The following is a 54,530-nucleotide window of genomic DNA, read 5'->3' as shown; positions in this document are numbered from 1 at the left end:
CCTTCTATCCCGGCGCGCTGCAGGCGGTCGAGGCGCTGAAGGCCGCCGGATACGGTGTCGGCATCTGTACCAACAAGCCCGAGGCGCTGGCCGAGCTGCTGATGACGCGGCTGGGCGCGCGGGCGCTGTTCGGCTCGCTGGTGGGGGCGGATACGCTGCCGGTGCGCAAGCCCGACCCCGCGCCGCTGCGCGAAGCGGCGCGCCGGGCCGGGGGGCATCCCGACCACTGCATTCTGGTGGGCGACTCGGACACCGACAGGAACACGGCCCGTGCCGCAGGGGTGCCTTCGATCCTTGTGACCTTTGGCCCATCCGGCGATGACATGGCCGCGCTGCAGCCCGAGGCGCTGCTGCACCATTTCGACGATCTGCCCGCAATCGTCGCCGAGCTTGTGAGCGCGGCGGTCTGATCCCTTGACCCGCGCTGCGACTGGCCCCACAAACGACGCCATGACCGAGCGATTTTCTGGCAGTTTCACCCAGCAGGAGCCGATCCCCGACGAGGCGATCGAGGCTGCGCTGGCCGTTCTGCGTCACGGGCGGTTGCACCGCTACAACGTGGCCCCCGGAGAGTTGAGCGAAACCGCCCTGTTGGAACAGGAATTTGCCGCGCAGATGGGCGCGAAATACTGTCTGGCCGTGTCCTCGGGCGGCTATGCGCTGGCCACGGCCCTGCGTGCCGTGGGGGTCCAGCCGGGGGATGCGGTTCTGACCAACGCTTTCACGCTGGCCCCGGTGCCGGGGGCGATCGCCTCTGTCAATGCGCGCCCGGTTTTCGTGGGCGTGACCGAGGGGCTGACCATCGATCTGGACGATCTGGAAGCCAAGCTGGACCGCGCCAAGGTTCTGATGCTCAGCCACATGCGCGGGCATCTGTGTGACATGGACCGGTTGATGCAGATGTGCGACGCCGCCGGAGTGACGGTGATCGAGGACTGCGCCCACACGATGGGCGCCGCCTGGCGCGGGCAACTGTCCGGCCGTCAGGGGGCGATCGGCTGCTATTCCTGCCAGACCTACAAACATGTGAACTCGGGCGAGGGTGGTCTGCTGGTTACAGATGACGAGATGCAGGCGGCCAAGGCCACAATGCTTTCGGGCTCGTACATGCTGTATGAACGCCACCTTGCGGCGCCGGGTCCCGAGGTGTTCGAGCGGATCAAGTACACCACGCCGAACGTGTCGGGGCGGATGGACAATCTGCGCGCGGCGATCCTGCGGCCCCAATTGCGCGATCTGGATCGGCAGGTGCGGCGCTGGAACGAACGTTATGCCGAGATCGAGTCGGGCCTGCGCGGCACGCCCGGCCTGACCATCGTCGAGCGGCCCGCCGAGGAGAGCTATGTCGGCTCGTCGATCCAGTTCCTGCTGCTGGAGTGGACGCCTGAGCAAATCGCCGAGGTTTTGCGGCGCTGCGCAGATCGCGGGGTCGAGCTGAAATGGTTCGGCGGGGCCGAGCCAACCGGGTTCACCTCGCGCTATGACAGCTGGCGCTATGCCGAGTCGGAGCGGATGCCCGAGACCGACCGGATTCTGCGCGGGATCATCGACATGCGCGTTCCGCTGACCTTCTCGCTGGACGATTGCGGCCTGATTGCCGGCATCATCCGCGCCGAGGTCGGCGCCGTTTTCCAACAGTAATTCAATCGAGTGCGCCATGCGGCGCACGCTCGAACCCTGCAAAAGCCGCCCAAGGGGCGGCTTTTTCAAATGGGTCACGCGATGATTGACCGCGCGGAGAAAGGTCTGTATCAGTTTATTGAACAGCTGTTCATTAACGCGAAAGAGGAGAGCGCGGATGTTCACGGCGACAATGCAATTCGATCTGGGTGAAGATGTGAACGCGCTGCGCGAGATGGTGCACCGCTGGGCGCAGGAGCGGGTCAAGCCGATGGCGGCCGAGATCGACAAGACGAACGCGTTTCCTAACGAGCTGTGGAAGGAAATGGGTGAACTCGGTCTGCTGGGCGTAACCGTTCCCGAACAGTATGGAGGCGCCGAAATGACCTATCTGGCGCATACGATAGCGGTTGAAGAAATCGCACGCGCCTCGGCATCGGTGGCGCTGTCCTACGGGGCGCATTCCAACCTCTGCGTCAACCAGATCAAGCTGAACGGCACTGAAGAGCAGAAGCAGAAATACCTGCCGCGCCTGATTTCGGGCGAACACGTAGGTGCCCTGGCAATGTCGGAACCCGGCGCGGGGTCGGATGTTGTGTCAATGAAGCTGCGGGCGGAAAAGCGCAACGACCATTACCGCCTGAACGGCAACAAATACTGGATCACCAACGGTCCGGATGCCGATACGCTGGTTGTCTATGCCAAGACCGACCCGGAGGCTGGCTCCAAGGGCATCACCGCCTTCCTGATCGAGAAGGACATGAAGGGATTCTCGACCTCGCCCCATTTCGACAAGCTGGGCATGCGCGGTTCGAACACGGCCGAACTGGTCTTTGAAGATGTCGAGGTGCCGTTCGAGAACGTGCTGGGCGAAGAAGGCAAGGGCGTTGCGGTGCTGATGTCGGGCCTCGACTATGAGCGTGTGGTGCTGGCCGGGATCGGCACCGGGATCATGGCGGCCTGCCTGGACGAGATTATGCCCTATCTGGCCGAGCGCAAGCAGTTCGGCAAGCCGATCGGAACCTTCCAGCTGATGCAGGGCAAGATCGCCGACATGTACACGGCGATGAATTCGGCTCGGGCCTATGTCTACGAGGTCGCCAAGGCCTGTGATCGGGGCGATGTAACCCGGCAGGATGCGGCGGCGTGCTGCCTTTACGCCTCCGAGCAGGCGATGGTGCAGGCGCATCAGGCCGTTCAGGCCATGGGCGGGGCCGGGTTCCTGGCGGATGCGCCGGTCAGCCGGATCTTCCGCGACGCCAAGCTGATGGAGATCGGAGCGGGCACCAGCGAGATCCGCCGGATGCTGATCGGCCGCGAATTGATGAACAAAATGCTTTGAAGAAAAACGCCTCGCCGACGAGGTCACGGCGAGGCGTTTCCGATCAAGGGATCAGAAGCGATGGACGTAGGACACGCCAACCAGCCACGGATCGATCTCGGCCTTGCCGATGTCTGCTCCGTTGAGGGTGACGTCCGAGTCGATGTCGAACCAGCGGACGTTCAGGCGAACCGCGCCCTTGTCCGTGACCATGTAGTCCAGACCGGCCTGCAGCGACACGCCGAACGAGTCGTCGACCTTCAGATCGCCCAGCGGCGATTCCTCGTCAAAGAACACGGTGTAGTTCAAACCGGCGCCGACATAGGGTTTCCAAGCGCTGTTGGTTGCAAAGTGGTAGTTCAGCGACAGTGTGGGCGGCAGGTGCTTGACGCTGCCCGCGTCGACGCTTCCGCCCAACGTGATGTCATGGCTGAACGGCGTTGCGGCCAAAAGTTCGATGCCCAGATTATCGCGGATGAAATACTCGGCGGTGAAGATCGGGCGGGTGTCCGAGTCGACGTCGGCGCTGAAGCCGGCGAGGGACCCGTTGTCGGATTTCGGGTCGAGGTAGCCGATACCGACACCAACGGTCCAGTCCCCCTGAGACTGGGCGAATGCGGGGGCCGAAACAGCGGCCAACGCGGTGGAAAGGGTGAGGATGGCGAGTTTGCTGGTCATGTTCTTGCCTTCGGTTTTGTGTGCAAGCCGACCATGCCCGCAGGACGGGGCGCCCACTCTGATCTGCATCAAGTTTCGACGATGTTCGATATTCAACTTGGCGCAGCAACCTGTATAAATATAAGGGAAAAACGCCATGTGTCCCGCTGAGCTCATACCGGGTTTGCGGTCTGGTGGCAGCTGGAACATACCGCCCAGGCTGAACATGGCGCACCAGTGTCTCTCGCGGCCCGCTGAGCAGGTGGCGATACTCGATCTGTCTTCCGCGGCTACGACCGAGATCACTTATGGTGAACTTGAACTAATGACCGACCGGCTGGCGCGCGGGTTGCTGGGCCGCGTGCAACCCGGCGACCGGGTCGGCGTGCTGCTCAGCCAGTCGCCGTGGTGCGCGGCGGCGCATCTGGCCATCTGGAAGATCGGGGCAATCTCGGTGCCGTTGTTCAAGCTGTTCAAGCGCGATGCCCTGGCCTCGCGCATCGGTGATGCGGGGGCCGGGTATGTGCTGACCGACGGCGAGGGCGCCGATATGTTGGGCGATTTGGCGCAGCCGCTGATCGTGTCCGAGCTGGGGGCGGACGGGCCCGCCGTGGATTTTGCTGACACCGGCCCCGAGGATCCGGCGGTGCTGATCTATACCTCGGGCACGACGGGCAAACCCAAAGGCGCGCTGCATGGGCACCGGGTGCTGACCGGGCATCTGCCGGGCGTTTCGATCAGCCACAACCATCTGCGCGCGGGCGACTGCCTGTGGACGCCGGCCGACTGGGCCTGGATCGGCGGGTTGTTCGACGTGCTGATGCCTGGGCTGGCGCTGGGCATCCCGGTCGTCGCCGCGCGGCTCGACAAGTTCACTCCCGAGGCCTGCGCGGATTTGATCGCTCGCGGCGGCGTGCGCAACGTGTTCTTTCCCCCCACGGCGCTGCGGATGCTGAAGGCCTCGGACATGACGATCCCCGGTCTGCGGTCCGTGGCCTCGGGCGGCGAGCCGCTGGGCGCGGAAATGCTGGCGTGGGGAGAGCGGGCCTTTGGCCTGACGATCAACGAATTCTACGGCCAGACCGAATGCAATATGGTCGTCTCGTCCTGTGCCGAGGATTTCGCCGCGCGCCCCGGCTGTATCGGCAAGCCGGTTCCGGGGCACGAGGTCGCGGTGATCGACGCCAAAGGCAACCCGACCGACGCCGAGGGTGACGTGGCCATCCGGCGCGGCTCGGCCTCGATGCTGCTGGAATACTGGAACAACCCGCAGGCCACGGTCGAGAAGTTTCGTGGCGATTGGCTGATCACCGGTGACCGCGGTATGTGGGAGGGCGACTATCTGCGCTTTGTCGGCCGCGAGGATGACGTGATCACCTCGGCCGGGTACCGCATCGGCCCCGCCGAGATCGAGGATTGCCTGCTGACCCATCCGGCGGTGGCCACCGTGGGCGTGGTCGGCAAACCCGACCCGCTGCGGACCGAGATCGTGAAGGCCTACGTGGTGCTGAAACCGGGGTCTGAGACTTCGGAACAAGAGCTGCAGGATTGGGTCAAGGACCGTCTGGCGCATTATTCCTACCCGCGTGAGGTGGCTTTTGTGCAAGACTTGCCTTTGACCGTGACGGGAAAAGTCATTCGCAAGGAATTGAAACGTCGCGCGTCCGAGGAGATATGCCATGGCAGATAAATCCAGCGTCCGGACCGGAATCGAGTTCAGCGCGACCGTCATCGCGGTCATCGGGGCTGTGTGGGCCGGAAAGACCTATTTCGAAACGTGGATGCACGACACGATCGACAAGGCTGTCGAAGAAAAGATCGCCGTCATCGAAAAACTGCAATTGGCCGACCTTCTGGTTTTATACGGCTACCCGGATGAGGCCATCTCGGAATTGCGCAAGATCGCCGATCGGGTCGCGAGGCTGGACGCTGAAGACAAACGCAGGATCGCGTTCTACGACAACTATCTGGATGCGGTGGCCGATTCCGACGGCACCCTGAAATTCGAACCGGAAATCCGGATGCTGCACAGCGTCTTCAGCAACGAGATGCAGACCGACGGCTGGCACGACGAGAAGCTGGCCTATGTCGCAATGTTCCTGCCCGAGGCACAGGCGGATGACGGGTATTTCGACCGTCAGGTCGTGGAGCGGCTCAAGCTTGCGGTCAGCCAATACGAGGCAGATGACGACTATGAGAGCCTCGGGAGCGCCTATCGTAACCTGTCGCTGGCCTATCTGTGCCGGGGTGAACAGGACCAGGCCGTCGAGGCGATGGAAATGGCGGCCGAGATGCAGCCGTTCGAATACTATTTCATGGTTCCGATGTGGGACCTTGAGGATTTCCTCGAAGAGCCGGAAATCAAGAAGCTGGACACCGTCTGTTCCAGCAACGTGTCGCAGGGCTATGCGCGCATCATGCAGAGCTTTGGCGTCAGCGAAAACCCCGTTCGCGAATTTCTGAGAGAGTATACCAGATGAAGCTGCGATCTTCCGCTTTGCCCTCGTCCGATGGCTTCAAGCAAAACCGTGCCGCGCACCTTGAGGCGCTGGCGCAGATCTCTGAGGCCGCCGAGGCCGCGCGCATGGGCGGGGGTGAGAAATCTCGCGAACGCCATGTGTCTCGGGGCAAGATGCTGCCTCGGCGGCGGGTGGCGAACCTGTTGGACCCGGGGTCTCCGTTCCTCGAAATCGGCGCGACGGCGGCGCATGGGATGTATGAGGCCGCGGCCCCTTGTGCCGGCGTGATCGCGGGGATTGGCCGCGTTCAGGGGCAAGAGGTCATGGTGGTCTGCAACGACGCCACCGTGAAGGGCGGCACCTATTATCCGATGACTGTCAAGAAACACCTCCGCGCGCAGGAGATCGCCGAGGAAAACCATCTGCCCTGCATCTATCTGGTCGACAGCGGCGGCGCGAACCTGCCCAACCAGGACGAGGTCTTTCCCGACCGCGACCATTTCGGCCGCATCTTCTACAACCAAGCCCGGATGAGCGCCAAGGGCATTCCGCAGATCGCTGTGGTGATGGGCTCGTGCACCGCTGGCGGCGCATATGTGCCGGCGATGTCCGACGTGACCATCATCGTCAAGGAACAGGGCACGATCTTTCTGGCCGGCCCGCCGCTGGTCAAGGCGGCGACGGGCGAGGTCGTCAGCGCCGAAGATTTGGGCGGCGGCGACGTGCACACCCGCCTGTCCGGCGTGGCTGATTATCTGGCCGAGGACGACGCCCACGCGCTGGCGCTGGCCCGCCGGGCGGTGGGATCGCTCAATCGCCGCAAGCCGCAGACGGTGGATTGGGCCAGCCCCGAAGACCCGGCCTATGACCCCGAGGAAATCCTGGGCGTTGTCCCGGCCGATCTGCGTACCCCTTATGACATCCGCGAGGTGATCGCGCGTCTGGTCGATGGCTCGCGCTTTGACGAGTTCAAGCCTCGGTTCGGTGAGACGCTGGTGACCGGCTTTGCTCATGTCAAAGGCTGCCCCGTCGGCATCATCGCCAACAATGGCGTGCTGTTTTCCGAGGCCGCGCAGAAGGGCGCGCATTTCGTCGAACTGTGCAGCCAGCGCAAGATCCCCTTGGTCTTCCTGCAGAACATCACCGGCTTCATGGTCGGCCGCAAGTACGAGAACGAAGGCATCGCGCGCCATGGCGCCAAGATGGTGACCGCCGTGGCCACCACAAGCGTGCCCAAGATCACCATGCTGGTGGGCGGCTCGTTCGGGGCCGGGAACTATGGCATGGCCGGGCGCGCCTATCAGCCCCGCTTCCTGTGGACGTGGCCAAACAGCCGTATCTCGGTCATGGGCGGCGAGCAGGCCGCCGGTGTTCTGGCGACAGTCAAACGCGACGGGATCGAACGGCAGGGTGGCACATGGTCGGCCGAAGAAGAGGTCGAATTCAAACGCCCGACGCTCGAGATGTTCGAGGAACAGTCGCACCCGCTCTATGCCTCTGCCCGGCTGTGGGATGACGGCATCATCGACCCGCGCAAAAGCCGCGACGTGCTGGCTCTGTCGCTGAGCGCCGCACTGAACGCACCCATCGAGGACACGCGCTTTGGCGTGTTCCGGATGTAGAAGGGGCGGTTCGATGCTGGAGAGCTTGAAAGAAAGATATCCTGGGGCCGAGACCTTTCAGTTTGGCGACAACCGCGCATTGTGCGACGAGTTGCTGGCTCTGGTCCGCTCGGGGCGCAAGACAGCGACATGTGGCGCGTTGCGTGACTTTACGGCGGGTGGCGAGGCAATGCCGCAGGCAGGCCGCCGCGACATCGCTTTGGACTGGGACGGGCAGCCCGCGCTGGTCATCGAAACGGTCGATGTGACGGTCCGGCGCTATTGCGATGTGGACGAGGCATTTGCCTTGGCCGAGGGCGAAAACGACAGCCTGGAAGGCTGGCGCGAGGATCATCGCAGATATTTCGAACGAAACGGCGGCTTCGACCCAAAGATGGAGTTGGTCTGCGAACGGTTTCGCCTTGTGGAAGATCTGGCAGGGAAAGGGTAACGGCCATGTTTGACAAGATCCTGATCGCCAACCGGGGCGAGATTGCCTGCCGGGTCATCGAAACCGCGCACAAGATGGGCGTGGCCTGCGTTGCCGTGTACTCGGATGCGGACGCGTCCGCCAAACATGTGCAGATGGCGGATGAGGCCGTACATATTGGCGGGGCGGCTCCGGCCGACAGCTATCTGAAAGGCGACGTGATCATTCAGGCCGCGCTGGATACCGACGCGCAGGCGATCCACCCCGGCTATGGGTTTCTGTCCGAGAACCCCGATTTCGTCGATGCGGTTCAGGCCGCGGGCCTGACCTTCATCGGCCCCTCGGCGGAGGCGATCCGCAAGATGGGCCTGAAGGATGCCGCCAAGGCGCTGATGGAGCAGGCTGGCGTCCCGGTCGTGCCCGGCTATCACGGCGACAACCAGGACCCTGAGCATCTGGCCGGTGCGGCCGACACGATCGGCTATCCGGTTCTGATCAAGGCGGTGGCCGGCGGTGGTGGCAAGGGGATGCGGCTGGTCGAGAGGCCGGCGGATTTCGCCGCTGCTCTGGACAGCGCCCGGGGCGAGGCCAAGACTGCTTTTGGCAATGATGCCGTTCTGGTCGAGAAATTCGTGGCCAAGCCTCGTCATATCGAGGTTCAGGTTTTTGGTGACGGCACCCATGCCGTGCATCTGTTCGAACGCGACTGCTCGCTGCAGCGCCGCCACCAGAAGGTGATCGAGGAAGCACCGGCCCCCGGCATGACGCCCGAGATGCGCGAAGCGATGGGCCAGGCGGGCGTGCGCGCGGCCGAGGCCATCGGCTACAAGGGCGCAGGCACCGTGGAGTTCATCGTCGATGCCTCGGACGGTCTGCGCCCCGACCGGTTCTGGTTCATGGAGATGAACACCCGCCTGCAGGTCGAACACCCGGTGACCGAGGCCATAACCGGCATCGACCTGGTCGAATGGCAGTTGCGGGTTGCGGCGGGGGAAAGCCTGCCCAAGCGGCAGAGCGAGCTGTCGATCAACGGCCATGCCTTCGAGGCCCGGCTCTATGCCGAGGACGTACCCAAAGGGTTCCTGCCCGCGACGGGCACCCTGACCCATCTGGAGTTTCCGCACGGCTGCCGCGCCGACAGCGGCGTGCGGGCGTGCGACACGATCAGCCCGTGGTATGACCCGATGATCGCCAAGGTGATTGTGCACGGCCCGACTCGCGCGGTGGCGCTGGAACAACTGCACCGCGCGCTGCGCCGGACGCAGGTGGCGGGAACCGTCACCAACCTGTCTTTCCTGGGCGCACTGACCCGGCACGCCGGGTTTGCGGCGGGCGATGTCGATACCGGGCTGATCGGCCGCGATCTGGACGATCTGGTGCGCGAACCCGCCGTCACTCCGGCAATGACCGTTGCGGCGGCGATGGCCGCGACCGGATTGGACAAGCCCACCGAGGACACCGGGTTTACCCTCTGGGCCCCGCTGCACCGGGCGCTTCAGCTGAAGCGCGACGGCGAGGTTCTGGATCTGGACGTCCAGGTCGCAGGGCCGGACCGGCAGGACTGGCAGGTCGGCGGGACCAGCGTGAACGCCGAACGGGTCAACGGCCGCTGGATCATCGACGGCCAGCCGATGCCTCCGGTTGCGATTGCGGGCCACGATGTCACCGTGTTCGACGCCTATGGCGTGAGCTTCGAGATGCTGGACCCGCTGGACCGCGATGTCAGCGCCGCCGGTGACACCAACGTGGTCGAAGCGCCGATGCCCGGGCTGGTCAAGGCGGTGTTCGCCGCGCCAGGTCAGGCGGTGAAGGAAGGCGACCGGCTGGCCATCCTCGAGGCCATGAAGATGGAGCATTCGCTGCTGGCCGCCCGCGACGGTGTCGTGGCCGAGGTTCTGGCCGAGGCCGGATCGCAGGTCGAGGCCGGTGCGGCGCTGGTCCGGCTGGAAAACGATTGAAACCCTGAACGCCCGCCCTGAACGGGGCGGGCCGAGACTGAACAGGAGGGCACCGCGATGGCGGAACGTGTCGAGATTTTCGAAGTGGGGCCACGCGACGGGCTGCAGAACGAAAAGCGCGAAATCCCGGTTTCCGAGAAGATCGCGCTGGTCGACTGCCTCAGCCGGGCGGGGTTCAGCCGGATCGAGGTGGCCAGTTTCGTATCGCCCAAATGGGTGCCGCAAATGGCCGGCAGCGCCGAGGTGCTGGCCGGGATCACCCGCGCCCCCGGCGTGCGCTACGCCGCGCTGACCCCGAACATGCGTGGCTATGAGGACGCGCTGGCCGCCGGGGCGGATGAGATCGCGGTGTTTGCCTCGGCGTCGGAGGGGTTTTCCAAGGCCAACATCAACGCGACCATCGCCGAATCCATCGAGCGGTTCGTCCCGATCCTTGAGGCGGCGCGCCATATCGACCTGCCGGTGCGGGGATACGTCTCTTGCGTGACCGACTGCCCCTATGACGGGCCGATGCCACCCGCTAAGGTGGCCGAGGTGGCCGACCTGCTGTTCTCGCACGGCTGTTACGAGATCTCGCTGGGCGACACGATCGGGCAGGGGACACCCGACAGCATCGCACGAATGCTGCTGGCGGTGCGTGAATACGTGCCCGCGACCCGTCTGGCCGGGCATTTCCACGACACCAACGGGCGGGCGATCGACAATATCGACGCGTCTCTTGCGCTGGGCGTCCGGGTGTTCGACGCCGCCGTGGGCGGATTGGGCGGCTGCCCCTACGCGCCGGGCGCGGCCGGGAATGTGGCCACCGAAGCCGTTGCCGCGCATCTCGAACGGCTGGGCTATGACACCGGACTGGACGCCGCCGTGCTGAACCAAGCGGCGGAAAAGGCCCGCGCGATGCGGGCGGGATAAGAGGCTGATATGTTTGAGACCATCTCGATCTCCACCGACCTGCGCGGGGTTGCCACGCTGACGCTGAACCGGCCGGAAAAACACAACGCGATGTCGGCGCAGATGATCGCCGAACTGACCCGGGCCGCCGCGCAACTGGGGGAAACCAACGACGTGCGTGTCGTAGTTCTGACCGGCGCGGGCAAGAGCTTCTGCGCCGGGGGTGACCTGGGCTGGATGCAGGCTCAAATGGCCGCCGATCCCGAGACCCGCTTTGTCGAGGCACGCAAGCTGGCCGAGATGCTGAACGCCCTAAACACCCTGCCCAAACCTTTGATCGGGGCGCTGCAGGGCAACGCCTTTGGCGGCGGTGTGGGCATGGCCTCGGTCTGCGACGTGGCCGTCGGCGTGGACAGCCTGAAGATGGGGCTGACCGAAACCCGGCTAGGGCTGATCCCGGCCACCATCGGCCCCTATGTCATCGCCCGCATGGGCGAGGCCCGCGCGCGGCGCGTGTTCATGTCGGCCCGTCTGTTCGACGCGGCCGAGGCGGTGGATCTTGGCCTGTTGGCGCGGGCCGTTCCGGCGGATGAGTTGGATGCCGCGATAGAAGCCGAAGTGCAGCCCTATCTGTCCTGTGCGCCGGGCGCCGTGGCCTCGGCCAAGGCGTTGGTTCGGGACCTCGGGCCGCGCATCGACGACGCGGTGATCGACCACACGATCCGGGCGCTGGTCGACCGATGGGAAACGGACGAGGCGAATGAGGGAATCAGCGCTTTCTTCGACAAGCGAAAACCTTCATGGAATAGTAAGGTTTGACCGCCCGCGACCATTTGAAGCCAAGGGCTTGCGCCTAGTGCAGCGCTGGGCGTTGGCAAGCCGAATATTCGGTGCCATGCGCGCTTCTGCTCGGTTGACCCTCTGACCCCGCGCGGATAGAGAATGTCCAGTCAACACGCCAATTGACGGCGCGTCTCGTTCGGGATGCGCAGGAAAGGAGCCACTCGTGGAAGAGCTGTTGCGGGAGTATCTCCCGATCCTGGTGTTTCTGGCCGTCGCCGTGGGCCTTGGAATCGTCCTGATTCTGGCCGCCGTCGTTCTGGCAGTCCGCAATCCCGACCCCGAAAAGGTCAGCGCCTATGAATGCGGGTTCAACGCGTTCGACGATGCGCGGATGAAGTTCGATGTCCGATTCTATCTGGTGTCGATCCTGTTCATCATCTTCGACCTCGAGATTGCGTTCCTGTTTCCCTGGGCCGTGGGCTTCAAGGACATCAGCGATGTCGGCTTCTGGTCGATGATGGTGTTCCTCGGCGTTCTGACCATCGGCTTTGCCTATGAATGGAAGAAGGGGGCCTTGGAATGGGAGTGATGACGGGTGCAAACACCGCTGGCGTCGACAAGGAAGTCGCCACCCAGGCCCTGAACGCCGAGTTGCAGGACAAAGGGTTCCTGCTGACTTCGTCCGAGGACATCATCAACTGGGCGCGCACCGGCTCGCTGCACTGGATGACCTTTGGTCTGGCCTGCTGTGCGGTCGAGATGATGCACACCTCGATGCCGCGTTACGACGCCGAACGCTTCGGCATCGCGCCGCGCGCATCCCCGCGCCAGTCGGACGTGATGATCGTGGCCGGTACGCTGACCAACAAGATGGCCCCGGCGCTACGCAAGGTCTATGACCAGATGCCCGAGCCGCGCTATGTGATTTCGATGGGGTCCTGCGCCAATGGCGGTGGCTACTACCACTATTCCTATTCCGTCGTGCGTGGTTGCGACCGCATCGTTCCGGTGGACATCTATGTGCCCGGCTGCCCGCCGACGGCCGAGGCTCTGCTGTACGGTCTGCTGCAACTGCAGCGCAAGATCCGCCGCACCGGCACCATCGTCCGCTGAGGAGGGACCGAGATGAGCGAAGCACTCAAGGAACTCGGCACGCATATCGAGCTCAAGCGCACGGACTGTGTTCTGTCATGGAGCGTGGCCCATGACGAGCTGACGGTTGATGTTGCGCCCTCGAGCCTGGTGGAATTTGTCGAGTTTCTGAAAACGGATCAGAACTGCAAGTTTTCTACCTTGGTCGACATTACCGGAGTTGACTACCCCGAACGCGCCAAACGGTTCGACGTGGTTTACCACTTTCTTTCGATGTACCAGAACCAGCGCATCCGGATCCGGATCTCGGTGCGCGAGGAAGACATGGTTCCGTCGATCGTCGATGTGCACCCCTCGGCCAACTGGTTCGAGCGTGAAGTGTTCGACATGTTCGGCATCCTGTTCTCGGGCCACCCGGACCTGCGTCGCATTCTGACCGACTATGGCTTTCGCGGCTATCCGTTGCGCAAGGATTTTCCGACCACCGGGTATATCGAAGTCCGCTATGACGAAGCGCAGAAACGGGTCGTGTACGAACCGGTCTCGCTGGTTCAGGAATATCGCCAGTTCGATTTCATGAGCCCGTGGGAAGGTGCGAACTATGTTCTGCCGGGGGATGAAAAACAGGAGACCTGACAATGGGTGGCATCTGGTGGCTGATCCTTTCTGCACTGACCATCATTCCGATGGTGAAGATCTTGCCGTTTTTCGGGATCAACAAATACTGGTGCCTTCTCTGCCTAGTCCCATTCGGCACGATCGCGTTGCTGTGGTGGGTCGGGTTGAAACTGCAGGAACTGGAGCGCCGCTGAGATGGTCATGCTGCTGGGGGAACTTATTGCGTTGGGTGCGCTGGGGGTCCTGCTGGCGGGGGCCGCAGCCAAAGCGCTTGAGGCGGAAAAGGTCCGGGTTCGGGCCGAAGCGAAAAAGAAACGAGGGCGTTGATGGACGGCTCAAGATACGATGACGGCAGCACGGACGCGCTGAGCGGAGAACAGAAGATCCGCAACTTCAACATCAACTTCGGCCCGCAGCACCCTGCGGCGCACGGAGTTTTGCGTCTTGTGCTTGAGCTGGACGGCGAGATCGTCGAGCGTTGCGACCCGCATATCGGCCTGCTGCACCGTGGTACCGAAAAGCTGATGGAAAGCCGGACCTATCTGCAGAACCTGCCGTATTTCGACCGATTGGACTATGTGGCGCCGATGAACCAGGAACATGCCTGGTGCTTGGCCATCGAAAAGCTGACCGGCGTCGAAGTTCCACGCAGGGCCTCGTTGATCCGGGTCCTGTATTCCGAGATTGGGCGCGTTTTGAACCATCTGCTCAACGTGACCACGCAGGCGATGGACGTGGGCGCGCTGACCCCGCCGCTGTGGGGCTTTGAAGAGCGTGAAAAGCTGATGGTGTTTTACGAGCGTGCCTGCGGTGCGCGCCTGCACGCGGCTTATTTCCGCCCCGGCGGTGTGCATCAGGACCTGCCGCCCGAGTTGCTGGACGACATCGAGACCTGGAGCCACGAGTTCCCCGCCGTTCTGGACGACATTGACGGACTGCTGACCGAGAACCGGATCTTCAAACAGCGCAACTGCGACATCGGCGTGGTGACCGAGGAGGATATCCAGCAATACGGCTTCTCGGGCGTGATGGTGCGCGGATCGGGCCTGGCCTGGGACCTGCGTCGCGCGCAACCCTATGAATGCTACGACGAGTTTGAGTTCCAAATCCCCGTCGGCAAGAACGGGGACTGCTATGACCGCTACCTGGTGCGGATGGAAGAGATGCGCCAGTCGGTGTCGATCATCCGTCAGGCCATCGCCAAGCTGCGCGACTGCCCGGGCGACATTCTGGCCCGCGGCAAGATCACGCCGCCGAAACGCTCGGACATGAAGACCTCGATGGAGAGCCTGATCCATCACTTCAAACTGTACACCGAAGGGTTCCACGTTCCGGCGGGCGAAGTCTATGCCGCCGTCGAAGCGCCCAAGGGCGAGTTCGGCGTCTATCTCGTCGCCGACGGCACCAACAAGCCGTACCGCGCCAAGCTGCGTGCGCCCGGTTTCCTGCACCTGCAAGCCATGGACCACGTCGCCAAGGGCCACCAACTGGCCGACGTCGCTGCCATCATTGGCACCATGGACGTCGTATTTGGAGAGATTGACCGCTAATGCTCCGCCGCCTGCACCCTGAACAACCCGAAAGCTTTGCCTTCACACCCGCCAATCTGGACTGGACCAAGGCGCAGATCACCAAGTACCCCGAGGGCCGTCAGGCCAGCGCGGTCATCCCGCTGCTGTGGCGCGCACAAGAGCAGGAGGGTTGGCTGAGCCGTCCAGCGATTGAAACCGTCGCTGACATGCTGGGCATGTCGTACATCCGGGTGCTCGAAGTTGCGTCCTTCTACTTCATGTTCCAGCTGCAACCGGTTGGGTCCGTTGCGCATATTCAGGTCTGTGGCACCACGTCCTGCATGATCTGCGGGGCCGAAGACCTGATCGCGGTCTGCCGCGAAAAGATCGCGCCCAAGCCGCACCAGCTGTCGGCGGACGGCAAGCTGAGCTGGGAAGAGGTCGAGTGCCTGGGCTCCTGCACCAACGCCCCGATGGCACAGATCGGTAAAGACTATTACGAGGACCTGACCGCCGAGAGTTTTGGTCGGATCATTGATGAACTGGCCGCTGGCAAGGTTCCGGTGCCGGGTCCCCAGAATGGGCGCTATGCGGCCGAGCCTCTGGGCGGGGTGACCAACCTGAAGGACTACGAGGGTGGCAAGGCAAAGCACAATGCCAGTGTGCAACTGGCCACGGAACTGGGCGATACCGTCAAGCGCATCGACGGAACCGAGGTTCCGATGCTGACGCCTTGGTTGGGCAAGGATGGCAAGGCCGCCGGCGCGAAAGCCGCGCCCAAGCCGCCGAAGGTGCCAGAGCAGGGCAAACCAGCCGCCCGCCAGGCCGCACCCAAGAAATCCGCCAAGGCCGAGCCATCTTCGCCCGAGGGCGCCGCGGCCAAGCCGGAAACGGCTGAGGCTCAGCCCGAAACGCTGAGCGGCGCGCGCGAGGGCAAGCCCGACGACCTCAAGCTGCTGAAAGGTGTAGGGCCGAAGCTCGAGCAGACGCTGAACGAGCTCGGGTTCTACCACTTCGATCAGATCGCGGCCTGGACGCCGGAACATGTGGCGTGGGTTGATTCCCGGCTGAAGTTCAAGGGCCGGATCGAACGCGATGGCTGGATCGAGCAGGCGGCCAAGCTGGCTGCTGGTGAGGAAACCGAATTTGCCAAACGTGCCAAGCAAGTCGGCACCTACGAAGACTGAGAGACGGTGCCCGATACGGGCATCGGAGTGTGATGGACAAGGACAAGGAACAGGCAATCGCCCGCAAGGGCCGACATATCGGCGTGGTCATCGCGGTGACCATGCTGTTGTGGCTTGCCATGACCCTGTTCATCGGCCCGGCCCTGGAGCTGCCGGGACGCTTTGCGCTGCTGTTCGATTTCGCCGCGATCGCGGCGTTCATCTATGCGGGCGTCAACATATTTCAACTCTGGCGCATGCGTCAGGACAGCTGAAGGTAACACGCGATGCTGAAGGATCAGGACCGGATCTTTACCAACATCTACGGGATGCACGAGCGCACCTTGAAGGGCGCCCAGGCCCGGGGGCATTGGGACGGCACTGCTGGCCTGATGGAAAAGGGTCGCGACTGGATCATCCAGACGATGAAAGACTCAGGCCTGCGCGGGCGTGGCGGTGCGGGCTTCCCGACCGGCCTGAAATGGTCGTTTATGCCGAAGGAAAGCGATGGCCGCCCGTCCTATCTGGTGGTCAACGCCGACGAATCCGAACCGGGCACCTGCAAGGACCGCGAGATCATGCGCCACGATCCGCACACGCTGATCGAAGGCTGCCTGATTGCGTCTTTCGCGATGAATGCGCACACCTGCTACATCTACCTGCGCGGCGAGTACATTCGTGAGCGCGAGGCACTGCAGGCTGCAATCGACGAGGCCTATGATGCGGGCCTGCTGGGCAAGAACGCCGCCGGATCGGGATGGGATTTCGACCTGTTCCTGCACCACGGGGCAGGCGCCTATATCTGTGGCGAGGAAACCGCGCTGATCGAAAGCCTGGAAGGCAAGAAGGGCATGCCGCGCATGAAGCCGCCTTTCCCGGCGGGGGCGGGTCTGTATGGCTGCCCGACCACGGTGAACAACGTGGAATCCATCGCGGTTGTCCCCACGATCCTGCGGCGTGGCGCCGACTGGTTCGCCGGTTTCGGCCGCCAGAACAACGCGGGCACCAAGCTTTTTGCCGTCTCGGGTCACGTCAATACCCCCTGTGTGGTCGAAGAGGCGATGTCGATCAGCTTTGAAGAATTGATCGAGACCCATTGCGGTGGCATCCGCGGCGGGTGGGACAACCTGTTGGCCGTGATCCCCGGTGGCTCGTCCGTGCCTTGCGTGCGCGGCGAGAACATGCGCGACGCGATCATGGATTTCGACTATCTGCGCAACGATTTGGGCTCGGGGCTTGGCACGGCGGCGGTGATCGTAATGGACAAGTCCACCGACATCATCAAGGCCATCTGGCGCCTGTCGAAATTCTACAAGCACGAAAGCTGCGGCCAGTGTACGCCCTGCCGCGAGGGTACGGGCTGGATGATGCGCGTGATGGATCGCCTTGTGCGCGGCGAGGCCGAACTGGAAGAGATCGACATGCTGTTCGAGGTGACCAAGCAGGTCGAAGGCCATACGATCTGTGCGCTGGGTGACGCGGCCGCATGGCCGATCCAAGGCCTTATCCGCAATTTCCGCGAAGAAATCGAAGACCGCATCAAGGCTCAGAAATCGGGCCGTATGGGTGCGATGGCGGCGGAGTGACAACGATGGAAGCCTATGCAGAGTATTCCCACGCGATTGCGTCTTTGGTGATTTTCACACTGGTCGTCTTGTTCCTATCGCCGTTTTCGGCACTGGCGAAACAGGGCAAAGGGCTGGCTCCCGGCGCGACCCCCGACCAGGACTATGCCAACAAGGCCTATCGCCTGAACCGTGCCTACCTGAACGGCACCGAGACTTTGCCCGCGTTTCTGACCGTTACTGTGGCAGCCATTCTGTTGGGCGCCAGCCCGGTCTGGGTGAACTGGCTGGCCGCGATTGCCTTGGTCGCGCGGCTGGTGATGCTTGTCGTACACATTCAGGGCGTTGGCAAACCGCATAGCGGTATTCGTTCAGTCCTGTATGTGGTGGCCTGGGCCTGCATGTTTGTGCTTGGGATACTTGCATTGGTGGCTGCGTTCTGATGGCCGTCACACTAGTTGATATCACCGCGAACCTGCGTCGCCCGGCTGTCGGCGTGCTTGTTCTGCTGATGTTGCTCTCGGCCTGCGGGACGGCGCCAACAAGCGACCGGATCCTGTTTGACGGCAAGTCGTTTCGGGCCAAGGCAAAGCCGGTCGACAAGAAACGGTCGCCTGCGGATTTCACCGTGACGATCAAGGGCGTGTCGGCTTCGCTGGATGGCGCGCGCGAGGCTGGTCGGTACGAGGGCACCCGGTTCTGCATTCAGAATTTCGGTTCCTCCCGCATTGCGTGGAAGGTTGGTCCTGACACCGAACCGCAGAACCTGCGCATCGAGAACGACAGCCTGACATTTGCCGGAGCCTGTCAACGACCATGAGCTGCGCTATTGCATATCCTGCGCTGATCGGGCGGCCGTTATTGCATAACAGCCGTGCCGCGGGACGTCTTGGGCAACCCAAGATGAAAGGATATGTCATGAAATTTGTGAAACTTGCCGCATTTGCCTGTGCGACGGCGTTGCCCGTCTTGGCGGACGCCAAGCCGCCCTTGCGCGAAGTCAAGGAAATCGACAACGAGCTCTACTACATCGCCATCGCAAATGAGATCTCGGAATACTGCCCGTCGATCAGTGGGCGGCGAATGAAGGCAATCGGTGTGATGTGGAGCCTACGGTCCAAGGCCAATAGCCTGGGTTATTCGGACGGTGAGATCCGGGCCTACGTCGAGTCGAATTCCGAAAAGGCGCGGATGCGGGCCAAGGGCGAGAAGTACCTCGCGCAGAACGGCGTGAGCTACGGAAAAGCTGAAACATTCTGTGCCCTGGGGCGCAAGGAAATCGAACGAAACAGCGCCATTGGCGTGTATTTGAGGGCGAACTAGACCATGTCTGACCTCCGCAAGATCGTAATCGACGACAAAGAAATCGAAGTCGATGGCGCGATGACCCTGATCCAGGCCTGCGAGCAGGCCGGGGTCGAGGTGCCGCGGTTCTGCTATCATGAACGCCTGTCGATTGCCGGCAACTGCCGCATGTGCCTGGTCGAGGTCGTGGGCGGGCCGCCGAAGCCGGCCGCTTCGTGCGCGATGCAGGTGCGCGATCTGCGCCCTGGACCGGAAGGCCAGCCGCCGGTGGTCAAGACCAACTCGCCCATGGTCAAGAAGGCCCGGGAAGGGGTCATGGAGTTTCTGCTGATCAACCACCCCTTGGATTGCCCGATCTGCGACCAGGGCGGTGAATGCGATCTGCAGGACCAGGCAATGGCCTACGGTATGTCGGCCAGCCGGTTCAAAGAAGCCAAGCGGGCCGTGGATGATCTGAATCTGGGTCCGCTGGTTGGTACGGCCATGACCCGCTGCATCAGCTGCACCCGCTGTGTGCGTTTCACGACCGAGATCGCGGGTATCGACCAGATGGGCCAGACGGGCCGGGGCGAGGATGCGGAAATTACCTCCTACCTGAACCAGACGCTGGATTCGAACTTGCAGGGCAACATCATTGACCTGTGCCCGGTGGGGGCGCTGACTTCCAAGCCGTATGCCTTTACCGCACGCCCGTGGGAACTGACCAAGACCGAAACCATCGACGTGATGGACGCCTTGGGATCGAACATTCGTGTCGATACCAAGGGCCGCGAAGTGATGCGCATTCTGCCGCGCAACCATGATGGCGTGAACGAAGAGTGGATCTCGGACAAGACGCGTTTCGTCTGGGATGGTCTGCGCCGTCAACGTCTGGACACGCCTTATATTCGCGAAAACGGTCGCCTGCGCGCCGCCAGCTGGCCCGAGGCTTTGGCCACCGCCGCAGCGGCGATGAAGGGCAAGAAGGTTGCAGGCCTGATCGGCGATCTGGTTCCTGTCGAAGCCGCCTTTGCGTTGAAGCAGATGATTGAGGGGTTGGGTGGCACGGTCGAATGCCGAACCGACAATGCCCGCCTGCCTATCGGTAACCGTTCGGGCTATGTCGGCAATGTGACGATCGAGGAGATCGACACGGCGAAAGAGATCATTCTGATCGGCACCAACCCGCGCGACGAGGCTCCAGTGCTGAACGCGCGCATCCGCAAGGCATGGCTGGCCGGCGCCGATGTTAAATTGATCGGCCCGGCCGTTGATCTGACTTATGATTACGAGCATCTTGGCACCGACCGCGATGCGCTGGCCAAGGCCAAGGCAAGCAACGAAGCCGTTGTGGTCGTCGGACAGGGCGCCGTGACCGAGGCAGACGGTCTGGCCGTTTTGGCCGCCGCGCGCGCGCTGTCGGGTCGGCTGCTTGTTCTGCACACTGCGGCGGCCCGCGTCGGTGCGATGGATGTGGATGCAGTGACGGAGGGTGGCCTTGAGGCTGCAATCGACGGCGCCGAGGTGATCTTCAATCTGGGCGCGGACGAAGTCGATATCGATGCGGGGCCGTTCGTCATCTATCAGGGCAGCCACGGTGACCGCGGTGCACATCGCGCCGACGTCATCCTGCCAAGTGCGGCCTATACCGAGGAAAACGGACTCTTCGTCAACACTGAGGGTCGCCCTCAATTGGCGATGCGGGCCGGATTTGCGCCGGGTGAAGCCAAGGAAAACTGGGCGATCCTGCGGGCGCTTTCGGCGGAGTTGGGCGAGAAACTTCCTTATGACACGTTGGCCCAGCTGCGGCAAAAGCTGATCGAAGCAGTGCCGCATCTGGCCGAGATCGACCAAGTGCCCGAGAACGAAGATCAGGCAATCGAGGCCGGACCTTTGGGGCAGGCCGATTTCCGGACCGTGATCAAGGATTTCTATCTGACCAACCCGATCGCACGTGCCTCGCAGTTGATGGCCGAGCTTTCGGCGCTGGCCAAGGCGCGCGGTGACCAAAAGATTGCTGCGGAATGAGGCTTGCGACGACCATAAACAGCACAGAGGGCGGAAGCCCGAGCTCGTTTTTCCGAGAGGAGATACGAGGGGCGTGGTCGTGTGTTTTGCCGAATGAAATGAAGGAAAAAGGTGGCGTGCAGGCAGCGGATGCTGTTTACACCAACTCGCCAAACCAATCGCAGGCGACGCGAGTCTCCGACCGGCCGGTCGGGCCTCGCGATGGCAGCGGAAAACGGAATACCCACGGTGTGAGGACCAATGGCTGAATTCTTTGACACCCCAGGCGGAATAGCCCTGATCATATTGGCGCAGGTGCTGGCCGTCGTGGCCTTCGTGATGATCTCGCTGCTGTTTCTGGTCTATGGCGACCGCAAGATCTGGGCCGCGGTCCAGATGCGTCGCGGCCCCAACGTGGTTGGCGTTTATGGCCTACTGCAATCGGTGGCGGACGCGCTGAAATACGTCGTCAAAGAGGTGGTGATCCCTGCCGGCGCCGACCGGACTGTGTTCATCCTCGCGCCGCTGACGTCGTTCGTACTGGCCATGATCGCCTGGGCGGTCATTCCGTTCAATGACGGCTGGGTCCTGTCCGACATCAACGTGGCCATCCTTTACGTGTTCGCAGTGTCCTCGCTCGAGGTTTACGGCGTTATCATGGGCGGATGGGCGTCAAACTCGAAATACCCGTTCCTGGGTTCGCTGCGCTCGGCCGCGCAGATGATTTCTTATGAGGTTTCGATCGGCCTGATCATCATCGGGGTGATCATTTCGACGGGCTCGATGAATTTTGGCGACATCGTGCGGGCGCAGGATGGCTCGTTCGGGTTCTTCAGCTGGTACTGGCTGCCGCATTTCCCAATGGTCTTCCTGTTCTTCATCTCGGCTTTGGCTGAAACCAACCGCCCGCCATTCGACCTGCCCGAAGCGGAATCGGAACTGGTCGCAGGCTATCAGGTCGAATACTCGGCAACGCCCTTCCTGCTGTTCATGGCGGGCGAATACATCGCCATCTTCCTGATGTGCGCCCTGACCACGCTGCTGTTCTTCGGCGGCTGGCTGTCGCCGATCCCCGGCCTGCCTGATGGTGTGCTGTGGATGGTCGCCAAGATGGCGTTCTTCTTCTTCCTGTTCGCGATGGTCAAGGCAATCACGCCCCGCTACCGCTACGACCAACTGATGCGGCTGGGCTGGAAAGTGTTCCTGCCGTTCAGCCTGGTGTGGGTGGTATTCGTGGCCTTTGCGGCGAAATTCGACTGGTTCTGGGGTGCATTCGCCCGCTGGAGCGTAGGAGGCTGACAATGGCAAATATCGATTATACCCGCGCGGCCAAATACTTCCTTCTGCAGGATTTCTGGGTCGGCATGAAGCTAGGGCTGAAGTACTTCTTCGCGCCCAAGGCCACCGTGAACTACCCGCACGAAAAGGGTCCGCTGTCGCCCCGGTTCCGCGGTGAACACGCCCTGCGCCGTTATCCCAACGGCGAGGAGCGCTGCATCGCCTGCAAACTGTGCGAAGCTGTGTGTCCCGCACAGGCCATCACAATCGATGCTGAGCCGCGCGAAGACGGCAGCCGCCGTACCACGCGCTATGACATTGACATGACCAAGTGCATCTACTGCGGCTTCTGCCAAGAGGCCTGCCCGGTCGATGCCATCGTCGAAGGGCCGAATTTCGAATTCGCCACCGAAACCCGCGAAGAGCTGTTCTATGACAAGCAGAAGCTGCTGGACAACGGTGAACGCTGGGAAGCCGAGATCGCCCGCAACCTAGAACTGGACGCGCCCTACCGATGAGCGATCCGGCAAAAAACCCATTCGAGCAGATGCTCAGACAGGCACATGACATGGCCAAGGCGTTCAATCCGGCGCTGGAGAGCTATTCGCCCGTCGACGCGATGCGCGGCTTCGAGGCGCTGTGGCCGACCATGCCCAAAGAGGTCATGGAAATGATGTTCGGCAACACCGTCAATCCGGGCGGACTGGATGCCAAGACCCGCCTGTTGCTGACGCTGGCCGGGCTGACCTGTCAGGGCGCACAGGCCGATACGGCCATTCGCCAGACGGTGCGCCACGCCATCGAGGCAGGGGCCAAGAAACAAGAGATCGTGGAAACGATCGGTCAGATGTCGGTCTTTGCCGGCATTCCGGCCATGACCCGGGCGCTGGAATTGGCGCAGGAGGCCATGGGCGAAAACGAGGAAGATGACCAATGAGCGTATTTGCCTTTTACCTCTTTGCCATCAGCGCCATCACCGGCGGGCTGTTCACCGTGATCAGCCGGCAGCCGGTGCATTCGGTGCTGTGGCTGATCCTGGCCTTCCTGTCGTCGGCGGGGCTGTTCGTGTTGCTGGGGGCGGAATTCGTCGCCATGCTGCTGATCATCGTCTATGTCGGCGCGGTGGCGGTGCTGTTCCTGTTCGTGGTGATGATGCTGGACGTGGACTTTGCCGAGCTCAAGGCCGAGATGGCGCGCTACATGCCTTTGGCCCTGCTGATCGGGCTGGTCATCCTTATGCAGTTCGTCATGGCCTTTGGCGCCTGGGAAAGCGCACAAGGCGCGGCCGCCAATCTGGCCCAGCCGATCCCGGCCGACCGCCACAACACGGAGGCACTGGGTGTCATCCTTTACGATCAATACTTCCTTCTGTTCCAACTGGCGGGCCTGATCCTGCTTGTGGCCATGATCGGCGCCATCGTGCTGACACTGCGCCACCGCAAGGACATCAAGCGTCAGGACATCGTCGGTCAGATGATGCGTGACCCGGCCAAGGCGATGGAGTTGAAGGACGTGAAACCGGGGCAGGGACTTTGAGACGATGATCGGACTTGAACACTATCTTACCGTCGCGGCGACGCTGTTCGTCATCGGCATCTTCGGTCTCTTCCTGAACCGCAAGAACGTCATCATCCTGCTAATGAGCATCGAACTGATGCTGTTGGCGGTGAACATCAACCTCGTGGCGTTTTCCAGCTTTCTCGGCGATCTGGTCGGGCAGGTTTTCACGCTGTTCGTGCTGACTGTGGCCGCGGCCGAGGCTGCGATCGGGCTGGCCATTCTGGTCTGCTTCTTCCGCAACCGCGGTACCATCGCGGTTGAAGACGTCAACATGATGAAGGGGTAAGGGATCATGGAAACCACAATCCTCTTTGCCCCGCTCGTGGGCGCGCTGATCTGCGGCTTTGGCTGGAAGTTCATCGGCGAAAAGGCTGCGCTGTGGACGGCAACGGGCCTGTTGTTCCTGGCCTGTCTGCTGTCGTGGATCGTCTTCTTCAGCTTTGACGGGCAGACCCAGCAGATCGAGATCATGCGCTGGATCGAAAGCGGCTCGCTCTCGACCTCGTGGGCCGTTCGTCTGGACCGGCTGACCGCCATCATGTTGATCGTCGTCACCACGGTTTCGGCGCTCGTGCACCTTTATTCGTTCGGCTACATGGATCACGACCCGCAGTGGCGCGAGGGCGAAAGCTACAAGCCGCGCTTCTTTGCCTATCTGTCCTTCTTCACCTTCGCCATGCTGATGCTGGTGACGGCCGACAACCTCGTACAGATGTTCTTCGGTTGGGAAGGCGTGGGCGTCGCGTCGTACCTGCTGATCGGTTTCTACTATCGCAAACCTTCGGCCAATGCGGCGGCGATGAAAGCGTTCATCGTGAACCGTGTGGGCGACTTCGGCTTTGCGCTTGGGATATTTGCGCTGTTCTTCCTGACCGACAGCATCAACTTCTCGGATATCTTTGCCGCTGCACCTCAGCTGGCGGAAACGCAACTGACCTTCCTGTGGGGCGAATGGACCGCGATCGAGGTCATCTGCGTACTGCTGTTCATCGGTGCGATGGGCAAATCGGCGCAGTTGATCCTGCACACCTGGTTGCCGGACGCGATGGAGGGCCCGACGCCCGTGTCGGCGCTGATCCACGCGGCCACCATGGTGACGGCCGGCGTGTTCCTGGTTTGCCGCATGTCGCCGTTGATGGAGTTCGCACCGGGTGCAACCGGGTTCGTCACCGTGCTGGGGGCTGCCACCGCGTTCTTTGCCGCGACTGTGGGCTTGGTGCAGACGGACATCAAGCGCGTGATCGCCTATTCGACCTGTTCGCAGCTGGGCTACATGTTCGTGGCCGCGGGCGTGGGCATGTATTCGGCGGCGATGTTCCACCTCTTCACGCATGCCTTCTTCAAGGCGCTCTTGTTCTTGGGTGCGGGCTCGGTGATCCACGCCATGCACCACGAACAGGATATGATGAACTATGGCAACCTGCGCAAGAAGATCCCCTATACCTTCTGGGCGATGATGATCGGCACGCTGGCCATCACCGGTGTCGGCATCCCGCTGACCACGATCGGCTTTGCCGGCTTCTTGTCCAAGGACGCTATCATCGAAAGCGCCTATGCCGGCGGGTCGGCCTTCGGCTTCTGGGCGCTGGTGATCGCCGCCGCGATGACCTCGTTTTACAGCTGGCGCCTGATCTTCCTGACCTTCTATGGCGAGGAGCGAGGCGACAAGCACACGCATGAGCACGCGCATGAAAGCCCGATGGTCATGCTGGTGCCGCTGGGTGTTCTGTCGCTGGGCGCCGTGTTCGCGGGCATGATCTGGTACAACAACTTCTTCGGTCACGCCGATCAGGTGGGCAAGTTCTACGGCATTCCGGTTGCCGAGGCGCATGCCGAGGCCGGTGACCATGCCAAGACCGATGACCATGGCGACGACACGCATGCCACCGAATCCCATAGCGACGAAGCTGCGCACGACGATAAGGCCAAGGACGGAGATCACCACTATGCCTTTGTCGGCAAACCGGGCGAGGGCGCGCTGTACATCGCGCCGGACAACCATGTTCTGGACGACGCGCATGCGGCGCCGAAATGGGTCAAGGTCTCGCCGTTCATCGCAATGGTTCTGGGCTTTGGACTGGCTTGCCTGTTCTACATCGTGAACCCGGCGCTGCCGGGCCGCCTGGCCGAGAACCAGCGTCCGCTGTACCTGTTCCTCAAGAACAAGTGGTACTTTGACGAAATCTACGACGCGATCCTTGTCAAACCGACCGTGGCCCTGGGCCGGTTCCTGTGGAAGGGCGGTGACGGCAAGACGATCGACGGTTTCCTGAACGGAGTAGCAATGGGCGTCGTTCCCTTCTTTACCCGCCTCGCAGGCAAGGCGCAGACGGGCTACATCTTCACTTACGCCTTCTGGATGGTTCTGGGGATCGCCGCCCTGGTCACCTGGATGTCGATCGGCGGAGGCGTAAACTGATGGACAATATCCTATCCATTGTAACGTTCATTCCGGCCATTTCTGCCGGTCTGATGGCGCTGTTCCTGCACGGGAACGATGTGGCCGCACAGCGCAATGCCAAGTGGATCGCGCTGGTTGCGACCACAGTGACCTTCCTTGTTTCGATCGGGATCTATACCGAGTTCGACCCCTCGAACACCGGCTTTCAGATGGTGGAAGAGGGGCAATGGCTGCTGGGCCTGAAGTACAAGATGGGTGTGGATGGCATCAGCGTTCTGTTCGTGCTGCTGACCACCTTCATCATGCCGCTGACCATTCTGGCCAGCTGGAACGTGACCGACCGGGTCAAGGAATACATGATCGCCTTCCTGCTGCTGGAAACGCTGATGCTGGGCGTATTCATGGCGCTGGACCTGGTGCTGTTCTACCTGTTCTTCGAGGCCGGGCTGATCCCGATGTTCCTGATCATCGGGATCTGGGGCGGCAAGGACCGGATTTATGCCAGCTTCAAGTTCTTCCTCTACACCTTCCTCGGCTCGGTTCTGATGCTGGTGGCGATGGTGGCTATGTATGCGGATGCAGGCACCACGGACATTGCCGCGCTCATGACGCACCAGTTCTCGTCCGAGAGCTTCAGCGTGCTGGGTGTCCACATTGTCGGCGGTATGCAGACGCTGATGTTCCTCGCGTTCTTTGCGTCCTTCGCGGTGAAGATGCCGATGTGGCCCGTGCACACCTGGCTGCCTGACGCGCACGTTCAGGCACCGACGGCGGGCTCGGTCGTGCTGGCGGCAATCCTGCTGAAGATGGGTGGTTATGGCTTCCTGCGTTTCAGCTTGCCTATGTTCCCTGTCGGCTCGGCCGTAATGACCGATCTGGTGCTGTGGCTGTCGGCCATCGCCGTGGTCTACACCTCGTTGGTGGCGCTGGTGCAGGAGGACATGAAAAAGCTGATCGCCTATTCCTCGGTCGCGCATATGGGTTTTGTGACCATGGGCATCTTTGCGGCGAACCAGCAGGGCATCGACGGGGCGATCTTCCAGATGCTCAGCCATGGGTTCATCTCGGCCGCGCTGTTCCTTTGCGTCGGCGTGATCTACGACCGGATGCACACTCGCGACATCGAGGCCTATGGCGGGCTGGTGATCCGCATGCCGGCCTATGCGCTTGTGTTCATGCTGTTCACGATGGCCAACGTGGGGCTGCCGGGCACCAGCGGGTTCATCGGCGAATTCCTGACGCTGATGGGCACCTTCCAGGTCAACACCTGGGTGACCGCAGTGGCGGCCAGCGGTGTGATCTTCTCGGCAGCTTATGCGCTGTGGCTGTATCGCCGCGTTGTCTTTGGCGACCTGATCAAGGAAAGCCTCAAGTCGATCACCGACATGAGCACACGCGAACGCCTGATCTTTGCGCCGCTGATCGTCATGACCATCCTGTTGGGGGTCTATCCGTCGCTGGTCACCGACGTGATCGGCAATTCGACCGCCGCGCTGATTTCGAACTATGACACGGCTCTGGCCGCGGCCGAGGCCGCGACCCAGGTCGCTTCGCACTAAGGGAGCTTTGGAGACATGATCCAGGCTGATCTCACTGTAATTCTGCCGGAAATCATTCTGGCGATCTATGCGATGGCGGCGCTGATCGGAGCTGTCTACACCAGCAAGGATGCGCTGGCTCCGGTTCTGGTCTGGACGACGGCCGGACTGATGGCGGCGCTGTCGTTCTGGATCGCGTCGAACGGCTCGGGGACCAACGTGGCCTTCAACGGCATGTTCATCGACGACGGGTTCGCCCGATTTGCAAAGGTCGCAATTCTGCTATCTGCCGCCGCGGTTCTGGTCATGAGCCAGGAGTACATGGCGCGCCGGAACCTGTTGCGGTTCGAGTATCCGTTGCTGGTGGCTTTGGCTGCGGTCGGCATGATGATGATGGTCAGCGCCGGCGATCTTATGTCGCTTTATATGGGGCTCGAGCTGCAGTCGCTGTCTCTGTATGTCGTGGCGGCCCTGCGCCGTGACAGCGCCAAATCGACCGAGGCGGGGCTGAAGTATTTCGTTCTGGGTGCGCTCAGTTCGGGATTGCTGCTGTTCGGCGCATCTCTGGTCTATGGGTTCACCGGTACGACGCTGTTCTCGGGCATCATCAATACGGTGCATCACGGGGACGTCTCCGTTGGCCTTCTGTTTGGCCTTGTTCTGCTGATCTCGGGTCTGGCATTCAAGATTTCGGCGGTTCCGTTCCACATGTGGACACCGGATGTTTACGAGGGCTCGCCCACTCCGGTGACGGCTTTCTTTGCAACAGCACCCAAGGTTGCCGCGATGGCCTTGTTCGCGCGCGTTCTGCATGATGCATTCGGCGGTGCCATCGCGGACTGGCAGCAAGTGATCGTTCTGCTTTCGGTCCTGTCGATGTTGCTGGGGGCTGTGGCCGCCATCGGGCAGCGCGACATCAAACGGCTGATGGCCTACTCGTCAATCGCACACATGGGGTACGCGCTGATCGGCCTGGCCGCAGGCACCGAATTGGGTGTCAAGGCGATGCTGATGTACCTGGCGATCTATGTGACCATGAATATCGGCACCTTCGCCTTCATCCTGATGATGGAGCGCGACGGCAAGCCGGTGACGGACATCGACGCCCTGCGCCAGTATTCCAAGCGGGATCCGGGCAAGGCGCTGGCCGTGCTGATCCTGATGTTCAGCCTTGCCGGCGTGCCGCCAATGCTGGGGTTCTTCGCCAAGTTTGGCGTTTGGCAGGCCGGTGTGCAAGCTGACCTGATTGGGTTGGTCATCGTATCGGCAATCGCCTCGGTGATCGGTGCCTTCTACTATCTGCGGATCGTCTTCTACATGTATTTTGGCGACGAAAATGAAGATCCGATCGAAACCCGCTCGACCCCGGTATTGTGGGTTGCTCTGATGGGGTCGGCCGCATTGATGTTGATCGGTGTGGTCTACCAGTTCGGGATCGAGGGCGCAGCGGCAGCCGCGGCGACGACACTTGTCAACTGATCCGTTCAATAAAGCTTGGAAAGGGGCTCGGCCATCAGGCCGGGCCTTTTTGGCATGAGCACCTGGCCCCAAGGATACGGTCTGCATATCCTGCAGGAAGTTGACAGCACCCTGAACGAGGCTGCTCGGATCGCACCCACTGCTGCGGGTCCGGTTTGGATCATGGCGCATCATCAAACCGCCGCGCGTGGCAGGCGCGGCCGGGCGTGGTCCAACCCCCAGGGCAACCTGGCAGCGACCTTGTTGCTTCGGCCCGAGGGCAATCCAGAGCAGGCGGCCCTGCGCAGCTTTGTGGCGGCACTGGCGCTTTTTGATGCCTGTGTCTCGGTCACCGGTCGCGCGCAGGGGTTCGCACTGAAATGGCCGAATGACGTTCTGTTGAACGGCGGGAAACTGGCTGGCATCCTGCTGGAAAGCACGGGGCAGCGGCGGGGCGTATCCCATCTTGCGATCGGTATCGGGGTGAACCTCGCGGACGCGCCCGCTCCGGAGACAGTCGAGCAGGGGGCTCTGCGGCCAGTTTCGTTGCTGTCGGAAACCGGTGCTCAGGTGTCCGCCGAGGATTTTCTGACCGAACTCGCCGATGCCTACGCGAAGCTCGAAAACCAGTTTGTCACCTACGGGTTTGAACCGATCCGCAAAGCGTGGCTGGCTCGGGCGGCGAAGCTGGGCGAGGTGATCACCGCGCGCACAGGTGCTTCGGAAACCGTCGGGACCTTTGAAACGGTGGACGCGGGCGGTAACCTTGTCCTAAACACCGCCAAGGGCCGCGTCAGCATTCCGGCGGCAGACGTGTATTTCTGAAAGGGGCGCATATGCTTCTGGCCATTGACTGCGGCAACACGAACACCGTTTTCTCGATCTGGGATGGCGAGAAATTCCTGTGTACGCTGCGCACCTCGACCCACCATGCCCGCACGGCCGACGCTTACTTCACCTGGTACTCGACCTTGGTGAAACACTACGGGATCGAAGCTGACATCACCGACGTCATCATCGCCTCGACCGTGCCGCGGGTGGTGTTCAACCTGCGCGTCTTTGCCGACCGGTTCTTTGGATGCCGGCCGCTGGTGGTGGGCAAGCCCGATTGCGAGTTGCCGGTGGCGCCGCGCGTTGATGAGGGGACGATTCCCGGTCCTGACCGTCTGGCAAATGCGGCCGGTGCATTTGATCGGCACGGCGGGAATGTCGTGGTGGTGGATTTCGGAACCGCCACGAATTTCGATGTGGTCGCTGCCGATGGCGCCTATGTCGGGGGGGTAATCGCCCCCGGCGTGAACCTCAGTCTCGAGGCCTTGCACCAGGGCGCTGCAGCTCTGCCGCATATCGACGTGACGCGACCCGAGAAAGTCATCGGCACAAACACTGTTGGATGTATCCAGTCAGGTGTGTATTGGGGGTATTCCGGCCTCATCGAAGGCTTGATCGACAGGATCAAGGCGGAATACGGAATGCCCATGAAGGTCATAGGGACCGGCGGTCTTGCACCGCTGTTCGATCAGGCCGATGTGGGCTTTGATGCAATTGAAGACGATCTGACGATGCACGGGCTTACCGTGATCCATCGCTACAACAAGGATACTGGCTCGGCATGAGCAGCGAAAGATTGATCTACTTGCCGCTCGGCGGCGCGGGCGAAATCGGTATGAACGCCTATGTCTACGGCTATGGCAAACCCGGTCAGGAACGCCTGATCCTGGTCGATCTGGGCGTGACCTTTCCCGACATGGATACAACGCCGGGCGTCGATCTGATCTACGCCGACATTTCTTGGTTGAAGGAACGTGCGGATCGGCTAGAGGCGATCTTCGTCACCCATGCGCACGAGGATCACGTCGGTGCCGTGGCCCATTGCCATGAGGCCCTTGGCGCGCCGGTCTACGCGCGTGCCTTCACCGCAAATATCGCGCGCCGCAAAATGGAAGATGCCGGACATCCGCTCGAAGCCGTGCGCACCGTGTCCGCCTGGCCCGAGCAGATCAAGGCTGGTCCGTTTACGGTTGGGTTCCTGCCCGTTTCGCATTCGATCCCCGAGAGTGCGGCGCTGGTGATCGATACACCGGCCGGCCGTGTAGTGCATACCGGTGATTTCAAACTGGACACCAATCCGGTTGTGGGCGAACCGTTTGATCCCGATCTTTGGGCCGAAGTGGCCAAGCCCGGGGTCAAGGCGTTGGTTTGTGACAGCACCAACGTGTTTTCCTCGCATCCCGGCCGTTCGGAGTCGGAGGTCGGGCCGGCCATCACCCAATTGGTCGAGGACGCGACCGGTATGGTTGTTGCAACGACCTTTGCGTCGAATGTCGCGCGGGTCAAAACGCTGGCCGAGGCCGGGCAGCGGGCGGGTCGGTCTGTGGTTCTGTTGGGCCGGGCCATGCGCCGTATGATCGAGGCTGCGACCGAAACCGGTATCCTGTCTGATTTTCCCCGCGTGATCAGCGCCGAAGAAGCCTTGGATCTGCCGCGTCAGAACCTGATGCTGATCGTCACCGGCAGCCAGGGTGAGCGCCGCGCGGCCAGCGCACAGCTGGCGCGTGGCAAGTACCGGGGGATCGAGCTGAAGGATGGCGACCTGTTCCTGTTCTCTTCGAAGACCATTCCGGGGAATGAACGCGGTGTGATCCGCATCATGAACCAACTGAGCGAAAAAGGCGTCGACGTGGTCGATGACAGCGCTGGCTTGTATCACGTTTCCGGCCACGCCAACCGCCCCGATCTTGAGCAGATGCACGCCTTGGTCGATCCTCAGATCGTCGTTCCAATGCACGGTGAACACAGGCATCTGCGGGAACACGCCAAGCTGGCCGAGGCCGGGGGGCGTGCCGGAGTTCTGGCGGTCAATGGAACGATGCTGGATCTGTCCGGGAACGCGCCCGAGGTCGTGGATTATGTCGAGACCGGCCGGACCTATCTGGACGGTTCCGTCAAGATTGGCGCGCTGGACGGTGTGGTGCGGGACCGTATCCGCATGGCCCTGAACGGGCACGTGACCGTAACTGTCATCCTGGACGAAGACGACGAGCCACTGGGCGAACCTTGGTGCGATACCATGGGCCTGCCGGAAACAGGGGTGTCCCGGGCCGGATTGATCGAGGTGCTGGAAGAGGACCTGAACCAGTTCCTGATGCGAGCTGAGGTCAAAACGCTGCGTGACGATGACAAGCTGGAAGAAGCCATGCGTCGCATCGTTCGCCAAAGTTCGCAGATCGAAATCGGCAAAAAGCCCGAAGTCACAGTTGTGGTAAGCCGAATGAAATAGGGTGGCTCAGTCTGCTTCGGGCATCGGGTGGCCCTTGAGGCGCTGGAACAGGCTGGCTTCTTCGTTGTTCAGAAAGAACGGCACAGAGTCGGGGGGCGTTGTATCTGATACGCGCGCCTCGACTTCCGACAGAACAACCTCGGTGATGAACGGCAAGTCGAACTCCCGCGCCTGTTCCAACGGAATCCACTGTAGATGTGACAGCTCATCTGACGCCTGGCTGAAGTCGTCCAGATCTCCGTCGATGGCATCTGCGTCCAAAAGAAAAAACCGGGCGTCGAACCGTCGTGGGCGTCCGGGCGGGGTAACCGCGCGGAACACGAACTGCAGCGCTTCAGCCGACGGAATGTAGCCTCTTTCCGCGAAGCCGGTCCAGGCATGTGGAACCGGACCCGGCCAGGTATCCCGGGCACCGAGGATAAGGCCGGTCTCCTCCCACAACTCGCGAATTGCCGCCGCCGCCAGTGGCACATGCAGCCCGGCAGGGGCCTGATCGCTCAGCCGTTGCCGGCAAATCTCCGGTACCGGAGTGGCCAGCGGAACTAGCGCGTCCTCGGCATCCACGGCACCTCCCGGAAACACGAACTTGTTCGGCATGAAGGCCGCCGCGGCACCACGTTGGCCCATCAGGATCGATGGGGTTCGAAAACGGTCGCGCAAAACGATGATCGTCGCGGCGTCGCGAATTGCGGATTTGTCCACGGTCATGAGAGGCTCAGCTGCATTAACGGATCACTTGCTGTCGTCGAACCCGTGCATCTTCCGGGCCCATTGAAAGCCGACGACCGCTCCTTTGAGTCTGGGCAGAAGGAACAGCGACAGCGCAACGCACGCGATCGAAAAGCCGATTGCCATGGCCCACGGAGACGGGCGCAGGCCGACGTAAGTGACATGCAGCGCCGGAGCCAGAAGGTGTCCGACCAGCAGAATGGTCAAATAGGCCGGCCCGTCATCTGCCCTGTGGTGAAACAATTCCTGACCGCAGTTTGCGCAGGTATCATTCACCTTCAGGTAGCTATGCAACAGCTTGCCTTTGCCGCAGTTGGGGCATTTGCACCGGAACCCTTTCACGATGGCGGGCCACGTGGGGCGTTCCTCCTGAGGGAGGGTGTCGATGGTTTGATCTGTCATCTTGATACTCGCGCTCGGATTTCGGGGATATTGCGCTTGTTTCATCCCGCAGAAAAGGGGGGTGCGTCGCTTTGCACCGACCCTCTCAAAAATATTGACCCGAAATGCAGGTTTCAATGCCGGAAAAAAATTTGCGGACAGCGACGGAAACTTTGCCGGTCCGCGTTTGAATGAATGTAAGCAGCGGCACAGGGCCGCGACAACAAAGGAAACGAGCAATGAAGAGCGCAAAACTTATCTCGGCCATCATTCTGTCTGCAGTTGCCGTCACCGGGACGGCTGCGCTGGCCAAAGGACCTCGCGACCGTGAACCGGTCAGCTTTCAGGAGCTGGATGCCAACGGTGACGGCCAGGTGACCAAGGCCGAGATGGAGGCCCATCGCCTGCAGAAGTTCACCTCGGCCGATACCGACGGTGACGGAAAGATCAGCGTCGAAGAAATGCAGGCCGAGGCCCAGAAGAAGGCAAACGACCGCGTTTCCGACATGTTCGAGCGTCATGATGCCGACAAAGACGGTTTTCTGACTACGGACGAGTTGCCGAAACCGCGCCGGGCTGACAAGATGTTTGACCGCCTCGATGCGGATGGAAACGGATCTCTGTCCGAGCAGGAGTTCGCCAATGCACGGGATGGAATGGGTCGGCACCACAAGAAGGGTGGCCGCCCGGACCCAGACAACAACTGACGCAGGATGAGGGACGTGCCGTCCTCTGCGCATACTGTCCGCGGCGACACGGTCGCCGCGGATGCCTGCAGCGACGACGTGTTGCTGAAACGGTTTGCCGAAGGCGACGCTCAGGCAGCACGCCTGCTGACCGATCGGTTGGGGCCGCGGTGCTATTCGGTTGCTCTGCGTATGTTGAACAACAGGGCAGAGGCCGAAGACGTAACCCAGGAAGCGATGCTTCGGCTGTGGAAAGTGGCGGCGGACTGGGTTCCGGGGCAGGCCAAGATCTCGACCTGGTTGTACCGCGTGGTCTTGAACCTGTGTGTCGATCTGCGGCGAAAGAAAACGGCAGGCACATTGGACGATGTGCCAGAGCCTGAGGACGACCAGCCCAGTGTCGTGGATCGTATGCAGCAAAACGCCCGCGTGGACGCGTTGCAAGCGGCCTTGGCACAATTGCCCGAACGGCAGCGAGAAGCTGTCATACTCAGGCATATCGAGGAGTTGTCCAATCCGGAAATCGCGGGAATCATGAGGATTTCCGTAGAAGCGGTGGAAAGTCTTGTTGCCCGCGGAAAGCGGTCGTTGACGGCCATACTGTCAGGCCGTCAGGAAGAGTTGGGGTATGACCATGTCTGACCAAGATACAGAATTGGATCTTTTGTTTGCCGAGGCACGGCAGGCACATGTTGATCTGCCCGACGATTTGGCCGTTCGTATCCTGACGGATGCCGAGGCCATCCGGCTTGCGGCAACAAAAACAGCGAAACCCAGATCAAAAGGGTTTCTGGGCAATATCATTGCCGGTCTCGGGGGCTGGCAGGCGCTCAGTGGGCTTGCGGCGGCCAGCGTGGTTGGCGCATGGGTCGGCTTTGCCGCGCCGTCCTTTCTGCCGGACCCGGCAAATTACATAATGACCCAGGATGCATCCTACATGGTCGCCAATCTCGGTCTCGAGGCCGCGTTTCTGGAGGAAGCGGAATGAATGAAGACGTCAAACCCCCACGGCGCTGGGTGCCTGTGCTGCTGGTTGTTTCCCTTGGCCTGAACCTGCTGGTCGCAGGGGTGATCATCGGAACTGCTCTGCGATTTCATGGTGTGCGGGACGATGTTCCTCCCGGATTTGGGCCTGCCCTGTACCGCGCTCTTCCCGATCCGGAACGCAAGGCGCTGAGAGGCGATCTGGCTGACAAGCATCGGCGCGGGGCCGAGAAAAGGTCTCGTGATTTTAAGGCGCTTGGTAAGGCGCTGCGGGCCATTCCGTTCGACCGCGATGAAGTCCAGAACCTGCTGGAAGAACAAGCCCGGGCGAATGACGAAATCCAGGCGGCACTGCAAGAGCAATGGCTGGCTCGGGTTTCGGCCATGTCCGACGAAGAACGAAAAGCTTATGCCGACCGCTTGGAAGACGTGTTGAAGCGGCGCCCGGATCCCAATAAACGCAAGGACTGACCCGCTTAGGCCGCGTTCTGTTTCATCCACACCTGGTTCCGGCCGGCCTGTTTTGCCGCATAAAGCGCCTTGTCCGCGCATTTGATCAGGCTTTCGGCTGACAGTGAGCTGTCCGGAAGTGGGGAGAAGGGTGGCTCGCACACCTTCAGCCCGATGCTGACCGTCACCGGAAGCCGGGCAGGAATGTCCGCCAGGACGATCGGTACGCTGCTGACGCCGCTGCAAATATCGGCCGCCTTCCTGAGCGCCTTTTCGCGGGTCGCGTTTGGCAGTCCGAACAGGAACTCCTCTCCTCCGATGCGGGCGAGGAAACCGTCAGGCCCGAAAGCACGTTTCATCCGGTTTCCGGCCTCGACCAAAACCCTGTCGCCGGCACTGTGGCCGTAACGGTCATTGATGGATTTGAAATGGTCCAGGTCGGCCAGCATGATCGCAAAACCCCGCTGTTTGTGCACCGAACTGTGCAGCAATTGGTCCATCGCGGTCTGTGCGAAACGACGGTTGTTCAGGCCGGTCAGCGTGTCGATCCACGATTCCTCAAGCCCACGGCGCAACGAGTCGCGCATTTGCTCGTCATGCGCCTTGCGTGCAATCAACGCCTCGACCCGAAGAGATACTTCGTCAGGGCAGAACCCTCCGAGGCAAATTGCATCGGCGCCACGATCCAAGGCCTCGGCGGCAAGAGTGGCGTTGTCATCGGGAATGATTCCGATCAGAGCGGTTCGCCGGGTGCCGGTGCGGGATTTGAGGTCGGCCAACATGTTCAGACCGGATGGATCGCTGTTCAGTTCGACAACAATCGCGTCAGGTATGTTGCCGGACAAGACGCCGCTGAGGTTGGGCAGGGTATGGCTGCACACCGAATGCTGCGTTCGTCCGCTCAGGGCTTTGTGCCACAGCGTGCGAGTGCGTGCGGTGTGGGCCAAGACGGCGATCTGACCATGCCGCTTGGGCGCGATCATTGCAGCGGGGGCTTCGGCAAATCCCACGGATTGAGGGTTGCCACTGTTCTTCAGATCCTGAGTTTCCGCACGGGCGCGCAGCAGGCTTCGCACACGCGCCAGCAACAGCGTATCTTTGAACGGATAGGCCAGAACGTCATCCAGCCCCTCGGACAGGTTCCGCAGCCGGGCGGTCCGGTCGTTCTGAGGCGCAATCGCGACCACAGGGACATCCTGCAGGGCCGGAACGGACAGCATCAGTCTTTTGACGTCGCCGGCGTCTCCGTCGGGTAGTGTCTGGGCCGTCAGCACCAGATCCGGCCGGGTCCGCCGCAGCAACGCCCCAAGACCAGCCAGCTTCTCGCCCTGCACGACATGATACCACGCCGCCGTCAGCTGCACCTTCAGCATGATGCGATTGGTCGAGACCCCGTCGAGGACAAGGATGGTTCCCTGCACGGACATTGTTTTCACCGTAGATTGCATGCCTTGCCAAAGTGTTTATGAGTCTGGTTAACAAACCCTTTCCAAATCTTCGAACCGGGGCCTGATCATGCCGATCTCTGCCGAATTCGCCGAAACTCTGGCCTTGAAAGCGCTTGGGTGGCTTGTTGGGAACGATGAATTGTTGCCTGTTTTCCTTGGTTCGACCGGCGCGTCGACGGATGACCTGAGGGACCGCGCCACAGAGCCCGAGTTTCTTGCTTCGGTGCTGGAATTTCTGATGCTTGACGATTCGTGGGTGTTGGCCTTTTGTGACGCAAACGCTGTCCCTTACGATCAACCGGCACAGGCCCGAAGCGTCCTGTCAGGCGGCGCGGATGTTCATTGGACCTGAACGGGTCCGCGCAGGAGCAAGAATGCATGTCGATTGATGCGCTGGTTTTTGACAAGGACGGAACCCTGTTTGATTTCGCCGCCACCTGGGGGGCGTTCGGCAAGGCGGTGCTGCTGCGTCTGAGCGAAGGCGACAATGCGCGTGCGTCCGTGCTTGGAAAAAGTATTGGTTTTGACTTCGCGACAGAGACCTATTCCGAAGACAGTATCGTGATCGCGGGGACCGTTGATGAGGTCGCCGACGCGTTGTGTCCCGACCTTGACGGCTGGTCCCGCGAGGATCTGATCCAGACTCTGAATGCGGCGTCTGCTCATGCGCCTCAGGTCGAGGCCGTTGCGCTTGCACCGTTTCTGCAATCCTTGAAAGACGCCGGCAAGAAGCTGGGTGTTGCGACCAATGACGGCGAGATGCCGGCGAAACGGCACCTGGCCTCGGTCGGGATCGAGGCCTATTTCGATTTCATCGCGGGGTATGACAGCGGCCACGGGTTCAAGCCCGGACCCGGCCAGCTGTTGGCCTTTGCCCAACATGTTGGCGTCGCTCCGGACCGGATCGCCATGGTCGGCGACAGTCTGCACGATCTGGAGGCCGGTCGCGCGGCTGGCATGACCACGATCGGTGTTCTGACCGGATTGGCCAAGGTTGATGATCTTGCACCGATGGCAGATGTCGTTCTTCCCGATATCAGCCACATCCCCGGCTGGCTGAACATTCGTTAAAGCGCCTTGCCTGAAAATCGGCGGTTCATGAGTTGAAACCGACCTTGGCTGTCGCAGACAGAGCGGCCAGAGGCCGGACTTCGGGTCTTGTTTGAGAGTAACAAACGCCGGAGGAACAGATGGCCGACACGAATACTCGCAAGCGCAGGGGTGGTGGACGCGCAGGCGCTGCAGCGCGCCGAGGTGCGGCAGTCATCGACCAGATGCCATGGAATCCGCCGATCAACATCGACCGGCCAACCGAACCGTTGGGCCCCGAGGGCGTCGAAGCCATCCATGACGGTGCCATGCGTATTCTCGAGGAAATCGGCATCGAGTTCTACAATCAAGAAGCCTTGGAGATCCTGCGTGAGGCCGGATGCATCGTCAACGGCGACAACGTGCGCATGGGTCGTGACTTCGTTATGGAAATGGTCGCCAAGGCGCCGTCGACCTTTACCATCACGCCGCGCAACCCGAACCACACGATCGAGATCGGCGGCAAGACGATGTTGTTCGGAAATGTCTCGTCACCGCCGAACTACTGGGACATGGAGATCGGCAAGAAGGTACCCGGCAACCGGGAAATGTGCCGAAACCTGTTGAAGTTGACGCAGTATTTCAACTGCATCCACTTTGCCGGAGGCTACCCGGTCGAGCCAGTTGACCTGCACGCCAGCGTCCGGCACCTGGATGTCCTGTATGACAAACTGACGCTGACGGACAAGGCGATGCATGCCTATTCGCTGGGCAAAGAGCGCGTTGAGGATGTCATGGAAATGGTGCGCATCGCAGGCGGTCTCAGCCACGAGGAATTCGAGGCGTCACCGCGCATGTACACCAACATCAACTCGACCTCGCCTCTGAAACACGACCACCCGATGATCGACGGGTGCCTGCGTCTGGCCCGGCGGGGGCAGGCGATCGTCGTCACGCCGTTCACGTTGGCGGGGGCGATGGCCCCGGTTACGATGTCTGGGGCAGTTGCGCAGTCGCTGGCCGAGGCGCTGTGTGCGATTGCCTTGTTCCAGTACGTCCGGCCCGGCATCCCATGTGTCATCGGGACATTCACCTCGAATGTCGACATGAAGTCCGGTGCGCCCGCGTTTGGCACGCCTGAATACATCCGGTCGACCCAGATGACCGGCCAGATGGCGCGGTTCTATGGGCTGCCCTTGCGCTCGTCCGGTGTCTGCGCGGCCAATGTGCCGGACGGCCAGGCCGTCTGGGAGACGTCGAATTCACTCTGGGCGGCGGTGCAGTCGGGGACCAATATGGTCTATCACGCAGCCGGATGGTTGGAGGGTGGCCTGATCGCGAGCCCGGAGAAGTTCATCATGGACTGCGAGATATTGCAGCAAATTCAAAGGTATATGCAGTCCGAGATCTGCGCCACAGGCCCAGACGAAATCGCACTGGAAGCCATCCGCGCGGTCGGGAACGACGGGCACTTCTTTGGCATCCAACACACCCAGGATCGCTATACCACCGCGTTCTATCAACCCTTCCTGAGCGATTGGAAAAACTACGAGGGGTGGGAAGTCGCGGGTGGGATCTGGACAGCTGAACGGGCGCATCTGATGTTCAAGGAGATCATCAACAGTTTTGAGGCGCCGCCGATGGATGAAGCCATCCGAGAGGAACTGGCTGACTTCGTCGCACGGCGCAAAGCCGAAGGGGGCGCGCCGACCGATTTCTGATAGCGCCCCACCGGGCAGGCAGCTGGAACGGCAGGATGTCTCAGTCTGAGATTTTGGTTAATTTTCCCCATCTTGAACTTCCGCATTTGGCCTTTGTTAAGATCTTTGAGGTGGGATCGGGCATGAAACCTTTTTGAGGGCATTCATGCACGGATTGATCAACAAGGCAGTTCAATCGTTTGTATGCGCGACGTATGGGCGTGAGCGCTGGCTTCGGGCGACCGAGGCCGCTGAACTTGGGTTCGCCGAGTTCGAAGCGATGCTTGTCTACGACCGGGAAAAGTCATATCGCCTGCTGGACGTGGTCTGCGATCAACTGAACCGTTCGCGGGACGAGTTCCTGGAGGATCTCGGAACCTATCTGGTCTCACACCCCAACATGGAAGGGTTGCGGCGCCTTCTGCGCTTTGGCGGCGTCACCTATGTCGAGTTTCTGCAGTCTTTGGATGATCTGGCCGATCGGGTCAAACTGGCGGTCTCTGACCTTGAGTTGCCTGCCCTGGAACTGCAGGAGCGCTCGCCCACCGAATTCGAACTGCACTGCCATCCCGGGCTGGATGGGTATGCCAATGTCATGATCGGGATTCTGCGAGCAATGGCGGACGACTATGGCGCGCTCGTGATTCTGACGCATGCCGGGCATCAAGGCGGGGTGGACGTCATCTCGATGGTTCTGGTCGAAAGCGCCTTTGCCGAGGGGCGTCACTTTGATCTGGGAGCGCGGAACTGATGATGGATCTGGATCAACTGGGCAGGATGTTGGAGACGTTGTGCCCAATGTTCACCTTGGTAGATCAGGATGGGCGTATCCTTCAGGTCGGGCCGACACTGCAAAAACTGCGCCCGGACCAGCCAATGGTTGGCAGCTATTTTCTGGAAATATTTGAACTGGTAAGGCCCAGAACCGTGACGACCCTGCCGGCATTGATGGCGACAGCAGGTACCAAGCTTCATCTCAAGTTTCACGATGAACCGCGCACAGCATTGAAGGGGTTGGTCGCACCGCTGCCTGACGATGCAGGTGCGGTTATCAACCTGTCCTTCGGGATCTCGATCCTGGACGCCGTACGGGACTATGCCCTGACAAGCGCGGATTTCTCGGGAACCGATCTCGCGATTGAATTGCTCTACCTAGTCGAGGCCAAGTCTGCAGCGATGGAGGCTTCGAGGTCGTTGAACCTGCGGCTTCAGGGGGCAATGCTTGCGGCCGAGGAACAGGCCTATACCGATACTCTGACCGGCCTCAAGAACCGGCGCGCGATGGACCATATCCTCGAGCATTTGGTTTCAACGAAATCCACTTTTGCCTTAATGCATCTGGATCTGGATTTCTTCAAAGCCGTGAACGACGAATTGGGACATGCCGCGGGCGACTATGTCCTGTCCCAGGCCGCCCGGATCATGCTGGAAGAAACCCGCAGCGACGATACGGTCGCCCGGATCGGCGGCGATGAATTTGTTCTGATATTCAAAAGCCTGTCGAGCAGGGCTCAACTTGAACGGATCGCCAATCGCCTGATTGGCCGCCTTCAGAAACCAATGGTTTTCGAGGGCGAGACCTGCGCGATTTCGGCGAGCATCGGGACCGCCCTAACGACACAGTTCCTGTCCCCGAAACCGGCTGAGATTCTGCACGCGGCGGATTTGGCCCTGTACGAGGCCAAGCGAAACGGTCGGTCTTGCCATCGCTTCTATTCCGAAGAAGCGCGCGCAGCAGAGTAGACCGGTGCGTCGATAGGCTGGCTGCTTGGCTAAGCAGCGAAAGCCCCGTCCAATGTCCGCGCGATATGCGACTGGATTTCATCCAACTCGCCGACCACAGGCAGCACCGGGCCGCGAAATGCGGCCTTGCCCAGCTCGGCGGGAATATCATCCAACACGTGGCCCCCGGTGCAGGCAAAGAACGGCAGGCAGATCGCATGGTCCCCGGTCATTTTCGCAGCGTCACTGATCGATGGGGCTTCTTCGACGAATCCGCAGCGGATTGACTTCAGTGATATCAGCCCGGCCAAACGGTCAGCGAATTCGTGGGTGACGGCTGCCGGGTTGCGGCTGCGGCCTGAGCCGTGTGCGGCAATCAGCAGATCCGTCGACGTGGTGCTCCAACCTTGCTCGTCGATCAAAGGTCGCAGGGCGTGCGCCACCAGGTTGGGTAGCTGTGGATCGACGCCCAGCGGGTCGAGTTGCCGTACTGCACGCCCTTCAAGGCGTTTGGGAAGCGCAGAAGTCACAAACCACCCTTTCGCCATGAACAACGGATAAATCGCGCTGCCGTCCGGAATGTCATCAAGGACTTTTTCCAACGCGCCTGGCGCGGCGAGGGTCGCCGATCTGACTGTGACTCTATCCGTCAGTTGATCGATCCGAGTGGCCAGTCTGGCCAGGGATGCCTCGGCCGGGTCTGGGTCGGAGGGTTGGCCATGCGCTACGATGACAGCAGTCGGCATGCTTGGGCTTCCTTATTCTGTTTCGGGATAGGTGTGGCGCCCTCCCGCAAAGTCAATTCGTCTTTACCCGAGTAACGTCAACCACATCCATACCGTAAGAATGGACACGCCTGTGCCGATCAATACCGAAGAGGCGGCAACTCGTTTGGCCCGGCCGTACATATTGGCGAAAATGTAGGCGTTGAAACCGGGCGCCATCGCCGCGTTCAGAACGCCCGAGCGGAAAAGATCTTGCGGCAGGGCGGTCGCTGTACCGAACAACCAAACCAGGCTTGGATGCAGAACAAGTGAAACGCAGCAAACATAGCCGATTGTCCGCAGGTCACCTTCGGGCTTGTATTTGACCAGAACTCCGCCCAGGGCGAATAGGGCACCGGGCAATGCTGCGCGGGTCACCAGGCTCAGGGCCTCGTCTGCCACAGCCGGAATACCGACACCCGTGAGATTGACGATGAAGCCCAGAGCAATACCCAGGATCAGCGCGTTCTTGAACATTGCCGAAAGCACCGACCGGGCCATGCGCATACCGCCATTGCCTCGGTTGCGGATAACCTCCATCACGGTAATACCGACGCAGTAGCAGAACGGCGAGTGGAACGCGATGATCGCATAGTTTCCGGTCAGGTTGTCGGGACCATAGGCGCGTTCGGTGATTGGCAGGCCCAGCAGGACCGAGTTCGAAAACAGGCAGCAGAACCCGATCGCGACGCAGTCTTCCCATTCGCGCTTGAATATCAGGCGAGCGCCGAAAACCCCCGCAAGGAAACACAGAGCTGCGGCGGTATAGAAACTGCCCAGAAGGCGCGGGTCAAAGCTGGCGCTCAGGTCCAGATGGGCGATGGCCAGAAACAGCAGGCAGGGGATTGCGAACCCCTGCGTGAACTTCATCAGCCCGTCGATATGCACTTCTTTGAAGTAACCCGTCAGCGTCGAGACATAGCCGGCCCCAATCACAAGAAAAACCGGAAGGATGACGTCGATCAGGCTTTGCAACATGTCACGACCTCAATCCAGGCAGTTCGGTCAGAGCTGGGGGAAGCGCGTGCAATCCGATGTCCTACAATGGTTGCCGGATCACCAAGCCGTCATAGGCAGGCTCGACATAGTCCGGGGTCTCGGCATCGACGACTGCATAGTCCAGATCGATGTGCATATTGGTCAGAACCGCCCGAGCAGGCTTTAGCTGTTCGATCCAGCCAAGGGTCTTTTCCAGGTGGGCATGGGTCGGATGCGGGTTCCGGCGCAGCGCGTCAATCACGAGGCAGTCCAATCCCTGAAGCTCGGGCCAGGCATCATCGTAGATTTCCGCAACATCAGGCAGATAGGCCAAGTTGTTCATACGAAAACCAAGCGCATCGATCGATCCGTGGTTCACCTTGAACGGGCGAAACGGGATTGATCCTCCCGGACCGTCTATCTCGAACGGGCCGTCAATAGTCTTCAGGTCGAGGATCGGTGGATAGGGCGAGCCTTCGGGTTGAATGAACGCGTAGCCGAACCGCCCCAGCAATGCGTTTTGCGTGTCGCCATCCGCCCAAACGGGTACCCGCGCGCGCATGTTGAAAACGATCATGCGCAGGTCATCGATGCCGTGGACATGATCGGCATGCGAGTGTGTGTAGATAACGGCGTCGAGGCGTCCGGTTCCGGTGTCCAGCAGTTGGCTGCGCATGTCCGGGGTCGTGTCGATCAATACCGAGGTCGTGCCGTCCGGCCCGTCCCGTTCAACCAGCATCGAGCATCGGCGGCGGATATTGCGCGGATTTTGCGGGTCACAATCTCCCCAATGCCCACCCAACCGGGGGACACCGCCAGAGGAGCCACAGCCCAGGATGGTGAACCGCAGCATGCTCATGCGGCAACCGGGTAGGCGGCCGCCTTCGCAAACAGTCGATCAAAGTTCTCTTGGGTCTGCGCGGCAAAGTCCGGGTAGTCCATGCCAAACAGCTCGGCGCCGACCCGGGCGGTGAAAGCGGTATAGCCGGGCTCGTTTCGCTTGCCCCGGTGGGGCGGCGGGGCCAGATATGGCGCGTCGGTCTCTACCAGAATTCGATCGACAGGCGCTGCCGCAAAGATATCCCTCAGCTCTTGGCTTTTTGGAAAGGCCGCGATGCCGGACATGGAGAGGTAGAACCCCAAATCCAACGCCGCCCGTGCCAGTTCGGCCGAGGACGAGAAGCAATGCATCACACAGGAGTAAGGTGCGTTCCGAAACTCGTCCTGCAGGATCGTCGCCATGTCTTCGTCCGCTGCACGGGCGTGAATGATCAGCGGCAAGCCTGTACTCTGGGCGGCCTGAATGTGAACCCGCAACGAGCGTTTTTGGATTTCGGCGCTGTCGGCGGTGTAGTGATAGTCCAGCCCGGTTTCGCCGATGCCGACAAATTTCGGATGTCGGGACAATTCGACAAGTTCGTCGACACTTGCCAGCGGCTCTTCGGACGCGCTCATGGGGTGGGTGCCGGCAGCGTAGAAAACCGGGGCATATGTTTCGGCGATCGCGCGCACGGTCGGTTCATTGCGCAGACGCGTGCAGATCGTCACCATGCGTGTCACGCCCGCTTCGGCCGCACGAGCGATGATTGCGTCCAGCTGGCCCTCGAAATCCGGGAAATCCAGATGGCAATGGCTGTCAGTGATTGCGGGAGGTTGGGGCGTGTCGCTCATCTGCTCGGACCGGCGGTTTCCTGAATCTTGAACACCGTATCTAGGACGACGGCGACAGGGTCAAGGTTCACCGCCTGCCCGTGCCGCGCACGGGCCGTGATGATGGATGCGGCCTCGGCCCAGCCCAAGGCTTGGGGGCGCGAGGATGACAGGCGCAACAGCACTTCGGCTTCGTTTGGCGCAGCTTCTGGCTGCGGAGGCGCGCCGGTCGCACCTGTCAGAGCAAGGCGAGAAAGGGCGATGTCAATCAGATTCAAAAGCAGGTCATAGCGCTCGGCTGCTCCGCGCTGCGCGGCCGCTTCGGCCAAAGCCAGCGCGCGCTGGCGGTCGAGGCGGGGCAGGGTGCCAAGTATCTGGATCAGCTCGGCATAGATCTCCATTCCGCCCAGATTGATCAGCCGTACCGCGTCGCCTACGGAACCGGCGGCCAAAGCCGCGAGGTGATCGGATTGCGGAGGCAACTCGGCGCCGGTCTGTGCCAGCGCCGATTTCATATCCTCCGGCGACAGCGGTGACAGTCGCAGGGTACGGCAACGCGAGCGGATCGTCGGCAACAGCCGTGACGGCTGATGCGATACCAGAAGCAGTGTCGTGCGGGCAGGGGGCTCTTCGAGCATTTTCAACAACGCGTTTGCGGCGCTGACATTCATTTCGTCCGCCGCATCCACGACAACCACGCGGCGCCCGCCGTCCGCTGAACTTAGGCCGAAGAAGCGCCCCAGTTTTCGGATGTCATCGACAACGATCTCGTTGCGCAGGCGGCCCTGATCATTCAGGGATCTGGTGATCGCGGCCAGACCGGGTTCGGCCCCCGCCAGCATTCGCGCTGCAACCGGGTGGTCCGGCGCGATGTCGAGTGTCGTCGGAGCTTCGGGCGCGCCGAACAGCCCGTCATCCTGCTGCAGCGGCGTGGCCAGCAGAAACCGCGCGATGCGCCATGCCAGCGTGGCTTTGCCCACGCCGCGAGGGCCGGTCAGAAGCCACGCGTGATGCAGCCGATCAGACGCAAAGGCGGTCAGGAAGGCTTGCTCGGCCGCATCCTGTCCAAACAGCCTGTGTGTTTCGCGCGGGTGAAGCGCGCCGGGCGCCTGGTCCGGTGTGGGTGTGTCGTCGCTCATTCGTGAATTACCGCAGAACCTTCAGGACGGTTTCTCTCACATCCACGGCCACGCTGTCCACGTCGCGATTGCCATCGATCACACGGAACCGGTCTTTGAACTCGTCCGCCAGCGCTAGGAAACCCGAGCGCATGCGTTTTTGAAGGGCCGGGCCAAAATCCTCGAACCGTTCTTCGGTGCCTTGCCGGCCTTTGGCGCGGGAGAGCCCGATTTCCGGATCCATATCGATCAGCAAGGTCAGATCGGGCTCGCGGCCGATCATCAGGCCGTGGAGTTGGTCCACCAGCGCGCGCAGATCTCCGCGCGACAGGCCCTGATACATTCGGGTGCTGTCGGCGAACCTATCGCAAATTACGATCTTACCGGCATTCAAGGCCGGTTCGATCGTGCGTTCCAAATGATCGCGCCGTGCGGCCGTGAACAGAAGAATTTCGGTTTCCGCCGACCACCTGTCGGGATCGCCTTCCAGGACCAGACGGCGAATTTCCTCGGCCCCGGGCGAACCGCCCGGCTCGCGCGTCAGAACAACGTCATGTCCGACCGCCTCGAGGCTTTCTGCCAGCCTGCGGGCCTGCGTGGACTTGCCCGAACCGTCGATCCCCTCGAATGTCAGGAACAGACCGCGCGGGCTCACATCGACTCCAGTGGGGTATTGATCATGTCTTTCAGGACGATGCCGCCCACGGTCATCAGCCGCACCAAAAACCCGCCCATCGCCACATCCTCGGCCGCGACAAGGGGGCGCCGGATTTCGGGCAAACCTTCGGGTTGTATCACAAGTTCGGCCAGTTGTTGGCCCTTGGCGATCGGAGCGTTGATCGGGCCTTGATACACGACTTCGGCCTGCACGTTCTGATCGCCCAGAACGGGAAACAGAAGGGTGAGGTCACCGCCGGGCACAAGCCCAACCGTCTTTTGCGCGCCCATCCACACTTTGGCCTGTGCTATCGGCGTTTCGGCGTTGGCAACTGTCCTCTCGATAAAATTTCGAAACGACCAGTTAACCACGGCCTCAGCCTCCTCTGCCCGGCGAGAGATGCTGTCGAGCCCGGAAAGAACGAAGACCACCCGGCGATCGCCTTGCTTGGCCGAACCGACAAGGCCATAGCCCGCCTCTTGCGTGTGGCCGGTCTTCAGGCCATCGGCACCGATATCCAGTTTCAGCAGCGGATTGCGGTTGTTCACGTTCGACGGGGCACGGCCGTCGAATTCGAAGGTTTCCTCGGCAAACAGCGGATAGTATTCGGGAAAATCGGTGATCAGCCTGTCGGCCAGCACGGCCAGATCATGCACCGACATCATGTGACCTGCAGCAGGCCAGCCGTTCGAGTTGGTGAAGTTCGAGTGGTTCATGCCCATCTGCCTGGCGCGTTGGGTCATGTAGCGCGCAAAGCCGGCCTCGGTGCCGTCCGGGCTGAGCGCTTCGGCGATCACAACACAGGCGTCGTTGCCGGACAGGACGATGATGCCCCGCAGCAGGTCCTCGACCCGGACCCGGTCCTGCGTGTTCAGGAACATGGTCGAGCCGCCATAGCTCATGGCATGTTCCGAGACCGGAAGCGTTTCATCCAGCGTCAGTCGACCGTCGCGCAGGGCTTCGAAAGCCACGTAGAGCGTCATCAGCTTGGACATCGATGCCGGTGGAAGCGGTTCATCGGCATTCTTCGACAAAAGCACAGTGCCTGTCGTCTGATCGATCACATAAGCCGCGCGCGCGGACGTGTCGAAGGCGTGAACCGGCAGGGCCAGCAGGGCAAGGCCCGCGGCCAGAACAGCCGATTTGAGTGAGGTCAGCATTGGACCCTCCTGTTCAGTTCTTCACGATAAAGGCATCGGTAAAGCCCAGGTCTTTCATATCTCCGAGGATCGCTTTGCGTTCGGTGCGCGTCGTGGCAGGGCCGACCAGTACACGCCAGACCGACTTGCCTGCCGACTCCAGTTCCAGAACTTCGGCCGCCAATCCGTTCGTGCGGACCTTTTCGGCGGCGGCCTTCGCGTTCGCTTCAACTCCGAACGTTCCGATCTGAACATAGGGTTTGGTCAGGTTCGACGATGCGGCTGTGGCACTGGCCGCAGCAACCGGAGTTGGCTCGGATGCGTCAATGGCGGCCGCGGCACCTGCGATCGGGTCCAACGGCGTCTCGGTAATTTCATTGGGATCTTTCTTCTGCCACCACTTGCGTTTCTTCGGGGCGGGCGGCGGTGCGACAACCGGATCCGTCAATGCAGCGGTCGCGGACGCATCTGCCGCTTCCTCAATCGCGGGCGCAGTTTCTTCGGCCGCTGCGCTTGCTGCCGCTCCGGCCGCGGCAGCACCGGCGACCATGGCACCGGTGTTTTCAGGTGTCTTTTTCTGCCACCATTTCCGCTTGGCCGGCTTTTCTTCGACCTTTTCGTCGGGCCCGGCCGTTGTGGTTTCTTCGGCTGCGGTTGCTTCGGCGGCGTCTGCAGTTTCTTCGGTCGTGGCTGCTTCGGGTTCCGGCGCAGGCTCCGGCTCGACCGTTTCACGGCGGAGTGCAACCACCTGCAGACGGGCAGGAGCGCCGGCAAGCATTCCCAGTTTTTCAGCCGCTGCCGAGGACACCTGAATGGCTGGCCCGGGCAGGTTTCGTTCCCGGCGGAACAAGGCGCCCGTCACGGTTTTGTTGTTGCTTGTGTTCTTGATGGCGACCCGCTCGGGCTGAGATGCGCTGGGGTGCGCCACCCAGATGCCACCCAACGAGGGACGCCCATCCCATAGCCCGGCCTCGGTCACTTCGAAGACGTCCGGCGCTTCAATATCGCGCTGAGAGCCGCTGGCGACTTCGGGGAACAGTTCCGTGGTGTTGCTTTGGGTCTGCCCATCGTCACTGGCTGCCTCAGAGGAAGACTTGCCTGCGTTCAAAGTTTCGTCGCATCCCGTCAGCGCAGTCAATGCAACAACCAGCACCGCCAACGGCCGCGGTCCAAAGCGTGTCTCTGTCGCTCGCTTCATATTGTGTTATCCCTTGCCTGTAGGGCCCTTGCGTGGCTGGCCCCAACCGCGGTTCGACCGGTTCTTTTGCCGGCCTCCTGCAGTCATTGCGCAAATCATAACCTGCGGGTTGTTTCAAGGAAAGACCGCGGGTCCGGCTTCGGCAAGAAATCCCTCTTTTGGACTTGCCACCAACCGATGTTCGTCCTAGACCGCTGCCTGCGCCGGGGAGGTGGCAGAGTGGTCGAATGCGGCGGTCTTGAAAACCGTTGGGCGTGAGAGCGTCCCCAGGGTTCGAATCCCTGTCTCCCCGCCACTCATACCTGTCTCACTTCAGTTGTATTTTCTGATCCGGAATTGTTACGCAATTCCCGCGCGTTGGCGCATGCGCTTTCAATCAGAGACGAAGCAAACCGTACATTCAGAGGACAATTCAGGCGCGAGTCTCAGTGTCGCATTTTAGCGGGGTCGCTTTGGGCTGGATTTCCCTGATAACCTGCAATTTACAGGGAATATTCGCAAACCGGGACTGACTTCCGTCATTTCTTCTATCAGAACTGTATGTTTCTCAGAGGTTTATGTTGCAAATTCCCTAAAAGGTGGAACAGGGAATTTCCTCGTGCGAACAGGGAATTGTTCCGCCGGATCAGGGAGGGCGAAGTCTGTATCAGGGACGCAGGAGCTGGAGATGTCAGAAGCCGAACAGGCGTTCCTGTTCGGACCATTCAAGTGGGTGGGTCACGCTGACCAGACGCTTGAGTGTGAGTTCGGGCGGCTGGCTCCCGTCGAGAATCGCCGTTTGAATCTTTGGTGAGAGAAAGGCGAGCTGAGCACGGGTGCGGATGAAGGCGTCAGGGACGCTTTCGCGGCGGGCAATCTCCATCAGTTGAACTCCGGCCTTCAGATCACGGGCCCAGCCATGGGCGCGGATCAGCATGGACCGGAGGTGGGGATCAGGTTGGGGTGCCATGTCTCCGGCGATGACCTTGGCCTCGACGCCGCGGCGGCACAGATCGAAAGATGCGGTGACGTGGGTGAGATCCGGGTGCAGATGATCGGCCGCGATGCCAAGTGCGCTTGCCAGAGTTTTGGGGTTAAATTCGAGGTCGATCTGTCCTCGTGCAAGTCTGCCTTTGGCCAGAAGAGCAGCGCCGATCTGACAGCCATGGCCTAGAAGCCGGGTTACTAAATCCGCAACTGAAGTCTGAACTGCCTCGGCTGACCCGGCCTCCGGCTGCGCCAGTACTTGGTGCGCCGCGGCGGCGTCTTGCAAATGTCTGACGATGACATCAATGACCGCGTTTTCCAGCGCTGGGCCGGGCAGTCGCCAGCCAGAGATATCCTTGCCGCCTGAGATCAGTCGATTGGAGATATAGTAGCGCAACCGTCGGCCTTTGCGCGTGGTGTGGGTCGGCGTCAACCGATCACCAGTTTCGTCATACAGCAGACCGGTGAGCCAGGCCCCGGGGTCAGTGGAGTGTTGGCGCGCATCGGAGTCGCCGCGTGCCCGCGAGCGGTTGGAGGCCTGTCGCATTTTTTCCTGCACCCGGTCCCAGATGTCCTGATCGATGATCGCCGGATGTTGTCCGTCCCAGATCTTATCCTTGTGGCGGATTTTTCCGAGATAGACCGGATTGCGCAGCAGGTAATAGATTTGACCCCGTGACAGCGGACAATCCCCCTTCACACTGCCATCTGTCCGAACAACCCGTTTTGACCGCAGGTCTTCTGCCGTTGCCCGTTCTTCTACTTTGCGCAGGCAACCAAGCTCGTCATAAAGCCCAAAGAGATGCCGGACCGTTCTGGCCTCCTCTTCATTCACCACCAGCGTTCTTGCCTTCGGATCGGGGTGGCGATCATAGCCCAGAGGCAGGTTGCCACCCATCCAAAGCCCCTTCTTCTTCGACGCTGCAATCTTGTCGCGAATACGTTCGGCGGTGACTTCCCGTTCAAACTGAGCAAAGGACAACAGCACATTCAGCGTTAACCGGCCCATGGAAGATGAGGTATTGAAGGCCTGCGTGACGGACACAAAAGAACAGTTTGCCTGTTCCAGCCGGTCGACCAGCTTAGAGAAGTCGGCAAGCGACCGGGTCAGCCGGTCAATCTTGTAGACCACCACCATGTCAATACGCCCGGCATCGATCTCTTCAAGAAGGCGCTGAAGGGCGGGTCGCTCTAGGGTGCCGCCCGACAGGCCACCGTCATCGTAGCGCCCGGACAACAGGGTCCAGCCTTCATGTCGCTGGCTTGCGACATAGGCCGCGCAGGCCTCATATTGCGCATCCAGCGAATTGAAGTCCTGATCCAGACCATCTTCTGAGGACTTGCGCGTGTAGATGGCGCATCGGATTTTACGGCGCGGGCTCATTTGGCCGCCTTGCCGGTGAGCCCAAAGAAACGCGGCCCTGACCAATGCGCGCCGGTAATCTCTCGGGCGATGGCCGAGAGTGAGCGATAGGACCGACCGTTCCAAGTGAAGCCGTCTTCTGTAACGTCGACTACATGGGTCACACTATTCCACTCGCGTAGCAGGCGCCCGCCGGGTTTTAGGGCAGGGCATGTAGGCCGGGGTTTCTTCCCAGAGCCCTTTTCCAGCGTGGCTTTGACCTGGCGGGGTAGCCTGCCATGACGGCGGGACTGCATCTCAAAGGCGATAAAGCGGCGCAGAAAGGGTTGGCTGAGCATGGCGGGGGCGGGTTGATCAAACAGTTGCTGCCAAAGCGTGACCAGATCCGATCGACCCATGGCGGCGAGATCGGCGACATCGCTCGTCTTGGTCATGACGCTTCTCCAGTTCCCGCCGCCAGATGATATGTGGATGGTCCATTTGGTTTGTCGGATGTCCGCCGTTCAATTGTGACGCCTTTTTTCCGCAGACCGCTTAGAGCTGCTCGGACCGAATGAGGCTGCCATCCCGTTGCTTTGCAGAGCGCCTCAAGGCTGGCGCCGCTCGGGCGGCGCAACAAGTGTTGCACTTTGTCAATTTTGGTTTGCTTCCGCTTGGACATGTATTGTCTCCTCTGATTTGGGGCTGGCTAGATGCCGAACCCCGGTACCGAGGAGCGCCCGAATGGCTCGGGCGTGGGTTCAGTGATGCGTGGTTGACGGCAACAGTCCAGCTCTTTCTGAAGCGATTACTTGAGGCGTGTGTTTTGAAGGGCGTTGCTGGCGTACCCCCGATTATTCGTCAACAATCTTAATTGGTTACTTTTAGTTTGGGGGGTTGCGTCTCGTATTGATGGCACCTACATTCGACCTAATCGCCCGGACTATCAGGGCGGGAAACTGCTCCCGCAGGCAGCACTCATTGGAAACACAGGTTTCCGCAGAGAGCATTCAAAGGAGCAACGTCTCGGATCGATTGGTCCGGGGAGTTGCGATTTGTGCTCTCTCCGATTTTCCAGCGCGATCCCTCCATCTCGACGTCCGCGCGGCGTCACGCAAAAGGAGGCGGTTATGCCTGCCAAAAACACACACAGCGACGTTCGGGCGTCCAATACGCCTATCTGGATGGCCGAAAAAGTTATCCAATCCCAGATCATCCAGATCAAGCCCTACGCCAACAACAACCGCGTGCACGCGGCCAAGAATGTCGACAAACTGAAAGCATCGGTGGCCCAGTTTGGCTTTGTCACTCCGATCCTGTTGGATGGTTCGGGCACAATCATCGCGGGTCATGGCCGCTATGAGGCCGCTAAGGCCCTGGGGTTGAATTCCGTACCGACTGTTGTCGCGGATCATTTGTCAGAAGCGGAAGTGCGCGCTCTGCGCATTGCGGACAATAAGCTGGCGGAATTGTCGGACTGGAATGAAGCGGCGTTGCAGATCGAATTTGCCGAGCTGATGGACCTCAGCCTTGATGGCGAGTTGAACTTTGATCTGGACATCACAGGGTTCGAAACACCGGAGATCGACATCATTATCGACAGCGTCGGTGAGGTGACGGTATCTGTAGCGGAAACTGTTGAGACGCCGGACCCTGCGGCACCCGTAGTCACGGAGCCGGGCGACCTCTGGGTTCTCGGAGATCATCGCATTTTCTGCGGGGACGCCCTTCAAGCCCAGAGCTACGACACCTTGCTGGAAGGCGAGACCCCGCAGATAGTCTTCACCGATCCGCCTTACAACGTGCCTGTCAATGGGCATGTGCGGTTCGGCAATAGCGCCGAACACCGCGAGTTTGCCATGGCGTCGGGAGAAATGACGGATAGCGAGTTCCGCGGCTTTCTTTCAGGCGCGATCACGCAGTTGTTTGACTGCCTGCCGAACGGAGGCATCGCGATGATCTGCATGGACTGGCGTCATATCGAAGAACTGATTACGGCGGGCAAAGCAGCTGGATTGGACCTCATCAATCTCTGCGTCTGGAACAAGACGAACGGAGGCATGGGCAGCCTTTATCGCTCAAAGCATGAGCTGATTTGCATTTTCAAGAAGCCTGGTGCGCCGCACATCAACAACGTCGAGCTGGGCAAACACGGGCGCAACCGGACCAACGTCTGGGATTACGCCGGTGTGAACAGCTTTGGGGCAGGGCGCGAGGCGGATCTCGCGGATCATCCCACGGTGAAGCCGACAGCTCTGGTTGCAGATGCCATCATGGATGTGAGCCACCGCGGCGATGTCGTGCTGGACGCCTTTGGCGGGTCCGGCGCGACTCTGCTGGCAGCTGAGAAAACCGGGCGCCAAGCGCGGCTTATTGAGCTCGACCCGGCTTATGTCGATGTGGCCATCCGCCGTTGGCAGGAGATGACCGGTGATAGCGCCGTGCACGCGGTAACAGGCCAGACGTTCGATGCGCGTTTTGCGGCCAACGATACCACTTCAGAACAGGAGGTGGGTCATGTCTGACGATACGAAAGAGTATGAGGTCGGCTACGGCAAACCGCCCAAAGCGACCCAATTCAAAAAAGGCCGATCCGGCAATCCGAAAGGGCGGCCGAAAGGTGCCAAGGGGGTGAATGCCAGCTTGAAACGTGAATTGGAAACCAAGATTACGGTTCGCGAAGGCAGCCACGAAATCCGGATTTCCAAGGCTGAGGCAATTGCCAAGCGGTTCACGGCAGGCGCGTTGAAGGGCGACACGAAATTGTTGATGGCGCTGCTTAAGCTGGACACAGATCTGTTCAACGCAAGTGAATTGGACGCGCAAGAAAGCGTCCGTACGGTTGAGCCCGACGCTGTCGACTACGACATCCTCCGGGATTTCTTTTCCAGCCAACTGGACGGTGACGGTGATCTGGAAAACGAGGAGGCGGAAGATGACGACTCCTGATCCAAAAAACGTCGTGCAAGCCGCTCGCGAGGTTTGCCGGGACAATTTCTTTCCCTTCGTTTGGCGTGTGTTTGGCACGCTGCACCAGGGAACTGACCGCAGCTTTGATCCGGCCTGGCATGTGCGGGCCATGTGCCATGAGTTGGACAATGTCCGTCGAG

60 protein-coding genes and 1 tRNA gene (1 of these 61 running past the window's edge) are annotated in these 54,530 nt (G+C 61.1%); 46 read left to right on the top strand and 15 right to left on the bottom strand.

Translation table 11 applies throughout. The annotated features are described in order from the left end of the window. The 3 genes from AC2FNL_RS12635 to AC2FNL_RS12625 form a co-directional block, all read left to right on the top strand. Window positions 1-410: the 3' portion of an HAD-IA family hydrolase gene (locus tag AC2FNL_RS12635; RefSeq protein WP_093965072.1), read on the top strand. It extends 262 nt beyond the left edge of the window; the window shows 410 of its 672 coding nt (coding positions 263-672); its start codon lies beyond the left edge, outside the window; it ends in the stop codon at window positions 408-410. 40 nt (window positions 411-450) lie between these two features. Then, window positions 451-1,641, top strand: coding sequence for a DegT/DnrJ/EryC1/StrS family aminotransferase (locus AC2FNL_RS12630; protein WP_496833860.1), 1,191 nt, complete (start codon window positions 451-453; stop codon window positions 1,639-1,641). A gap of 157 nt (window positions 1,642-1,798) precedes the next feature. Continuing rightward, window positions 1,799-2,962, top strand: a complete 1,164-nt coding sequence (locus tag AC2FNL_RS12625; protein ID WP_093964895.1) for an isovaleryl-CoA dehydrogenase — start codon at window positions 1,799-1,801, stop codon at window positions 2,960-2,962. A 51-nt stretch (window positions 2,963-3,013) separates the two neighbouring features. On the opposite strand, the gene AC2FNL_RS12620 is transcribed toward AC2FNL_RS12625, so the two are convergent. Continuing rightward, window positions 3,014-3,619, bottom strand: a complete 606-nt coding sequence (locus tag AC2FNL_RS12620) for an OmpW/AlkL family protein (RefSeq protein WP_093965074.1) — start codon at window positions 3,617-3,619, stop codon at window positions 3,014-3,016. A 136-nt stretch (window positions 3,620-3,755) separates the two neighbouring features. Between AC2FNL_RS12620 and AC2FNL_RS12615 the strand changes: the two genes are divergently transcribed. From AC2FNL_RS12615 to AC2FNL_RS12465, 31 genes are all read left to right on the top strand, one after another. Further along, window positions 3,756-5,288, top strand: coding sequence for an AMP-binding protein (locus AC2FNL_RS12615; RefSeq protein WP_496833859.1), 1,533 nt, complete (start codon window positions 3,756-3,758; stop codon window positions 5,286-5,288). Then, window positions 5,278-6,078: a hypothetical protein gene (locus AC2FNL_RS12610; RefSeq protein ID WP_496833858.1), complete on the top strand. Its 801-nt coding sequence runs from the start codon at window positions 5,278-5,280 to the stop codon at window positions 6,076-6,078. Before AC2FNL_RS12615 ends, AC2FNL_RS12610 begins: the two co-directional genes overlap by 11 nt. Further along, window positions 6,075-7,679: a carboxyl transferase domain-containing protein gene (locus tag AC2FNL_RS12605; RefSeq protein WP_496833857.1), complete on the top strand. Its 1,605-nt coding sequence runs from the start codon at window positions 6,075-6,077 to the stop codon at window positions 7,677-7,679. The genes AC2FNL_RS12610 and AC2FNL_RS12605 overlap by 4 nt, the downstream gene beginning before the upstream one ends. Window positions 7,680-7,692: 13 nt before the next feature. Continuing rightward, window positions 7,693-8,109, top strand: a complete 417-nt coding sequence (locus AC2FNL_RS12600) for an ASCH domain-containing protein (RefSeq protein WP_170508815.1) — start codon at window positions 7,693-7,695, stop codon at window positions 8,107-8,109. A gap of 5 nt (window positions 8,110-8,114) precedes the next feature. After that, window positions 8,115-10,046 (top strand): acetyl/propionyl/methylcrotonyl-CoA carboxylase subunit alpha, encoded by a 1,932-nt coding sequence (locus tag AC2FNL_RS12595; RefSeq protein ID WP_496833856.1) that lies wholly within the window; start codon window positions 8,115-8,117, stop codon window positions 10,044-10,046. A 57-nt stretch (window positions 10,047-10,103) separates the two neighbouring features. Continuing rightward, a complete protein-coding gene (locus AC2FNL_RS12590) occupies window positions 10,104-10,958 on the top strand; it encodes a hydroxymethylglutaryl-CoA lyase (RefSeq protein WP_496833855.1) in 855 nt (284 codons plus the stop codon). 9 nt (window positions 10,959-10,967) lie between these two features. Beyond that, the gene (locus AC2FNL_RS12585; RefSeq protein WP_496833854.1) at window positions 10,968-11,756 is read left to right on the top strand and encodes a crotonase/enoyl-CoA hydratase family protein; all 789 of its coding nucleotides are present in this window, start codon (window positions 10,968-10,970) and stop codon (window positions 11,754-11,756) included. 187 nt (window positions 11,757-11,943) lie between these two features. Continuing rightward, complete coding sequence (locus tag AC2FNL_RS12580; RefSeq protein ID WP_093964903.1) at window positions 11,944-12,309, top strand: NADH-quinone oxidoreductase subunit A; 366 nt, start codon at window positions 11,944-11,946, stop codon at window positions 12,307-12,309. Further along, window positions 12,300-12,833: a NuoB/complex I 20 kDa subunit family protein gene (locus tag AC2FNL_RS12575; RefSeq protein WP_093964904.1), complete on the top strand. Its 534-nt coding sequence runs from the start codon at window positions 12,300-12,302 to the stop codon at window positions 12,831-12,833. The genes AC2FNL_RS12580 and AC2FNL_RS12575 overlap by 10 nt, the downstream gene beginning before the upstream one ends. Before the next feature lie 12 nt (window positions 12,834-12,845). Beyond that, the gene (locus tag AC2FNL_RS12570) at window positions 12,846-13,448 is read left to right on the top strand and encodes an NADH-quinone oxidoreductase subunit C (RefSeq protein WP_170340389.1); all 603 of its coding nucleotides are present in this window, start codon (window positions 12,846-12,848) and stop codon (window positions 13,446-13,448) included. 2 nt (window positions 13,449-13,450) lie between these two features. Beyond that, window positions 13,451-13,624, top strand: coding sequence for a hypothetical protein (locus AC2FNL_RS12565; RefSeq protein ID WP_010442775.1), 174 nt, complete (start codon window positions 13,451-13,453; stop codon window positions 13,622-13,624). 7 nt (window positions 13,625-13,631) lie between these two features. Continuing rightward, a complete protein-coding gene (locus tag AC2FNL_RS12560) occupies window positions 13,632-13,757 on the top strand; it encodes a hypothetical protein (RefSeq protein ID WP_261391884.1) in 126 nt (41 codons plus the stop codon). Further along, window positions 13,757-14,980, top strand: a complete 1,224-nt coding sequence (locus tag AC2FNL_RS12555; protein WP_170340391.1) for an NADH-quinone oxidoreductase subunit D — start codon at window positions 13,757-13,759, stop codon at window positions 14,978-14,980. The genes AC2FNL_RS12560 and AC2FNL_RS12555 overlap by 1 nt, the downstream gene beginning before the upstream one ends. Further along, a complete protein-coding gene (locus tag AC2FNL_RS12550) occupies window positions 14,980-16,128 on the top strand; it encodes an NADH-quinone oxidoreductase subunit E (protein ID WP_496833853.1) in 1,149 nt (382 codons plus the stop codon). The genes AC2FNL_RS12555 and AC2FNL_RS12550 overlap by 1 nt, the downstream gene beginning before the upstream one ends. A gap of 32 nt (window positions 16,129-16,160) precedes the next feature. Continuing rightward, window positions 16,161-16,382, top strand: coding sequence for a DUF5337 domain-containing protein (locus AC2FNL_RS12545; RefSeq protein ID WP_093964908.1), 222 nt, complete (start codon window positions 16,161-16,163; stop codon window positions 16,380-16,382). A gap of 12 nt (window positions 16,383-16,394) precedes the next feature. Continuing rightward, window positions 16,395-17,693, top strand: coding sequence for an NADH-quinone oxidoreductase subunit NuoF (gene nuoF / locus AC2FNL_RS12540; RefSeq protein WP_093964909.1), 1,299 nt, complete (start codon window positions 16,395-16,397; stop codon window positions 17,691-17,693). 5 nt (window positions 17,694-17,698) lie between these two features. After that, window positions 17,699-18,115 (top strand): MAPEG family protein, encoded by a 417-nt coding sequence (locus tag AC2FNL_RS12535; RefSeq protein WP_496833852.1) that lies wholly within the window; start codon window positions 17,699-17,701, stop codon window positions 18,113-18,115. Further along, on the top strand, window positions 18,115-18,492 hold the full coding sequence (locus tag AC2FNL_RS12530) for a hypothetical protein (RefSeq protein ID WP_093964911.1): 378 nt from the start codon (window positions 18,115-18,117) through the stop codon (window positions 18,490-18,492). The genes AC2FNL_RS12535 and AC2FNL_RS12530 overlap by 1 nt, the downstream gene beginning before the upstream one ends. Beyond that, the gene (locus AC2FNL_RS12525) at window positions 18,489-18,995 is read left to right on the top strand and encodes a DUF5333 domain-containing protein (RefSeq protein ID WP_496833851.1); all 507 of its coding nucleotides are present in this window, start codon (window positions 18,489-18,491) and stop codon (window positions 18,993-18,995) included. Before AC2FNL_RS12530 ends, AC2FNL_RS12525 begins: the two co-directional genes overlap by 4 nt. A 3-nt stretch (window positions 18,996-18,998) precedes the next feature. Then, window positions 18,999-20,984 carry an NADH-quinone oxidoreductase subunit NuoG gene (gene nuoG, locus AC2FNL_RS12520; RefSeq protein ID WP_496833850.1) on the top strand — a complete coding sequence of 662 codons (1,986 nt, stop codon included), beginning with the start codon at window positions 18,999-19,001 and terminating at the stop codon, window positions 20,982-20,984. 240 nt (window positions 20,985-21,224) lie between these two features. Beyond that, window positions 21,225-22,262, top strand: coding sequence for an NADH-quinone oxidoreductase subunit NuoH (gene nuoH / locus AC2FNL_RS12515; protein ID WP_170340401.1), 1,038 nt, complete (start codon window positions 21,225-21,227; stop codon window positions 22,260-22,262). 2 nt (window positions 22,263-22,264) lie between these two features. Continuing rightward, window positions 22,265-22,759, top strand: coding sequence for an NADH-quinone oxidoreductase subunit NuoI (nuoI, locus tag AC2FNL_RS12510; protein ID WP_093964915.1), 495 nt, complete (start codon window positions 22,265-22,267; stop codon window positions 22,757-22,759). Then, entirely contained in the window at window positions 22,756-23,178 is a 423-nt protein-coding gene (locus AC2FNL_RS12505; protein ID WP_093964916.1) for a carboxymuconolactone decarboxylase family protein, read from the top strand. Before nuoI ends, AC2FNL_RS12505 begins: the two co-directional genes overlap by 4 nt. Beyond that, window positions 23,175-23,777: an NADH-quinone oxidoreductase subunit J gene (locus AC2FNL_RS12500; protein WP_093964917.1), complete on the top strand. Its 603-nt coding sequence runs from the start codon at window positions 23,175-23,177 to the stop codon at window positions 23,775-23,777. Before AC2FNL_RS12505 ends, AC2FNL_RS12500 begins: the two co-directional genes overlap by 4 nt. Window positions 23,778-23,781: 4 nt before the next feature. Further along, complete coding sequence (gene nuoK, locus AC2FNL_RS12495; protein WP_005984024.1) at window positions 23,782-24,087, top strand: NADH-quinone oxidoreductase subunit NuoK; 306 nt, start codon at window positions 23,782-23,784, stop codon at window positions 24,085-24,087. 6 nt (window positions 24,088-24,093) lie between these two features. Continuing rightward, entirely contained in the window at window positions 24,094-26,220 is a 2,127-nt protein-coding gene (gene nuoL / locus AC2FNL_RS12490) for an NADH-quinone oxidoreductase subunit L (protein WP_496833849.1), read from the top strand. Continuing rightward, window positions 26,220-27,761 carry an NADH-quinone oxidoreductase subunit M gene (locus AC2FNL_RS12485; RefSeq protein WP_170340407.1) on the top strand — a complete coding sequence of 514 codons (1,542 nt, stop codon included), beginning with the start codon at window positions 26,220-26,222 and terminating at the stop codon, window positions 27,759-27,761. The genes nuoL and AC2FNL_RS12485 overlap by 1 nt, the downstream gene beginning before the upstream one ends. Window positions 27,762-27,776: 15 nt before the next feature. Next, on the top strand, window positions 27,777-29,219 hold the full coding sequence (nuoN, locus tag AC2FNL_RS12480) for an NADH-quinone oxidoreductase subunit NuoN (protein WP_170368179.1): 1,443 nt from the start codon (window positions 27,777-27,779) through the stop codon (window positions 29,217-29,219). 54 nt (window positions 29,220-29,273) lie between these two features. Further along, window positions 29,274-30,023 (top strand): biotin--[acetyl-CoA-carboxylase] ligase, encoded by a 750-nt coding sequence (locus tag AC2FNL_RS12475; protein ID WP_496833848.1) that lies wholly within the window; start codon window positions 29,274-29,276, stop codon window positions 30,021-30,023. A gap of 11 nt (window positions 30,024-30,034) precedes the next feature. After that, on the top strand, window positions 30,035-30,814 hold the full coding sequence (locus tag AC2FNL_RS12470; RefSeq protein WP_093964922.1) for a type III pantothenate kinase: 780 nt from the start codon (window positions 30,035-30,037) through the stop codon (window positions 30,812-30,814). Next, window positions 30,811-32,478: a ribonuclease J gene (locus AC2FNL_RS12465; RefSeq protein WP_496833847.1), complete on the top strand. Its 1,668-nt coding sequence runs from the start codon at window positions 30,811-30,813 to the stop codon at window positions 32,476-32,478. The genes AC2FNL_RS12470 and AC2FNL_RS12465 overlap by 4 nt, the downstream gene beginning before the upstream one ends. A gap of 6 nt (window positions 32,479-32,484) precedes the next feature. Here AC2FNL_RS12465 and AC2FNL_RS12460 read toward each other — a convergent pair whose 3' ends face one another. Then, on the bottom strand, window positions 32,485-33,186 hold the full coding sequence (locus tag AC2FNL_RS12460) for an NUDIX hydrolase (protein ID WP_496833846.1): 702 nt from the start codon (window positions 33,184-33,186) through the stop codon (window positions 32,485-32,487). 24 nt (window positions 33,187-33,210) lie between these two features. Further along, a complete protein-coding gene (locus tag AC2FNL_RS12455) occupies window positions 33,211-33,609 on the bottom strand; it encodes a DUF983 domain-containing protein (RefSeq protein ID WP_093964925.1) in 399 nt (132 codons plus the stop codon). Window positions 33,610-33,827: 218 nt separating this feature from the next. Between AC2FNL_RS12455 and AC2FNL_RS12450 the strand changes: the two genes are divergently transcribed. From AC2FNL_RS12450 to AC2FNL_RS12435, 4 genes are read left to right on the top strand one after another with little or no spacing between them, the layout of a single operon-like run. Continuing rightward, window positions 33,828-34,295: an EF-hand domain-containing protein gene (locus AC2FNL_RS12450; protein ID WP_496833845.1), complete on the top strand. Its 468-nt coding sequence runs from the start codon at window positions 33,828-33,830 to the stop codon at window positions 34,293-34,295. A gap of 6 nt (window positions 34,296-34,301) precedes the next feature. Continuing rightward, window positions 34,302-34,916, top strand: coding sequence for an RNA polymerase sigma factor (locus AC2FNL_RS12445; protein ID WP_170420500.1), 615 nt, complete (start codon window positions 34,302-34,304; stop codon window positions 34,914-34,916). Then, window positions 34,909-35,262 (top strand): hypothetical protein, encoded by a 354-nt coding sequence (locus tag AC2FNL_RS12440; RefSeq protein WP_496833844.1) that lies wholly within the window; start codon window positions 34,909-34,911, stop codon window positions 35,260-35,262. Before AC2FNL_RS12445 ends, AC2FNL_RS12440 begins: the two co-directional genes overlap by 8 nt. Next, a complete protein-coding gene (locus tag AC2FNL_RS12435) occupies window positions 35,259-35,729 on the top strand; it encodes a periplasmic heavy metal sensor (protein ID WP_496833843.1) in 471 nt (156 codons plus the stop codon). The genes AC2FNL_RS12440 and AC2FNL_RS12435 overlap by 4 nt, the downstream gene beginning before the upstream one ends. A gap of 5 nt (window positions 35,730-35,734) precedes the next feature. On the opposite strand, the gene AC2FNL_RS12430 is transcribed toward AC2FNL_RS12435, so the two are convergent. Further along, the gene (locus AC2FNL_RS12430) at window positions 35,735-37,135 is read right to left on the bottom strand and encodes a diguanylate cyclase (RefSeq protein WP_496833842.1); all 1,401 of its coding nucleotides are present in this window, start codon (window positions 37,133-37,135) and stop codon (window positions 35,735-35,737) included. An 88-nt stretch (window positions 37,136-37,223) separates the two neighbouring features. On the opposite strand from AC2FNL_RS12430, the gene AC2FNL_RS12425 reads away from it, so the two are divergent. The 5 genes from AC2FNL_RS12425 (at window position 37,224) to AC2FNL_RS12405 (ending at window position 41,628) form a co-directional block, all read left to right on the top strand. Next, window positions 37,224-37,508, top strand: coding sequence for a DUF3572 domain-containing protein (locus tag AC2FNL_RS12425; protein ID WP_093964931.1), 285 nt, complete (start codon window positions 37,224-37,226; stop codon window positions 37,506-37,508). Between the two features lie 26 nt (window positions 37,509-37,534). Beyond that, on the top strand, window positions 37,535-38,227 hold the full coding sequence (locus tag AC2FNL_RS12420) for an HAD family hydrolase (RefSeq protein WP_496833841.1): 693 nt from the start codon (window positions 37,535-37,537) through the stop codon (window positions 38,225-38,227). A 119-nt stretch (window positions 38,228-38,346) separates the two neighbouring features. Continuing rightward, a complete protein-coding gene (locus tag AC2FNL_RS12415) occupies window positions 38,347-39,906 on the top strand; it encodes a trimethylamine methyltransferase family protein (protein WP_496833840.1) in 1,560 nt (519 codons plus the stop codon). A gap of 145 nt (window positions 39,907-40,051) precedes the next feature. Next, window positions 40,052-40,636: a heme NO-binding domain-containing protein gene (locus tag AC2FNL_RS12410; RefSeq protein WP_480752887.1), complete on the top strand. Its 585-nt coding sequence runs from the start codon at window positions 40,052-40,054 to the stop codon at window positions 40,634-40,636. Next, entirely contained in the window at window positions 40,636-41,628 is a 993-nt protein-coding gene (locus AC2FNL_RS12405) for a diguanylate cyclase domain-containing protein (protein WP_496833839.1), read from the top strand. Before AC2FNL_RS12410 ends, AC2FNL_RS12405 begins: the two co-directional genes overlap by 1 nt. A 29-nt stretch (window positions 41,629-41,657) precedes the next feature. Here the strand turns inward: AC2FNL_RS12405 and AC2FNL_RS12400 are convergent, their stop codons facing one another. The 8 genes from AC2FNL_RS12400 to AC2FNL_RS12365 all read right to left on the bottom strand — a co-directional run bounded on the left by AC2FNL_RS12400 (window position 41,658) and on the right by AC2FNL_RS12365 (window position 49,112). Further along, window positions 41,658-42,353 (bottom strand): CbiX/SirB N-terminal domain-containing protein, encoded by a 696-nt coding sequence (locus tag AC2FNL_RS12400; RefSeq protein WP_496833838.1) that lies wholly within the window; start codon window positions 42,351-42,353, stop codon window positions 41,658-41,660. Between the two features lie 63 nt (window positions 42,354-42,416). Next, window positions 42,417-43,349, bottom strand: a complete 933-nt coding sequence (locus AC2FNL_RS12395) for an AEC family transporter (protein WP_170341050.1) — start codon at window positions 43,347-43,349, stop codon at window positions 42,417-42,419. A 61-nt stretch (window positions 43,350-43,410) separates the two neighbouring features. Continuing rightward, the gene (locus tag AC2FNL_RS12390; RefSeq protein ID WP_496833837.1) at window positions 43,411-44,208 is read right to left on the bottom strand and encodes an MBL fold metallo-hydrolase; all 798 of its coding nucleotides are present in this window, start codon (window positions 44,206-44,208) and stop codon (window positions 43,411-43,413) included. Beyond that, window positions 44,205-45,020: a TatD family hydrolase gene (locus tag AC2FNL_RS12385; protein ID WP_496833836.1), complete on the bottom strand. Its 816-nt coding sequence runs from the start codon at window positions 45,018-45,020 to the stop codon at window positions 44,205-44,207. The genes AC2FNL_RS12390 and AC2FNL_RS12385 overlap by 4 nt, the downstream gene beginning before the upstream one ends. Beyond that, complete coding sequence (locus AC2FNL_RS12380) at window positions 45,017-46,138, bottom strand: DNA polymerase III subunit delta' (protein ID WP_496833835.1); 1,122 nt, start codon at window positions 46,136-46,138, stop codon at window positions 45,017-45,019. The genes AC2FNL_RS12385 and AC2FNL_RS12380 overlap by 4 nt, the downstream gene beginning before the upstream one ends. A 7-nt stretch (window positions 46,139-46,145) precedes the next feature. Then, on the bottom strand, window positions 46,146-46,772 hold the full coding sequence (gene tmk, locus AC2FNL_RS12375) for a dTMP kinase (protein ID WP_496833834.1): 627 nt from the start codon (window positions 46,770-46,772) through the stop codon (window positions 46,146-46,148). Next, on the bottom strand, window positions 46,769-47,935 hold the full coding sequence (locus AC2FNL_RS12370) for a D-alanyl-D-alanine carboxypeptidase family protein (protein WP_170341060.1): 1,167 nt from the start codon (window positions 47,933-47,935) through the stop codon (window positions 46,769-46,771). The genes tmk and AC2FNL_RS12370 overlap by 4 nt, the downstream gene beginning before the upstream one ends. Window positions 47,936-47,948: 13 nt before the next feature. Beyond that, a complete protein-coding gene (locus AC2FNL_RS12365) occupies window positions 47,949-49,112 on the bottom strand; it encodes an SPOR domain-containing protein (RefSeq protein WP_496833833.1) in 1,164 nt (387 codons plus the stop codon). A gap of 205 nt (window positions 49,113-49,317) precedes the next feature. On the opposite strand from AC2FNL_RS12365, the gene AC2FNL_RS12360 reads away from it, so the two are divergent. Next, a tRNA-Ser gene (locus tag AC2FNL_RS12360) sits at window positions 49,318-49,407 on the top strand. Between the two features lie 375 nt (window positions 49,408-49,782). On the opposite strand, the gene AC2FNL_RS12355 is transcribed toward AC2FNL_RS12360, so the two are convergent. From AC2FNL_RS12355 to AC2FNL_RS12345, 3 genes are read right to left on the bottom strand one after another with little or no spacing between them, the layout of a single operon-like run. Then, on the bottom strand, window positions 49,783-51,462 hold the full coding sequence (locus tag AC2FNL_RS12355; RefSeq protein WP_170371476.1) for a recombinase family protein: 1,680 nt from the start codon (window positions 51,460-51,462) through the stop codon (window positions 49,783-49,785). After that, window positions 51,459-51,875 carry a DUF2924 domain-containing protein gene (locus AC2FNL_RS12350; protein WP_093964944.1) on the bottom strand — a complete coding sequence of 139 codons (417 nt, stop codon included), beginning with the start codon at window positions 51,873-51,875 and terminating at the stop codon, window positions 51,459-51,461. Before AC2FNL_RS12350 ends, AC2FNL_RS12355 begins: the two co-directional genes overlap by 4 nt. After that, window positions 51,872-52,102, bottom strand: coding sequence for a DUF3489 domain-containing protein (locus AC2FNL_RS12345; protein WP_093964945.1), 231 nt, complete (start codon window positions 52,100-52,102; stop codon window positions 51,872-51,874). The genes AC2FNL_RS12350 and AC2FNL_RS12345 overlap by 4 nt, the downstream gene beginning before the upstream one ends. Before the next feature lie 448 nt (window positions 52,103-52,550). Here AC2FNL_RS12345 and AC2FNL_RS12340 point away from each other — a divergent pair, with 448 nt between their 5' ends. Then, a complete protein-coding gene (locus AC2FNL_RS12340) occupies window positions 52,551-53,945 on the top strand; it encodes a site-specific DNA-methyltransferase (RefSeq protein WP_496833832.1) in 1,395 nt (464 codons plus the stop codon). After that, entirely contained in the window at window positions 53,938-54,369 is a 432-nt protein-coding gene (locus AC2FNL_RS12335; protein WP_093964947.1) for a DUF5681 domain-containing protein, read from the top strand. Before AC2FNL_RS12340 ends, AC2FNL_RS12335 begins: the two co-directional genes overlap by 8 nt. Window positions 54,370-54,530: the final 161 nt, after the last annotated feature.

The sequence above is a fragment of the Ruegeria sp. CRTD044 genome (genome assembly GCF_059613485.1).
This window is presented reverse-complemented; position numbering and strand designations above follow the sequence as displayed.

Excerpts from the sequence above, each read along its gene's own strand:
- nuoF (WP_093964909.1), top strand. The coding sequence starts at position 16,395 with ATGCTGAAGGATCAGGACCGGATCTTTACCAACATCTACGGGATGCAC.
- AC2FNL_RS12560 (WP_261391884.1), top strand. The coding sequence starts at position 13,632 with ATGCTGCTGGGGGAACTTATTGCGTTGGGTGCGCTGGGGGTCCTGCTG.
- AC2FNL_RS12500 (WP_093964917.1), top strand. The coding sequence starts at position 23,175 with ATGAGCGTATTTGCCTTTTACCTCTTTGCCATCAGCGCCATCACCGGC.
- AC2FNL_RS12335 (WP_093964947.1), top strand. The coding sequence starts at position 53,938 with ATGTCTGACGATACGAAAGAGTATGAGGTCGGCTACGGCAAACCGCCC.
- AC2FNL_RS12600 (WP_170508815.1), top strand. The coding sequence starts at position 7,693 with ATGCTGGAGAGCTTGAAAGAAAGATATCCTGGGGCCGAGACCTTTCAG.
- AC2FNL_RS12345 (WP_093964945.1), bottom strand. The coding sequence starts at position 52,102 with ATGTCCAAGCGGAAGCAAACCAAAATTGACAAAGTGCAACACTTGTTG.
- nuoL (WP_496833849.1), top strand. The coding sequence starts at position 24,094 with ATGGAAACCACAATCCTCTTTGCCCCGCTCGTGGGCGCGCTGATCTGC.
- AC2FNL_RS12340 (WP_496833832.1), top strand. The coding sequence starts at position 52,551 with ATGCCTGCCAAAAACACACACAGCGACGTTCGGGCGTCCAATACGCCT.
- nuoN (WP_170368179.1), top strand. The coding sequence starts at position 27,777 with ATGATCCAGGCTGATCTCACTGTAATTCTGCCGGAAATCATTCTGGCG.
- AC2FNL_RS12415 (WP_496833840.1), top strand. The coding sequence starts at position 38,347 with ATGGCCGACACGAATACTCGCAAGCGCAGGGGTGGTGGACGCGCAGGC.
- AC2FNL_RS12350 (WP_093964944.1), bottom strand. The coding sequence starts at position 51,875 with ATGACCAAGACGAGCGATGTCGCCGATCTCGCCGCCATGGGTCGATCG.
- AC2FNL_RS12435 (WP_496833843.1), top strand. The coding sequence starts at position 35,259 with ATGAATGAAGACGTCAAACCCCCACGGCGCTGGGTGCCTGTGCTGCTG.
- AC2FNL_RS12370 (WP_170341060.1), bottom strand. The coding sequence starts at position 47,935 with ATGCTGACCTCACTCAAATCGGCTGTTCTGGCCGCGGGCCTTGCCCTG.
- AC2FNL_RS12365 (WP_496833833.1), bottom strand. The coding sequence starts at position 49,112 with ATGAAGCGAGCGACAGAGACACGCTTTGGACCGCGGCCGTTGGCGGTG.
- nuoG (WP_496833850.1), top strand. The coding sequence starts at position 18,999 with ATGTCTGACCTCCGCAAGATCGTAATCGACGACAAAGAAATCGAAGTC.
- AC2FNL_RS12385 (WP_496833836.1), bottom strand. The coding sequence starts at position 45,020 with ATGAGCGACACGCCCCAACCTCCCGCAATCACTGACAGCCATTGCCAT.
- AC2FNL_RS12465 (WP_496833847.1), top strand. The coding sequence starts at position 30,811 with ATGAGCAGCGAAAGATTGATCTACTTGCCGCTCGGCGGCGCGGGCGAA.
- AC2FNL_RS12595 (WP_496833856.1), top strand. The coding sequence starts at position 8,115 with ATGTTTGACAAGATCCTGATCGCCAACCGGGGCGAGATTGCCTGCCGG.
- nuoK (WP_005984024.1), top strand. The coding sequence starts at position 23,782 with ATGATCGGACTTGAACACTATCTTACCGTCGCGGCGACGCTGTTCGTC.
- AC2FNL_RS12585 (WP_496833854.1), top strand. The coding sequence starts at position 10,968 with ATGTTTGAGACCATCTCGATCTCCACCGACCTGCGCGGGGTTGCCACG.
- AC2FNL_RS12570 (WP_170340389.1), top strand. The coding sequence starts at position 12,846 with ATGAGCGAAGCACTCAAGGAACTCGGCACGCATATCGAGCTCAAGCGC.
- AC2FNL_RS12425 (WP_093964931.1), top strand. The coding sequence starts at position 37,224 with ATGCCGATCTCTGCCGAATTCGCCGAAACTCTGGCCTTGAAAGCGCTT.
- AC2FNL_RS12455 (WP_093964925.1), bottom strand. The coding sequence starts at position 33,609 with ATGACAGATCAAACCATCGACACCCTCCCTCAGGAGGAACGCCCCACG.
- AC2FNL_RS12380 (WP_496833835.1), bottom strand. The coding sequence starts at position 46,138 with ATGAGCGACGACACACCCACACCGGACCAGGCGCCCGGCGCGCTTCAC.
- AC2FNL_RS12620 (WP_093965074.1), bottom strand. The coding sequence starts at position 3,619 with ATGACCAGCAAACTCGCCATCCTCACCCTTTCCACCGCGTTGGCCGCT.
- AC2FNL_RS12400 (WP_496833838.1), bottom strand. The coding sequence starts at position 42,353 with ATGCCGACTGCTGTCATCGTAGCGCATGGCCAACCCTCCGACCCAGAC.
- AC2FNL_RS12475 (WP_496833848.1), top strand. The coding sequence starts at position 29,274 with ATGAGCACCTGGCCCCAAGGATACGGTCTGCATATCCTGCAGGAAGTT.
- AC2FNL_RS12545 (WP_093964908.1), top strand. The coding sequence starts at position 16,161 with ATGGACAAGGACAAGGAACAGGCAATCGCCCGCAAGGGCCGACATATC.
- AC2FNL_RS12590 (WP_496833855.1), top strand. The coding sequence starts at position 10,104 with ATGGCGGAACGTGTCGAGATTTTCGAAGTGGGGCCACGCGACGGGCTG.
- AC2FNL_RS12610 (WP_496833858.1), top strand. The coding sequence starts at position 5,278 with ATGGCAGATAAATCCAGCGTCCGGACCGGAATCGAGTTCAGCGCGACC.
- AC2FNL_RS12405 (WP_496833839.1), top strand. The coding sequence starts at position 40,636 with ATGATGGATCTGGATCAACTGGGCAGGATGTTGGAGACGTTGTGCCCA.
- AC2FNL_RS12605 (WP_496833857.1), top strand. The coding sequence starts at position 6,075 with ATGAAGCTGCGATCTTCCGCTTTGCCCTCGTCCGATGGCTTCAAGCAA.
- AC2FNL_RS12460 (WP_496833846.1), bottom strand. The coding sequence starts at position 33,186 with ATGACCGTGGACAAATCCGCAATTCGCGACGCCGCGACGATCATCGTT.
- AC2FNL_RS12420 (WP_496833841.1), top strand. The coding sequence starts at position 37,535 with ATGTCGATTGATGCGCTGGTTTTTGACAAGGACGGAACCCTGTTTGAT.
- AC2FNL_RS12410 (WP_480752887.1), top strand. The coding sequence starts at position 40,052 with ATGCACGGATTGATCAACAAGGCAGTTCAATCGTTTGTATGCGCGACG.
- AC2FNL_RS12430 (WP_496833842.1), bottom strand. The coding sequence starts at position 37,135 with ATGTCCGTGCAGGGAACCATCCTTGTCCTCGACGGGGTCTCGACCAAT.
- AC2FNL_RS12525 (WP_496833851.1), top strand. The coding sequence starts at position 18,489 with ATGAGCTGCGCTATTGCATATCCTGCGCTGATCGGGCGGCCGTTATTG.
- AC2FNL_RS12630 (WP_496833860.1), top strand. The coding sequence starts at position 451 with ATGACCGAGCGATTTTCTGGCAGTTTCACCCAGCAGGAGCCGATCCCC.
- AC2FNL_RS12395 (WP_170341050.1), bottom strand. The coding sequence starts at position 43,349 with ATGTTGCAAAGCCTGATCGACGTCATCCTTCCGGTTTTTCTTGTGATT.
- nuoH (WP_170340401.1), top strand. The coding sequence starts at position 21,225 with ATGGCTGAATTCTTTGACACCCCAGGCGGAATAGCCCTGATCATATTG.
- AC2FNL_RS12550 (WP_496833853.1), top strand. The coding sequence starts at position 14,980 with ATGCTCCGCCGCCTGCACCCTGAACAACCCGAAAGCTTTGCCTTCACA.
- AC2FNL_RS12575 (WP_093964904.1), top strand. The coding sequence starts at position 12,300 with ATGGGAGTGATGACGGGTGCAAACACCGCTGGCGTCGACAAGGAAGTC.
- AC2FNL_RS12625 (WP_093964895.1), top strand. The coding sequence starts at position 1,799 with ATGTTCACGGCGACAATGCAATTCGATCTGGGTGAAGATGTGAACGCG.
- AC2FNL_RS12535 (WP_496833852.1), top strand. The coding sequence starts at position 17,699 with ATGGAAGCCTATGCAGAGTATTCCCACGCGATTGCGTCTTTGGTGATT.
- AC2FNL_RS12615 (WP_496833859.1), top strand. The coding sequence starts at position 3,756 with ATGTGTCCCGCTGAGCTCATACCGGGTTTGCGGTCTGGTGGCAGCTGG.
- AC2FNL_RS12450 (WP_496833845.1), top strand. The coding sequence starts at position 33,828 with ATGAAGAGCGCAAAACTTATCTCGGCCATCATTCTGTCTGCAGTTGCC.
- AC2FNL_RS12440 (WP_496833844.1), top strand. The coding sequence starts at position 34,909 with ATGTCTGACCAAGATACAGAATTGGATCTTTTGTTTGCCGAGGCACGG.
- AC2FNL_RS12565 (WP_010442775.1), top strand. The coding sequence starts at position 13,451 with ATGGGTGGCATCTGGTGGCTGATCCTTTCTGCACTGACCATCATTCCG.
- AC2FNL_RS12555 (WP_170340391.1), top strand. The coding sequence starts at position 13,757 with ATGGACGGCTCAAGATACGATGACGGCAGCACGGACGCGCTGAGCGGA.
- AC2FNL_RS12355 (WP_170371476.1), bottom strand. The coding sequence starts at position 51,462 with ATGAGCCCGCGCCGTAAAATCCGATGCGCCATCTACACGCGCAAGTCC.
- AC2FNL_RS12530 (WP_093964911.1), top strand. The coding sequence starts at position 18,115 with ATGGCCGTCACACTAGTTGATATCACCGCGAACCTGCGTCGCCCGGCT.
- AC2FNL_RS12505 (WP_093964916.1), top strand. The coding sequence starts at position 22,756 with ATGAGCGATCCGGCAAAAAACCCATTCGAGCAGATGCTCAGACAGGCA.
- nuoI (WP_093964915.1), top strand. The coding sequence starts at position 22,265 with ATGGCAAATATCGATTATACCCGCGCGGCCAAATACTTCCTTCTGCAG.
- AC2FNL_RS12485 (WP_170340407.1), top strand. The coding sequence starts at position 26,220 with ATGGACAATATCCTATCCATTGTAACGTTCATTCCGGCCATTTCTGCC.
- AC2FNL_RS12445 (WP_170420500.1), top strand. The coding sequence starts at position 34,302 with ATGAGGGACGTGCCGTCCTCTGCGCATACTGTCCGCGGCGACACGGTC.
- AC2FNL_RS12470 (WP_093964922.1), top strand. The coding sequence starts at position 30,035 with ATGCTTCTGGCCATTGACTGCGGCAACACGAACACCGTTTTCTCGATC.
- AC2FNL_RS12390 (WP_496833837.1), bottom strand. The coding sequence starts at position 44,208 with ATGAGCATGCTGCGGTTCACCATCCTGGGCTGTGGCTCCTCTGGCGGT.